Source organism: Rhizobium halophilum, assembly GCF_021648825.1.
GTDB lineage: Bacteria > Pseudomonadota > Alphaproteobacteria > Rhizobiales > Rhizobiaceae > Neorhizobium > Neorhizobium halophilum.
The window spans coordinates 1-55,723 of sequence record NZ_JAKJHS010000003.1; the positions used below are offsets into that span (position 1 = coordinate 1).

At 60.6% G+C, this 55,723-nt stretch carries 54 protein-coding genes and 1 tRNA gene (1 of these 55 cut by a window edge); 25 read left to right on the plus strand and 30 right to left on the minus strand.

The annotated features are described in order from the left end of the window. The first annotated feature begins 546 nt into the window (after nt 1–546). A complete protein-coding gene (locus LXM96_RS07665) occupies nt 547–2,481 on the plus strand; it encodes a M23 family metallopeptidase (protein WP_239997817.1) in 1,935 nt (644 codons plus the stop codon). Nucleotides 2,482–2,527: 46 nt separating this feature from the next. Here LXM96_RS07665 and clpB read toward each other — a convergent pair whose 3' ends face one another. From clpB to LXM96_RS07705, 8 genes are all read right to left on the minus strand, one after another. Further along, nucleotides 2,528–5,128 (minus strand): ATP-dependent chaperone ClpB, encoded by a 2,601-nt coding sequence (clpB, locus tag LXM96_RS07670; protein WP_239997818.1) that lies wholly within the window; start codon nt 5,126–5,128, stop codon nt 2,528–2,530. Between the two features lie 231 nt (nt 5,129–5,359). Next, on the minus strand, nt 5,360–6,571 hold the full coding sequence (locus LXM96_RS07675; RefSeq protein ID WP_239997819.1) for a metallochaperone AztD: 1,212 nt from the start codon (nt 6,569–6,571) through the stop codon (nt 5,360–5,362). A gap of 195 nt (nt 6,572–6,766) precedes the next feature. Continuing rightward, on the minus strand, nt 6,767–7,477 hold the full coding sequence (locus LXM96_RS07680; RefSeq protein ID WP_239997820.1) for a DUF4167 domain-containing protein: 711 nt from the start codon (nt 7,475–7,477) through the stop codon (nt 6,767–6,769). Nucleotides 7,478–7,782: 305 nt separating this feature from the next. Further along, nucleotides 7,783–8,616, minus strand: coding sequence for a peptide chain release factor N(5)-glutamine methyltransferase (gene prmC / locus LXM96_RS07685; protein ID WP_239998204.1), 834 nt, complete (start codon nt 8,614–8,616; stop codon nt 7,783–7,785). Between the two features lie 32 nt (nt 8,617–8,648). After that, entirely contained in the window at nt 8,649–9,731 is a 1,083-nt protein-coding gene (prfA, locus tag LXM96_RS07690) for a peptide chain release factor 1 (RefSeq protein ID WP_239997821.1), read from the minus strand. Nucleotides 9,732–9,760: 29 nt separating this feature from the next. Continuing rightward, complete coding sequence (gene ptsP / locus LXM96_RS07695) at nt 9,761–12,028, minus strand: phosphoenolpyruvate--protein phosphotransferase (RefSeq protein WP_239998205.1); 2,268 nt, start codon at nt 12,026–12,028, stop codon at nt 9,761–9,763. A gap of 83 nt (nt 12,029–12,111) precedes the next feature. Continuing rightward, on the minus strand, nt 12,112–13,386 hold the full coding sequence (locus tag LXM96_RS07700; RefSeq protein ID WP_239997822.1) for an aspartate kinase: 1,275 nt from the start codon (nt 13,384–13,386) through the stop codon (nt 12,112–12,114). A 186-nt stretch (nt 13,387–13,572) separates the two neighbouring features. Then, a complete protein-coding gene (locus tag LXM96_RS07705; RefSeq protein ID WP_239998206.1) occupies nt 13,573–14,220 on the minus strand; it encodes an SH3 domain-containing protein in 648 nt (215 codons plus the stop codon). A 519-nt stretch (nt 14,221–14,739) separates the two neighbouring features. Between LXM96_RS07705 and ubiG the strand changes: the two genes are divergently transcribed. Next, complete coding sequence (gene ubiG / locus LXM96_RS07710) at nt 14,740–15,486, plus strand: bifunctional 2-polyprenyl-6-hydroxyphenol methylase/3-demethylubiquinol 3-O-methyltransferase UbiG (protein WP_239997823.1); 747 nt, start codon at nt 14,740–14,742, stop codon at nt 15,484–15,486. A 3-nt stretch (nt 15,487–15,489) separates the two neighbouring features. Here ubiG and LXM96_RS07715 read toward each other — a convergent pair whose 3' ends face one another. From LXM96_RS07715 to LXM96_RS07730, 4 genes are read right to left on the minus strand one after another with little or no spacing between them, the layout of a single operon-like run. Further along, nucleotides 15,490–15,918, minus strand: coding sequence for a DUF1178 family protein (locus tag LXM96_RS07715; RefSeq protein ID WP_239997824.1), 429 nt, complete (start codon nt 15,916–15,918; stop codon nt 15,490–15,492). Then, nucleotides 15,915–16,769, minus strand: a complete 855-nt coding sequence (locus LXM96_RS07720) for a carbon-nitrogen hydrolase family protein (protein WP_239997825.1) — start codon at nt 16,767–16,769, stop codon at nt 15,915–15,917. The genes LXM96_RS07715 and LXM96_RS07720 overlap by 4 nt, the downstream gene beginning before the upstream one ends. Nucleotides 16,770–16,780: 11 nt before the next feature. Continuing rightward, nucleotides 16,781–17,038, minus strand: coding sequence for a glutaredoxin 3 (grxC, locus tag LXM96_RS07725; RefSeq protein ID WP_239997826.1), 258 nt, complete (start codon nt 17,036–17,038; stop codon nt 16,781–16,783). 60 nt (nt 17,039–17,098) lie between these two features. Further along, nucleotides 17,099–17,872 (minus strand): ComF family protein, encoded by a 774-nt coding sequence (locus tag LXM96_RS07730; RefSeq protein ID WP_239997827.1) that lies wholly within the window; start codon nt 17,870–17,872, stop codon nt 17,099–17,101. A 61-nt stretch (nt 17,873–17,933) separates the two neighbouring features. On the opposite strand from LXM96_RS07730, the gene LXM96_RS07735 reads away from it, so the two are divergent. Continuing rightward, nucleotides 17,934–18,824 (plus strand): class I SAM-dependent methyltransferase, encoded by an 891-nt coding sequence (locus LXM96_RS07735; protein ID WP_239997828.1) that lies wholly within the window; start codon nt 17,934–17,936, stop codon nt 18,822–18,824. Here the strand turns inward: LXM96_RS07735 and LXM96_RS07740 are convergent. The 6 genes from LXM96_RS07740 to LXM96_RS07765 all read right to left on the minus strand — a co-directional run bounded on the left by LXM96_RS07740 (nt 18,821) and on the right by LXM96_RS07765 (nt 22,836). Continuing rightward, the gene (locus tag LXM96_RS07740; protein WP_239997829.1) at nt 18,821–18,994 is read right to left on the minus strand and encodes a Flp family type IVb pilin; all 174 of its coding nucleotides are present in this window, start codon (nt 18,992–18,994) and stop codon (nt 18,821–18,823) included. The two genes, LXM96_RS07735 and LXM96_RS07740, sit on opposite strands and share 4 nt — an antisense overlap. 36 nt (nt 18,995–19,030) lie before the next feature. Beyond that, complete coding sequence (locus tag LXM96_RS07745; RefSeq protein WP_239997830.1) at nt 19,031–19,351, minus strand: hypothetical protein; 321 nt, start codon at nt 19,349–19,351, stop codon at nt 19,031–19,033. Nucleotides 19,352–19,458: 107 nt separating this feature from the next. Then, a complete protein-coding gene (gene mutT / locus LXM96_RS07750; protein ID WP_239997831.1) occupies nt 19,459–19,869 on the minus strand; it encodes an 8-oxo-dGTP diphosphatase MutT in 411 nt (136 codons plus the stop codon). After that, nucleotides 19,866–20,642, minus strand: coding sequence for a GNAT family N-acetyltransferase (locus LXM96_RS07755; protein WP_239997832.1), 777 nt, complete (start codon nt 20,640–20,642; stop codon nt 19,866–19,868). Before LXM96_RS07755 ends, mutT begins: the two co-directional genes overlap by 4 nt. 6 nt (nt 20,643–20,648) lie before the next feature. After that, on the minus strand, nt 20,649–21,890 hold the full coding sequence (argJ, locus tag LXM96_RS07760) for a bifunctional glutamate N-acetyltransferase/amino-acid acetyltransferase ArgJ (RefSeq protein ID WP_239997833.1): 1,242 nt from the start codon (nt 21,888–21,890) through the stop codon (nt 20,649–20,651). A gap of 58 nt (nt 21,891–21,948) precedes the next feature. Beyond that, on the minus strand, nt 21,949–22,836 hold the full coding sequence (locus tag LXM96_RS07765) for a peptidylprolyl isomerase (protein WP_239997834.1): 888 nt from the start codon (nt 22,834–22,836) through the stop codon (nt 21,949–21,951). 250 nt (nt 22,837–23,086) lie between these two features. Here LXM96_RS07765 and secA point away from each other — a divergent pair, with 250 nt between their 5' ends. The 3 genes from secA to LXM96_RS07780 all read left to right on the plus strand — a co-directional run bounded on the left by secA (nt 23,087) and on the right by LXM96_RS07780 (nt 28,651). Next, nucleotides 23,087–25,804, plus strand: a complete 2,718-nt coding sequence (gene secA, locus LXM96_RS07770) for a preprotein translocase subunit SecA (protein ID WP_239997835.1) — start codon at nt 23,087–23,089, stop codon at nt 25,802–25,804. A 148-nt stretch (nt 25,805–25,952) separates the two neighbouring features. Then, nucleotides 25,953–27,365, plus strand: a complete 1,413-nt coding sequence (locus tag LXM96_RS07775) for a lipopolysaccharide biosynthesis protein (RefSeq protein WP_239998207.1) — start codon at nt 25,953–25,955, stop codon at nt 27,363–27,365. 2 nt (nt 27,366–27,367) lie between these two features. Next, nucleotides 27,368–28,651 (plus strand): GNAT family N-acetyltransferase, encoded by a 1,284-nt coding sequence (locus tag LXM96_RS07780; RefSeq protein ID WP_239997836.1) that lies wholly within the window; start codon nt 27,368–27,370, stop codon nt 28,649–28,651. 18 nt (nt 28,652–28,669) lie between these two features. Here LXM96_RS07780 and LXM96_RS07785 read toward each other — a convergent pair whose 3' ends face one another. Then, complete coding sequence (locus LXM96_RS07785) at nt 28,670–30,304, minus strand: AMP-binding protein (RefSeq protein WP_239998209.1); 1,635 nt, start codon at nt 30,302–30,304, stop codon at nt 28,670–28,672. A 242-nt stretch (nt 30,305–30,546) separates the two neighbouring features. Between LXM96_RS07785 and LXM96_RS07790 the strand changes: the two genes are divergently transcribed. Further along, nucleotides 30,547–30,631, plus strand: a tRNA-Leu gene (locus LXM96_RS07790). 175 nt (nt 30,632–30,806) lie between these two features. Beyond that, the gene (locus LXM96_RS07795) at nt 30,807–31,325 is read left to right on the plus strand and encodes a disulfide bond formation protein B (RefSeq protein WP_239997837.1); all 519 of its coding nucleotides are present in this window, start codon (nt 30,807–30,809) and stop codon (nt 31,323–31,325) included. On the opposite strand, the gene LXM96_RS07800 is transcribed toward LXM96_RS07795, so the two are convergent. Beyond that, nucleotides 31,322–31,879 carry an HNH endonuclease gene (locus LXM96_RS07800; RefSeq protein ID WP_239997838.1) on the minus strand — a complete coding sequence of 186 codons (558 nt, stop codon included), beginning with the start codon at nt 31,877–31,879 and terminating at the stop codon, nt 31,322–31,324. The two genes, LXM96_RS07795 and LXM96_RS07800, sit on opposite strands and share 4 nt — an antisense overlap. A 92-nt stretch (nt 31,880–31,971) precedes the next feature. Then, nucleotides 31,972–32,616 (minus strand): DNA-3-methyladenine glycosylase family protein, encoded by a 645-nt coding sequence (locus LXM96_RS07805; protein WP_239997839.1) that lies wholly within the window; start codon nt 32,614–32,616, stop codon nt 31,972–31,974. A 31-nt stretch (nt 32,617–32,647) separates the two neighbouring features. Here LXM96_RS07805 and gluQRS point away from each other — a divergent pair, with 31 nt between their 5' ends. After that, nucleotides 32,648–33,544, plus strand: coding sequence for a tRNA glutamyl-Q(34) synthetase GluQRS (gene gluQRS / locus LXM96_RS07810; RefSeq protein WP_239997840.1), 897 nt, complete (start codon nt 32,648–32,650; stop codon nt 33,542–33,544). On the opposite strand, the gene LXM96_RS07815 is transcribed toward gluQRS, so the two are convergent. Beyond that, the gene (locus tag LXM96_RS07815) at nt 33,509–34,459 is read right to left on the minus strand and encodes a YihY/virulence factor BrkB family protein (protein ID WP_239997841.1); all 951 of its coding nucleotides are present in this window, start codon (nt 34,457–34,459) and stop codon (nt 33,509–33,511) included. The genes gluQRS and LXM96_RS07815 overlap by 36 nt on opposite strands. 65 nt (nt 34,460–34,524) lie before the next feature. On the opposite strand from LXM96_RS07815, the gene LXM96_RS07820 reads away from it, so the two are divergent. From LXM96_RS07820 to LXM96_RS07850, 7 genes are all read left to right on the plus strand, one after another. Beyond that, entirely contained in the window at nt 34,525–35,181 is a 657-nt protein-coding gene (locus tag LXM96_RS07820; RefSeq protein ID WP_239997842.1) for an SDR family NAD(P)-dependent oxidoreductase, read from the plus strand. A gap of 20 nt (nt 35,182–35,201) precedes the next feature. Next, complete coding sequence (locus LXM96_RS07825) at nt 35,202–35,399, plus strand: twin transmembrane helix small protein (protein ID WP_239997843.1); 198 nt, start codon at nt 35,202–35,204, stop codon at nt 35,397–35,399. A gap of 2 nt (nt 35,400–35,401) precedes the next feature. After that, entirely contained in the window at nt 35,402–35,974 is a 573-nt protein-coding gene (locus LXM96_RS07830; RefSeq protein ID WP_239997844.1) for a cob(I)yrinic acid a,c-diamide adenosyltransferase, read from the plus strand. Between the two features lie 19 nt (nt 35,975–35,993). Next, nucleotides 35,994–36,740: a rhomboid family intramembrane serine protease gene (locus LXM96_RS07835; protein WP_239997845.1), complete on the plus strand. Its 747-nt coding sequence runs from the start codon at nt 35,994–35,996 to the stop codon at nt 36,738–36,740. Nucleotides 36,741–36,881: 141 nt separating this feature from the next. Further along, nucleotides 36,882–37,631, plus strand: coding sequence for an electron transfer flavoprotein subunit beta/FixA family protein (locus LXM96_RS07840; RefSeq protein ID WP_239997846.1), 750 nt, complete (start codon nt 36,882–36,884; stop codon nt 37,629–37,631). A 26-nt stretch (nt 37,632–37,657) separates the two neighbouring features. Continuing rightward, a complete protein-coding gene (locus LXM96_RS07845; RefSeq protein ID WP_239997847.1) occupies nt 37,658–38,587 on the plus strand; it encodes an electron transfer flavoprotein subunit alpha/FixB family protein in 930 nt (309 codons plus the stop codon). A gap of 119 nt (nt 38,588–38,706) precedes the next feature. Further along, a complete protein-coding gene (locus LXM96_RS07850) occupies nt 38,707–39,585 on the plus strand; it encodes a 3-hydroxybutyryl-CoA dehydrogenase (protein ID WP_239997848.1) in 879 nt (292 codons plus the stop codon). Here LXM96_RS07850 and tlpA read toward each other — a convergent pair. Continuing rightward, nucleotides 39,582–40,244, minus strand: coding sequence for a thiol:disulfide interchange protein TlpA (gene tlpA, locus LXM96_RS07855; RefSeq protein ID WP_239997849.1), 663 nt, complete (start codon nt 40,242–40,244; stop codon nt 39,582–39,584). The two genes, LXM96_RS07850 and tlpA, sit on opposite strands and share 4 nt — an antisense overlap. A gap of 23 nt (nt 40,245–40,267) precedes the next feature. Here tlpA and argH point away from each other — a divergent pair, with 23 nt between their 5' ends. The 4 genes from argH to LXM96_RS07875 all read left to right on the plus strand — a co-directional run bounded on the left by argH (nt 40,268) and on the right by LXM96_RS07875 (nt 46,046). Then, on the plus strand, nt 40,268–41,671 hold the full coding sequence (gene argH, locus LXM96_RS07860) for an argininosuccinate lyase (protein ID WP_239997850.1): 1,404 nt from the start codon (nt 40,268–40,270) through the stop codon (nt 41,669–41,671). Between the two features lie 81 nt (nt 41,672–41,752). Then, nucleotides 41,753–41,953, plus strand: a complete 201-nt coding sequence (lptM, locus tag LXM96_RS07865; protein ID WP_239997851.1) for an LPS translocon maturation chaperone LptM — start codon at nt 41,753–41,755, stop codon at nt 41,951–41,953. A gap of 13 nt (nt 41,954–41,966) precedes the next feature. Further along, nucleotides 41,967–43,235: a diaminopimelate decarboxylase gene (gene lysA / locus LXM96_RS07870; RefSeq protein WP_239997852.1), complete on the plus strand. Its 1,269-nt coding sequence runs from the start codon at nt 41,967–41,969 to the stop codon at nt 43,233–43,235. 159 nt (nt 43,236–43,394) lie between these two features. Beyond that, nucleotides 43,395–46,046, plus strand: coding sequence for a TIGR02302 family protein (locus tag LXM96_RS07875; protein WP_239997853.1), 2,652 nt, complete (start codon nt 43,395–43,397; stop codon nt 46,044–46,046). 4 nt (nt 46,047–46,050) lie between these two features. On the opposite strand, the gene LXM96_RS07880 is transcribed toward LXM96_RS07875, so the two are convergent. The 3 genes from LXM96_RS07880 to LXM96_RS07890 all read right to left on the minus strand — a co-directional run bounded on the left by LXM96_RS07880 (nt 46,051) and on the right by LXM96_RS07890 (nt 47,539). Beyond that, nucleotides 46,051–46,428: a response regulator gene (locus LXM96_RS07880; protein ID WP_239997854.1), complete on the minus strand. Its 378-nt coding sequence runs from the start codon at nt 46,426–46,428 to the stop codon at nt 46,051–46,053. A gap of 123 nt (nt 46,429–46,551) precedes the next feature. Next, nucleotides 46,552–47,106 carry a hypoxanthine phosphoribosyltransferase gene (gene hpt / locus LXM96_RS07885; RefSeq protein ID WP_239997855.1) on the minus strand — a complete coding sequence of 185 codons (555 nt, stop codon included), beginning with the start codon at nt 47,104–47,106 and terminating at the stop codon, nt 46,552–46,554. Between the two features lie 40 nt (nt 47,107–47,146). Continuing rightward, nucleotides 47,147–47,539, minus strand: coding sequence for a hypothetical protein (locus LXM96_RS07890; RefSeq protein ID WP_239997856.1), 393 nt, complete (start codon nt 47,537–47,539; stop codon nt 47,147–47,149). 470 nt (nt 47,540–48,009) lie between these two features. Here LXM96_RS07890 and ftsE point away from each other — a divergent pair, with 470 nt between their 5' ends. The 4 genes from ftsE (at nt 48,010) to LXM96_RS07910 (ending at nt 51,348) form a co-directional block, all read left to right on the plus strand. Then, a complete protein-coding gene (ftsE, locus tag LXM96_RS07895) occupies nt 48,010–48,669 on the plus strand; it encodes a cell division ATP-binding protein FtsE (RefSeq protein ID WP_239997857.1) in 660 nt (219 codons plus the stop codon). Next, the gene (locus LXM96_RS07900; protein WP_394801914.1) at nt 48,662–49,669 is read left to right on the plus strand and encodes a cell division protein FtsX; all 1,008 of its coding nucleotides are present in this window, start codon (nt 48,662–48,664) and stop codon (nt 49,667–49,669) included. Before ftsE ends, LXM96_RS07900 begins: the two co-directional genes overlap by 8 nt. Before the next feature lie 66 nt (nt 49,670–49,735). Continuing rightward, a complete protein-coding gene (locus LXM96_RS07905) occupies nt 49,736–50,470 on the plus strand; it encodes a YdcF family protein (protein WP_239997859.1) in 735 nt (244 codons plus the stop codon). 89 nt (nt 50,471–50,559) lie between these two features. Beyond that, nucleotides 50,560–51,348: a lysophospholipid acyltransferase family protein gene (locus LXM96_RS07910; RefSeq protein WP_239997860.1), complete on the plus strand. Its 789-nt coding sequence runs from the start codon at nt 50,560–50,562 to the stop codon at nt 51,346–51,348. Here LXM96_RS07910 and LXM96_RS07915 read toward each other — a convergent pair. Beyond that, on the minus strand, nt 51,345–51,866 hold the full coding sequence (locus LXM96_RS07915) for a gamma-glutamylcyclotransferase (RefSeq protein WP_394801915.1): 522 nt from the start codon (nt 51,864–51,866) through the stop codon (nt 51,345–51,347). The genes LXM96_RS07910 and LXM96_RS07915 overlap by 4 nt on opposite strands. Before the next feature lie 65 nt (nt 51,867–51,931). On the opposite strand from LXM96_RS07915, the gene LXM96_RS07920 reads away from it, so the two are divergent. After that, nucleotides 51,932–52,939, plus strand: a complete 1,008-nt coding sequence (locus LXM96_RS07920) for a DUF2125 domain-containing protein (RefSeq protein ID WP_239997862.1) — start codon at nt 51,932–51,934, stop codon at nt 52,937–52,939. Nucleotide 52,940: 1 nt separating this feature from the next. Here the strand turns inward: LXM96_RS07920 and LXM96_RS07925 are convergent, their stop codons facing one another. The 3 genes from LXM96_RS07925 to LXM96_RS07935 form a co-directional block, all read right to left on the minus strand. Next, entirely contained in the window at nt 52,941–53,867 is a 927-nt protein-coding gene (locus LXM96_RS07925) for a prephenate/arogenate dehydrogenase family protein (protein WP_239997863.1), read from the minus strand. Next, nucleotides 53,864–54,973, minus strand: a complete 1,110-nt coding sequence (gene hisC, locus LXM96_RS07930) for a histidinol-phosphate transaminase (RefSeq protein ID WP_239997864.1) — start codon at nt 54,971–54,973, stop codon at nt 53,864–53,866. Before hisC ends, LXM96_RS07925 begins: the two co-directional genes overlap by 4 nt. A 78-nt stretch (nt 54,974–55,051) precedes the next feature. After that, nucleotides 55,052–55,723: the 3' portion of a class I SAM-dependent methyltransferase gene (locus tag LXM96_RS07935; RefSeq protein ID WP_239997865.1), read on the minus strand. The gene runs 93 nt beyond the window's last position; the window shows 672 of its 765 coding nt (coding positions 94–765); its start codon lies off the right edge, out of view; it ends in the stop codon at nt 55,052–55,054.

Sequence of the window (55,723 nt, forward strand, 5' to 3'; positions counted from 1 at the left end):
CGTCGCCAGCAGCGCCGCCGCCCTCGTTGGTGAGCGGTTTATAAGCCCACACACCAAAACAAGTCAACGGGGTTTTTGCCTGGCACCGCACATTTTCCGCTAATTCATTGATGAAAAAGATCAATTCTCAAAGCCGCCCTGCCGAACCAGCTAAAACCAACCCACTCGCGCTACGACGCACCTCAGTGCGTCCTCCGACGGTGACCGGCAGCCCCTCCGATAGGAACGGGCGGCATACGAAATGATATAGCGCCAATTAGTCATTGCTGACCCTGTTGTCGGCTCTGTCCGCGCCCGTCCCAACCCGAGACGCCGGCAGCTTGTGCGGGCCGACGCTGCAAATACTGCGCAACAGCGCATATGCGCCGCGGTGTTTTCACAATTCTCCTGTCTAAGCCTCAGCGGATGATGCCGCCGTTAGACGGCCGGCATCAGCCGCTGCACCGATTTGACACTCCGTGGCAAAAAGGGCACATGTTTCAGCGAAGCTCCCACAGCAATACTACCGGTTGACGAAGAGGGGCATCAGGGAACCGTCAGGACGGCATGATCAACGCCCGCAGCATGATCCAATCGCTCGGCAACGAGCCCCCCCTGCTCGCCGATGGCCGTCGGGCACCCGATCGCCGCGAGATTTCCCTGCGCTGGCTGTCCGGCACTTTCCTGACCGGCATTACCTCCTCCGTGCTGATGGGCGTTGCCTTGTTCGCAGCGCTCGATGGGCGCCAGCAACTGGCGATCCCGGCGGAAGCATCCGCCTCGCTGCCTCTCGAAGAGGAGACGACGACAGTCACCCGCGGCAGCCGACTTCTTGGCGGCAACATTGTTGCCATGCCGACCGACCGCAAGGTGATGGAGGTCTCTACGGTCATCCATGAAGGTCAGCGAGAGGTGGTCCGCCGCCAACCTTTCGCGCATGTAAAAATGAACCTCGCCGCCAATCACGTGGCACAGGAGGATTATCCGGCCTTTGATCCGCTCACCATTTTCGCCGCCAGCGATCCATCCTCGCCCGCGCCTGCCAGCACCGGTGTGATCTACGGCTCCGAAGTGGAATCTGAAGTGACACTTCGGGCCCTCCCCTTCCCCACGAAGGCAGCTGCCTATCCTTATGCGCCGTCGATGACCCTTGAAGAGGTGGAAGAGAATGTCCGCAGCAATGGGTCGGTTCTGACCGACGGCGACACGCAACTCTCGGCTCTCTATTATGTCGATCCGCAGCGGTTCTCCTCGGATGCCGACGGTCTTGACATCACTGCGGGCCTTACCGCTCGAATTGTGGAGCAGAACATGACGGTGACCTCGGCTGAGCCGGTGACACCGCAAACACGCGACTACGCCGACGACGTTATTCCGATCCGCACCGAGAAAGACGTCGCCACGGCGTTGAAGGACGTCGGATATCCTGAAGGCAAGGCCGACGAGATTGCGGGGCATCTCGGCAATCGGATGAAGGAGCCGAAGCTTCTTCCGGGTGACGTATTGCGGATCGGCGTGCTGCAGCAGGGCGACATGGTGCTTGTCGTGAGGGCCTCCGTCTATCGCCGCGGAACACACCAGTTAACGATCGCACTCAATGACCACGGTCGCATCGTGGATGCGGAGGAGCCGCCGATGTTGGACGCGGTGGCCGGCGCCTTTGAAGAGCAGCCGGTGCAGGTCGTTTCGGGCAGGGAACTGCCGCGCGCGTATGACGGCATCTATCGTGCCGCCCTCTCCTATGGGATGACGGCCGATATGACGGGGCTCCTCGTCAAGCTTCTGGCGAGCAGCGTCGATCTTCAGGCGCAACTGAAGCCGACAGATAAGATCGAGGCCTTCTTCACCGTCAAGGACGAGAGCGGCCAGGCGACGGAGCAATCAGAGTTGCTTTACGTCAGCGCCCATTTTGGAGACACCACGACGCGTTTCTACCGCTTCCAGAATCCTGAGGATGGGACGGTGGACTACTTCGATGCGGACGGCAAGTCGATCCGGCAATTCCTTCTGCGCAACCCCGTGCCGAACGGCCGCATGACCTCCGGTTTCGGGATGCGTCGTCATCCGATCCTTGGCTTTTCGCGGATGCATACTGGTACAGATTGGGCGGCACCTCGCGGAACGCCAATTATTGCGGCCGGCAACGGCGTCGTTGAATCGGCGGGTTGGGCCTCCGGCTACGGAAACCAAACGATTGTCCGCCACGCAAACGGTTACGTCTCCTCCTATAACCACCAGAGCGCTATCGCCAAGGGTGTGAAGAAAGGCGCCAAGGTCACCCAGGGTCAGGTTATCGGTTATGTCGGCTCCACCGGCCAGTCGACCGGCGCTCACCTTCATTACGAGCTGATCGTCAACGGGACCAAGGTGGATCCAATGAAGATCCGCCTACCGGGCGGCAAATCGTTGGAAGGAACCCATCTCGCCCGCTTCAAAGAGGAGCGCAGCCGAATCGACGCGTTACTGGGCGGTGGACACCCGGCTGAAGTAGCAAGTCGATGAAAATGGCGGCTGCAGCCGCCATTTTCTTCTCTGCCGTCAAGCCCGATCACGCCGCTTCGGCCACCGCCGACTTGACGCGGAAGAGCAGCCGGTCGGAGCCCGCATCAACGACAACCGTCGCTTCATCCGGGATCTGCGCTCCGAGGATCTGCTCGGCCATCGGATCCTGCACGAACTTCTGGATCACCCGCTTCAGCGGCCGCGCGCCATAGATCGGATCGTAACCCTTGTCCGCCAGCCATTGGCGCGCGTCAGGGGTAAGCTCGATCGCGATCTTGCGCTCGGCGAGCAGCGAGATCAGCCGCTTCATCTGGATATCGACGATCGCGCCCATTTCCGTCCGCTGCAAGCGGTGGAAGAGGATGATCTCGTCGACGCGGTTGAGGAATTCCGGCCGGAACGAGGCCTTGACCACGTCCATCACCTGATCGCGCACCTGGTCGGTATCGGCACCTTCGGGCAGATTGCTGAGATATTCCGCGCCGAGGTTCGACGTCATGATGATCATCGTGTTCTTGAAGTCGACCGTGCGGCCCTGCCCGTCCGTCAGGCGGCCGTCATCGAGCACCTGCAGGAGAACGTTGAACACGTCCGGATGCGCCTTCTCGATCTCGTCGAACAGCACGACCTGGTAGGGCTTGCGACGAACAGCTTCCGTCAGCGCACCACCTTCCTCGTAGCCGACATAGCCGGGAGGTGCGCCGATCAGCCGAGCGACCGAATGCTTCTCCATATATTCCGACATGTCCAGACGCACCATCGCGGTCTCGTCGTCGAACAGGAAGCGGGCAAGCGACTTCGTCAGTTCCGTTTTGCCGACACCCGTCGGACCGAGGAAGATGAACGAGCCAATCGGCCTGTTCGGGTCCTGCAGCCCGGCGCGCGACCGGCGTACCGCGCGGGAAACCGCCTGCACGGCGTCGCCCTGGCCGACGACCGACTTTGCCAGTTCGTCTTCCATGCGCAGCAGCTTTTCGCGCTCGCCTTCTAACATCTTGTCGACTGGAATACCGGTCCAGCGGGACACGACATGGGCGATGCCGTCTGGGGTGACAACCTCCTGGACCATCGCATTTGCCGTCGTATCCTGTGCCTCGGCCTCTGCCAGTTCCTTCTCGAGCTTCGGGATCACGCCATAGGCCAGTTCGCCGGCGCGCTGGAACTCACCATTGCGTTGAGCGATCGCGAGCTCGTTGCGTGCCTCGTCGAGCTGCTTCTTGAGATCCGCAGCAAGACCGAGCTTCTGCTTTTCCGCCTGCCAGCGTGCCGTCAACGCATCCGCATCCTCTTGGAGGGAGGCAAGTTCACCTTCAAGACGCACCAGCCGGTCGGCGGAAGCGGTGTCGGTCTCCTTCTTCAAGGCCTCACGTTCGATCTTCAGCTGAATGATGCGGCGGTCCAGCTCGTCCAGTTCCTCGGGCTTGGAATCCACCTGCATCCTGAGCCGCGACGCGGCCTCGTCCATCAGGTCGATCGCCTTGTCGGGCAGGAACCGGTCGGTAATGTAGCGGTTGGAGAGTGTCGAGGCCGCGACGAGAGCGGAGTCGGAGATGCGCACCTTGTGGTGCTGCTCGTACTTCTCCTTGAGCCCGCGCAGGATCGAAATCGTGTCCTCCACCGTCGGCTCATCCACCATGACCGGCTGGAACCGGCGGGCAAGGGCCGCGTCCTTCTCCACATGCTTGCGGTACTCGTCGAGCGTCGTAGCGCCGACACAGTGCAGTTCGCCACGTGCAAGCGCCGGCTTCAGGAGGTTGGATGCATCCATGGCGCCGTCGGCCTTGCCGGCACCGACCAGCGTGTGCATCTCGTCGATGAACAGGATGATCTCGCCGCTCTCCGCCTGCACCTCGTTCAGGACCGCCTTCAGGCGTTCCTCAAACTCGCCACGATATTTCGCGCCTGCAATCAGCGAGCCCATGTCGAGCGCCATGAGCCGCTTGTCCTTCAGGCTCTCCGGCACATCACCGTTGACGATTCTGAGCGCCAGGCCTTCGGCGATCGCGGTCTTGCCTACGCCCGGTTCCCCGATCAGAACCGGGTTGTTCTTGGTACGGCGCGACAGGACCTGGATCGTGCGGCGAATTTCGTCGTCGCGACCGATGACCGGATCGAGCTTGCCCTCCCGGGCTTCCGCCGTCAGGTCGCGGGCATATTTCTTCAGCGCATCGAAGCCCTGTTCCGCATTGGCGCTGTCTGCGGTACGGCCTTTGCGAACCTCGTTGATGACCTGGTTCAGCGCCTGAGCGGTGACGCCGGCCTTCTTCAGTGTCGCAGAGGTGGATGCCGTGCTTTCAATGGCAAGTGCCAGAAGCAAGCGCTCGACGGTGACGAAGCTGTCGCCGGCCTTCTTGGCCGCCTCTTCCGCGGTGGTGAAGACCTTGGCGAGCGGCTGCGACAGGTAGACTTGGCCGCCACCGCCTGAAACCTTCGGCAACTTGGCAAGTGCTACGTCATTGGCAAGACGGGCCTCCTTAGGATCGCCGCCGGCGCGGGCAATCAGGGATGATGCCATCCCCTGGTCGTCGTCCAGGAGAACCTCGAGCACGTGCTCGGGCGTGAACTGCTGGTGTCCTTCGGAAAGAGCATGCGTCTGCGCGGATTGTAGAAAGCCGCGAACGCGTTCGGAATATTTTTCGATGTTCATGTCTAACCTCCACGGATCATTCCGCCCATCGTAAGGCACGGAACGATGATTGAGATTGAGCTCCCTCAAAAGGCGAGCCGATCGCCGGTTGCACCGACGTTGAAGATGATATGGGAGGCAGATTGGGGGATTTAAAGGACCCGATCGCCCGCGGCAATGACTGCCGCGCGTGAGCAGGTCCATCTGCATCTGAGGCGGCTGGCGCCCGCGGGACATCCAGCCTCAACCTCCTCAATGGCGCACGCCTTCGCCCCCGATTGCGACAATGTTGAAGGGAAGCCCCTCGACCTCCATGCTCCGGACCTCCTTCAGAGAAGCCGCGTCGAGGATGAGGACGCGTTGCCGGCGCGGATCCGTCACAGCAATCTCATCGCCCATGACGGCGAGCCGCGGCCGCGGGTCACGCCAGTGACCGTCTTTGCTATAGGCTTCCGTCACCTGCACAGACCTGGTAAGTTCACCACTCAGAACGTCCAGCACATGCAGCTTGCCATCCTCGGTGAAGATATAGGCGGTCGATGCGCGTTCCGGATCGAGCGCAAAGTCCACCCGCCGAACCGGCAGCGACACCACCCGATAGGGTGAGTCTGCAGAAGGATCGATCACCACAACCTTGTCATCCCCGTAATTGCCGAGGAAGAACTGCATGGCCTTGCCGCCAAGCAGGGTGCCGACTTGACCTTGGGGCATGTCGTCCCGGTAGTGCAACATCTCGGGCTGTGGGCCGTCGCGGCTGTCGCGCACGATCAATACGCCTTCCTTGCATCCGAAGGCGACGATGCCGGCAGAGCTTGCTTCGCCATGGAGGCCAGTGCATGTCGAGGTTTCGCCCACTTGCCTGCCGTCCTTGTCCAGCACCTTCAGGCCCAGACGCGGCGGCAGTTCGCCCGCCTTCACCTCACCGGACAGATCGGGCTCGGATACGAGCATGTGGTTGCCCATGGGAACGGCGACACCATGGTGCGGAGCACTTGCCTTCACCACATCTTGCTCCGCCTTGCCCTCGAGAAGCATGGCTTCGTCGAAGATTCGCGCCTCCCCCTCGAGGTCGAAGAACTGCAGGATTCGGTCGCCGTGTGGAACAGCGTGAACAGGTCGTTTGCCTTCTATCCGGGTGATGGTGACTGGTTCCTCCAGTTCGAGGTCTCGGTGTTCGCCATGGTCAGAGAAGACCAAACCAGTCTTCACAACCTCAACCGCGTCATGATCCATTTGCACCGCAAATAGCGTCTGGCCGCTTTCGCTCAGGACCAAATGCGTCACGTGGCCCTTCAGCGGGAACTGGGCGAGTCGCTCGCCCTTTGTCGCATCCAGCACCGTCAGCTTGGCGGAGCTCTGGTCCCCAACAAAGAGCCGCCACGCCTTTACGTCATCGGCAAATGCCGGCATCCCGTTGAGAAGCAGGGATGTCGAAAGAGAAAAACCAGATAGGCAAGAACGCATTCTTATGTATCCGTGATGTAATAACATCACGGATAGATGCTGGAGATGCATTTGTCGATAGGGCTTTGCCAAAAAGAGATGTGAAACGACAACAGGGAACGGAATTGATGGTCCGCCTCCAGCGGCAGAGCGCCAAGAAAGAAAAAGCTCCAGCCTTTCGACCGGAGCTTTTTTTACCTGCGCATGGGGTGCAGCTTACTCGCCCGCGACTTCTGCCATTTCGGGCTGGCCCGAAGCCTCACCTTCTGCCGGGGCTTCTCCCTCGCCGCGGCGTGGACGACGGGGCCGGTTGCCGGCGTTACGTCGGCGGGGCTGACGCTCCTGTGCGGCGGCCGGAACTTGGGCCTCCTCCTCGACGGCGACCTCTGCGGGCGTCCCCTCGATTACTGGTTGCGGACCCGATCCGTCGAGCGCCGGAGCAGCTTCAGCTGCAACCGGTTGTTCGCGGCGATTCTGGCGCTGTTGATCGCGCTGCTGCTCGCGACGCTGCGGTTGTTGCGTCTCCCTTGCAGTTTGCTGGTGTTCGCCGGCATCATCATCGAGATCAGTCGCATCGCTTTCATCGACGTCCTGATTGTCCCGGTCCTCATTGCGCTCGTCCCGCTGGAAACGTTCCTGCATCTGCGCCTGGGCGGCAGCGATGATGCGATAATAGTGCTCCGCGTGCTGGAGGTAATTTTCGGCGATAACGCGATCTCCAGAACTCTGGGCGTCGCGGGCTAAAGTCGAGTACTTCTCGGCGATATGCTGCGCCGTGCCGCGTATCTTCACATCTGGGCCGGAACTGTCGTAGGTGCGGGTCAGTGGATTGCCGCCCTTGCGATTGAAGTTATTGCCGCCACCGCCATTATTGTTGTTGGAGCCGCCGCGCCCTCGACCGCGCTTGTTCTGCTGTCCTGGCCTCATAGATCGTTCACCTGAATTGTCTGTTTTCCGCTGATAAGGGCCCACGCGACCATGCTGGCTCATGCCAGTGCAGGACTTCGCGTGCCGCGAGCAGGGAAGGACCAAGCCGCCTGCCGCTTGTGAAAGTCAAATTAACTGATTCACGCACCGGGAAATGTTCAACCTTTGAAACTCTTCACAAGAGCCGGTTTCAGGGTTGACCTTGAACCCGAACGAATCTCCGTTCATTCCCAGCCGCCCAGTGCGTGACCGCAAACTATCGCGCTTCCTCAGTAAAACCAAGTCTTTTCTTTCGCTGCGCAAAATCATGCACCTGGCTTCCTGAGGGAGAACAGGAGAACGCGATCGTTGCCTCCGTAATCGCGTTCGGCAGCTTCAAGTTCATAGCCTGCGGCTTCAAAGATCTTAGTCACGCTGCCTTTTTGGTCGAAGCCAATCTCGACACCTATGATCCCGTCGCGTTCCAAAAATCCGGAGGCGCCGGCCGCTATGGCGTGATATGCGTCCAGACCATCTGGGCCACCGTCGAGAGCCCTTCGCGGATCGAAATCCTTGACCTCCGGCTCCAATTCGCTGACGACACATGTCGCAATATAGGGCGGATTTGACACGATTATGTCGAACCGCCCTTCGATTTTCTCGTACCAGCCGCTCTGCACGCTCGAAAAACGGTCCGCCAAGCCCAATCGCTGCGCGTTCTGGTAGGCCGTCTGCAGTGCATCTTGCGAGATATCTGCGGCGACACCCAAGGCCAGCGGGCATTCTTTCAGGAGCGCAAGAATGATGGCGCCCGTGCCGGTCCCCAGATCCAGCACCCGAACACTACCCTTTCCTGCTGAAAGCCGCAGCAGTCGGGGAAGAACGGCATCGACCAAGATTTCCGTGTCCGGGCGCGGCTCAAGTGTCTCATCCGACAGCTTCAGCTTCATGCCGTAGAACTCGCGCTCTCCCAATATGCGGTGAACTGGCTCGCGTTTCAACCGTCGCTCAACGGCAGAGGCAATTTTAAGCGCCTCGTCTTCCGCCAATACCCGGTCTGTTCCGATAAATATCTCTGTGCTGTTCAGGCCAAGAAGCCCAGCGATCAGTATTCGCGCTTCCATCGCAGCATCCGGCAAGCCAGCTGCCACTAAGCGCATCTGCGCATACGCAACGGCGCCGCCGAGCGTCCTCAACCCTGTCGCTCGCCCAGTTGTGCCAGTTGTCCGGCCTGATAGTCGGAGATGAGCGCATCAACCACCTCGTCGATTTCGCCCATCATCATCCGATCCAGCTTGTATAGCGTCAGATTAATGCGGTGATCCGTTACCCGCCCCTGCGGAAAATTGTAGGTGCGGATGCGTTCGGAGCGATCGCCCGAGCCGACTTGACTCTTGCGATCTGCAGACCGCTCACTTTCCGCCTTCTGCCGCTCCATATCATAGAGCCGTGATCGCAAAACCTGCATAGCCTTCGCCCGGTTCTGGTGCTGCGACTTTTCTGAGCTCGTTACGATGAGCCCCGTCGGAAGGTGGGTGATGCGTACCGCCGAATCGGTCGTGTTGACATGCTGTCCGCCGGCGCCGGAGGATCGCATGGTATCGATGCGGATGTCTTCGGGTCGGATCTCGATATCGATCTCCTCCGCCTCCGGTAGAACGGCTACGGTCGCTGCCGAAGTATGGATGCGGCCCTGAGTCTCCGTGTCCGGTACGCGCTGGACGCGGTGGACGCCCGATTCGAACTTCAGCTTGGAGAACACGCCCCGCCCGCTAACGGTCGCAATGATTTCACGAAACCCGCCCGCTTCGCCCTCACTGGCGGACAGCACCTCCACCTTCCAGCCTTTGCCGGCAGCATAGCGCTCGTACATGCGAAACAGATCGCCCGCGAACAAGGCCGCCTCATTGCCGCCTGTCCCCGCCCGGATTTCCAGGATGGCGCTTTTCTCGTCAGCGGCATCCTTTGGCAGAAGCAGGACCTGCATGTCCTTCTCCAGCGCCTCGACCCGCTCCTCCGCCTCCGGCAGCTCCATCTCGGCAAGCTCGCGCATCTCGCGATCGGTCGCCTTGTCAGCGAGCAAGGTCCTCAGGTCGATTACTTCCGCGGTCGCCTTCTCGTAGTCTCGGATCTTGCGAACGACCGGCTGCAGTTCCGAATACTCCGACGCGAGACGCACATAGACGTCCGCGGCCGGACCTTCCGACATGCGCGCTTCAATCTCGCCGAAACGGCGCTCCAGTTCACGCATCTTGTCTACAGGAAGCTTCGCCACCCTGTTCTTCTCCGTTTTCTTGTTCTTCTTTAGACGGGGACGCCGTTCTCGCTTGCAAAGCGGGTGAGCAGCGTACGGATCGACTCGTTAGAGCGAGTGTCATCTAACGCCGCGTGCAGCGCTCGTGCCAGATTGTTCGCATCAAGCGCCAGAAGCATCGCCTTCACCGGCCCAATGGCTGTGGCAGTCATCGAGACTGAGCGGAAACCCAGCCCGATAAGCGCCATGGCCGGAAGTGGCTTGCTCGCCATTTCTCCGCAAAGCGTCAGCGGCGTGTGATTACGCTCCGCCGCTCTGACGATATCGCGCAGCATTCTGAGGAACGGCCTGCCAAGCATATCGAAACGATCGCCCACCCGAGCATTGCCGCGGTCGGCGGCCATCGCAAACTGGAAGAGGTCGTTGGATCCGACGGACACGAAGTCCACCTCCGCCATCAGTTCGTCCAGTTGCCACATCAGAGCCGGCACCTCAAGCATTGCGCCGAATTGTAACTTGCGCGGCAGGCTATGGCCGAACTTGGAGAGATGCTGCACTTCCTTTTGTAGCAGGTCGCGAACCGCGTGTATCTCTGCCACCTCCGTCACCATTGGCAGCATCATCTTCAGCTCCGACTCTGCGGAAGCTCGCAACAGCGCCCTCAACTGCGTGCGCAGCAGGCCGGGCCGATCGAGAGACAGACGAATGGCGCGCCATCCAAGCGCAGGGTTCTCCTCTTCATGCGAACGGAAATAGGAAACGACCTTATCGCCACCAATGTCCAGCGCCCGGAACGTCACGGGACGCCCCTCGGCTTGCTTGATCACATTGCGATAGAAGGTCTCCTGCTCCTCAAGCTTTGGCATGGTGGAAGCGATCATGAACTGGAGCTCTGTGCGGAACAGGCCGATTCCGTCAGCACCTGATTCCACAAGCTGTGGCAGGTCGACCATCAGGCCCGCGTTCATCATCAGGCTGATGCGCTTTCCGTCCTTGGTAACGGGCTCCACGTCCCGCAGCGCGCGAAACTGCTCCTGCCGGCGAGCGCGCAGCTTCACCTTCTCCTCATAGGCATTCAGCACGTCCGGCATCGGCCTCAGGTGCACCTGCCCATCATCTCCGTCAATGATGATTGGATCCCCGTTCTCGGCGAGCGCCACTGCCCCCGTCGCCTGCCCCACCACTGGAATACCCATGGCCCGTGCAACAATAACCACGTGGCTGGTGATCGCTCCGTCTTCCAGCACCAGTCCGCGCAGCCTGTCGCGCGGGTAGTCGAGCAGCTCCGCAGCGCCCATGGCGCGGGCAAAAATGATCGCATCTGAAGGCAGCCCTTCGCCCATCGCCCGCCCGCTATAGCCTGTCAGTTGCCTCAGCAGCCGATTGGCCAGATCGTCGAAGTCGTGCATGCGCTCGCGCAAATACGGGTCCGTAAGACGCATCATCCGCGCCTTCGTGTCGCTCTGCACCTTTTCCACGGCCGCCTCCGCGGTCAGCCCGTTGTGGATCGCCTCCTCCATGCGGCGGACCCAGCCCTGGTCGTGGGCGAACATTCGATAGGTCTCAAGGACTTCCCGGTGCTCTCCCTCACTCGCTACATCGCGCCTGGAGAGCATGTCGTCGATGGAAACACGCAAGGAGCCGAGCGATTCGGCCAATCGCCGCACCTCGCTGTCCGCATCGTCGTTCAGGAGGTTCGTCACCACCACGCGCGGTTCGTGCAGCACAACGTGACCAAGGCCGATGCCTTCATTGTACCCGTCACCGGCAATGGTGATGGCGCGCGTTAGGTCGAGCTCCAGGCCCGGCTTGGTGATCTTCTTCAGTTCCCCAGTCGCAATCATCTCGGCGATCACCATGGCAGTGGTCTCTAGCGCCTCGACCTCGTCCTCCCGATAGGTCCGGCTCGTCTTGTTCTGGACAACGAGAACGCCCAAAGTGCGACCAGCCCGCAGGATCGGCACTCCAAGGAAGGAGTGATAAATTTCCTCTCCGGTTTCAGGAAGATAGCGGAACGCAGGATGCGCCTGTGCGTCCGAAAGATTGAGCGGCTGTGCCGATGCCGCGATGGTTCCGACAAGACCTTGCCCCATTTTCAGCTGCGAAAGGTGAACTGCTTCGGGGTTGAGGCCTTCTGTAGCGTAGAGCTCCAGCACCCCGTCGGAGCGCAGAACATACGCGGAGCAGACCTCTGCCACCATGTTGCTGGCGATCTGGCGCACGATCCGGTCCAGCCGCTCTTGCGGATCAAGCGGCTCCGCCATAAGTTCGCGCAGTCGCCGTAGCAGAACACGCGGACCAGCCGACAGGTCTCTCATCGGCATAGATGCTCCCGAAACGAGTCATTTCACCGGCAATTCCCGCGCGTCCACAACGGGAGGCGAGGGCAGCCGGCCCATGATCAACTCTTATCGAGACCGTAGGCAGAATGCAAAGTCCGAACTGCGAGTTCGGAATAGGCGCCGTCGATTAGGATCGAAATCTTGATTTCTGACGTCGTGATCGCCTTGATGTTGATGCTCTTTTCAGCAAGTGCCTTGAAAGCGAGCGCCGCAACGCCGGCATGGCTGCGCATCCCGATGCCGATCACTGAAACTTTCGCCAGGCCTGATTCGGTCTGCACCACGTCGAAACCAATCTTCTCGCGATTTTCGTCCAGAACCCTCATCGCCTTCTGCACGTCACCCGAAGGCACTGTGAAGGTCATGTCGGTGCGCGAGCCGTCTTCGGAAATGTTCTGGACGATCATGTCGACGTTTATGTGGGCTTCCGCTAGCGGCCCGAAGATCGCGGCAGAAACGCCTGGACGGTCGGCGAGCCGACGGAGCGAGATCTGCGCCTCATCCTTGGCGTAGGCTATACCGGTGACGACTTCCTGTTCCACGATTTCTTCCTCGTCGCAAATCAACGTACCGGGCGGGTTGATGAGGTCACCCATGCCCGGTGCATCGGGATCCTCGAAACTGGAGCGCACGAAGGTTCTGACCTTGTGCACCATGGCAAGCTCGACCGAACGCACCTGCAGAACCTTGGAACCGAGGGAGGCCATTTCCAGCATTTCCTCGAATGAAATGCGCTTCATGCGCCGCGCCTTAGGTACAACCCGCGGATCGGTCGTATAGACTCCGTCGACGTCAGTATAGATGTCGCAACGATCGGCTTTCACCGCGGCCGCAATGGCAACGGCCGAAGTGTCTGAGCCTCCCCGCCCCAGTGTCGCAATGCGGTTGTCAGGCCCAATGCCTTGGAACCCGGCAACCACCGCCACCTGACCTTCACCCATGCGGCGAACGATCTCAGTGCCGTCGATGTCGAGAATGCGTGCCGCCCCATGAGCATTGTCGGTCTTGATTGGAATTTGCCAACCCTGCCATGATCGAGCGTTAATGCCCATCGATTGGAGGGCGATCGCCAGAAGCCCAGACGTCACCTGCTCCCCGGAGGCAACAACGGCGTCATATTCGCGGGCGTCATAAAAGGGCGAATTGGCGCCTGCGACCTTAGGCGCTTCCTGCACCCAGCCGACGAGTTCGTTGGTCTTGCCGGACATGGCAGAAACAACAACTGCCACCTCATGACCAGCATCCACTTCACGTTTCACATGACGCGCTACGTTATGGATGCGCTCCAAATTCGCGACAGACGTGCCGCCGAACTTCATGACGATGCGTGCCATGCTGACCAATACCACCCGTTCGCCCTACGGGGCGTGTGCAAAGGATCCGCCTTGAGATAGCCGGATTTCGCGGGGTCTCTTAGCGAAAAGGTGGTAGGCGCGCAATGGCAGCGGATGCGACATCCGTCCTTGTTCTGAAATGAGCCTCGCCTGGAGGCTCACCTCGTCTTAGACCAGAACGTGTTTTTAGCGGCAGCGAGCGTCGCCGATGCATTCCTGCGCCGGCGAGTTGTCCCATCCGCGCCGCCTCAGCAACTCTTCCCTCGGAGCATCCTGATCACGAGATCTGGCAGAATCGTCTTGGTCCCGGCGGCGGCGATCACCATCCCCTTCTCGACGATCACGATCCCGCTCATCCCTGCTCCAACGGCGATCGTCTCTGTCACGATCACGATCCCAGCGGTCGCGATCCCAGTCACCACGGCGGCGGTCGCGGTCCCAGTCACCACGGTCGCGGTCGCGGCGATCCCAATCACGGCCGCGTCGGTCCCACCGATCGCGATCACGGTAGAAGTCACGGCCTCGGTAATGCCGATCCCAATAGTTGCCTATCTCGAAGGTGACGGTGGGGATGCCGAGCGGGCGATAGTACTGGGGACCAACATCAACACGTCGCTGCTGGTAGCGAGCCTGGACATAGTTGCCCGAGACCCATCCTCTACCGCCGCTGAAGGCCACGTCGCACCAGTTCACGCTGCTCATGCACCCATAGATGGTGACCGGAGCGCCGTTCGGTATAACGGTGACCGCCGGGTAGGACGTACTGGGGCCCGAGCGCATATTGACATTCGCCGTGGCAAACCCGCGCACTGCCGCATCTGCAAGCGAGGGCATGGCGACTAGCGCTCCTAATGCCACGGCGGCACTTAAAAGATACTTCCTCACGTGTTCCTCCTGGGAATCCTCTGCAGCGCAATCATGCCGGCTGCTTCTGCAAAATGTTGATACGGGGAACATTGTTCCCAATGCGCCTGAACCCGTCATGAACGGCCCCTTCATCTTTGTCAGGAGAGCCTACCTTTCAAGATTGCGAACTCGCGGCATCATTGCTCCCCGATGGGCAGGGCGTCAGTGATCCTGTCCCACCCGTACTTAGCCGAGCGGGCGGGTCAGTTCGAAGCACAACGGATGCGGAGACCGACTTTCACGGCCTTTGGGAAGACCAAGCATTCATGCAGCCAATTTCGCGCCGAGTTCTACGTACCCTTTGGATATGCGAAGGAGGTCCTGCAACAGGACTCGCTGCCTGTCGGTGGAGTAGCAAACTTGTGCCGGCTCAAAGCAGCGGAAACGACCCTTGACATCTGAGCCCGATCATCCGACCTCAGGCTCAAACGCCGGAGGTGAAGACCCATGACCGATGCCGCAAAAACCACCATCGACCAAAGTGAAGTCGATCGCTTCTCCGCGATGGCTGCGGAATGGTGGGACCCTACGGGAAAGTTCAAGCCGCTACATAAGTTCAATCCTGTGCGCCTCGGCTATATCCGCGACCGAGTCTCGGAGAATTTCGGCCGCGATCCGAAAGGGCATCTACCGCTGTCCGGCCTGCGGGTCCTCGATATCGGTTGCGGCGGCGGTCTGCTTTCGGAGCCCGTTGCCCGCATGGGCGCGAGCGTCGTCGGCGCCGACCCTTCGGAGAAGAACATTAGGATTGCGCAGACCCATGCCGCCGAAACCAGCGTCAATGTGGACTATCGTGCCGTGACTGCCGAACAGCTCGCAGAGGCTGGCGAGACCTTCGACGTCGTCCTCAACATGGAGGTCGTCGAACATGTGGCCGATGTCGACTTCTTCATGCGCACCTGCGGCGCTATGGTCAAACCCGGCGGACTGATGTTCGTCGCCACCATCAACCGTACCTTCAAGGCGCGAGCACTCGCCATCTTCGCAGCGGAACACGTGCTGCGCTGGCTACCGATAGGAACCCATCAATACGAGAAACTGGTACGTCCGGACGAGATCGAGACGCCACTTTCCGCTGGCGGCCTGGACATCATCCACCGCACCGGCGTCTTCTTCAATCCGCTGCAGGACCGCTGGAACCTGTCGCCGGACATGGACGTCAACTACATGCTGCTGGGGAAGAAGCGGAGCTGACGCTCAATTGGCGTCTTCAGGGAGCACCGGTAGCGGCGCAATCTCGATGCCTTCGTCCAGGAGTTCCCGCACCTCCGCGAAACTAGCCTGCCCTATGATTCCTCGAGCATCCGTCTCGCCGTAGTGGATTTTGCGCGCCTCCTCGGGGAATTTCGCCCCGACATCCTCGGCGTTGGCCTTGATGGCGGCAACCGCTTCTTTCAGCTTCGCCATCATCTGCTTCTGCGCCATGTCCATCGCCACCGCCTGTTTCTCCTCGCGCTTTCGCGCTGTGGCAACGGACGGTGTCATCAGCGACTTAGAGACTGCGGCCGAATTGCAGACGGGGCAGGTCAGCAAGCCAGCCTCGACCTGATGGTCGAAGTCGGCACTCCCGGAAAACCAGCCTTCAAAGCTATGGGCGTTGCCGCAGACGAGGGAATAGCGGATCAAGCGGCGACCCCTTTCGCCTCCGCCGTCACGGTCTCGAGCGTGAAGTCGCGGGCGTTCGTGAGGTTAGGGATCTTGCTACGGGCAGCCTTGACCTGATCTAGGCCGATGTCAGCCAAAACGACTGCCTCGCCACTGCCGCCGGCAGATGCTAGCACCTTGCCCCAAGGGTCAATGATCATCGAATGGCCAAACGTCTCGCGGCCATCTTCATGCACGCCTGCCTGGGCGGCCGCGATGAGGAAGGCGCCGTTCTCGATCGCTCGGGCACGCAACAGCACTTCCCAGTGCGCTTCGCCCGTCTGGCGGGTGAAGGCGGCCGGTACGGTCAACACTTCGGCGCCGGCCACTGCTTCGGTGCGGAATAGCGCCGGAAAGCGCACGTCGTAGCAAATTGCGAAGCCGAGCTTGGCGAAAGGAAGATCGGCAACGCGTGCCTCGCCCCCAGGGCGATAGACGGCGCTCTCGCGCCAGCTTTCGCCGTTGTCGAGGTCGACATCGAACATGTGAATCTTGTCATAGGTGCAGATCCGGCTGCCGCCCGGCGCAAACAGGAAACCCCGATTGGCGATCTTGCCGTCGTCCAGGGCAATGGCGGTCGAGCCAACATGGACGTGGATGCCGAGGTCGCGGGCGAGTGCTTGCGCCGTTGATACAATGAGGTCGCCAGCCTCGTCCTTCAGCACCGCCTTCAGACCCTGACGGTCCTTCTGCACGGCGCCAGTCATCTCCGGGGTCTGGACGTACACCGCACCCTGACTTGCCGCCTCACGCACCAGCCGCGCCATGTCAGCCGCATTTCTCTCCGGATCCACGCCGGAGCACATCTGAATCGCAGCCGCCTTGAACGTCATCGTGCCTCTCCTCAGTTGGCGAGCATTGGATCGAGCTTTCCAGCCCGTTCCAGCGCGTGGAGATCGTCGCAACCGCCGACATGCTCCCCGTTGATGAAGATCTGCGGGAATGTCGACCGGCCGTTCGCCTTACCGATCATTTCCTGCCGCAGATCCGGCGCGTAGGTCGCGTCGTGTTCGGTGAAATTGACGCCTTTGGTCGTGAGCAGCGACTTTGCGCGAACGCAGTAGCCGCAGCCTTGGCGGGTGTAGATCGTGACGTCTGCCATCAGGTTCTCCAAGCGCGGACGGGGCGGGAGCGGGCCGCGCATTTGCACTGTCATCGGGTGTCATATAGGCCCGGCGATGGCCATTGCAAAGGTCAAAACCGTGACCTCAGCAGCCCCTGCCTTCTTCAAGGCGCGTGTTGCAGAGGAGACGGTTGCACCCGTCGTGAACACGTCGTCAACCAGCAGGATGTGCTTACCGGCAACATCGGTTTCCCGACCCGGCACTACCTTGAAGGCTGCCCGGACGTTCGCCTCACGGCGCCTCGCCGTCAGGCCCACCTGGCGGGAGGTATTTTTGACCCTGATAAGCGTACTTGACAGAAACGGTCGACCCGACTGCCCTGCCAAGTGACGTGCGAGTTCGGCGGACTGGTTGAACTTTCGGCTGACAAATCGCCAGCGATGCAACGGCACGGGGACGATGGCGTCGCTCCGACCGACGAATTCCTCGGAGGCGCGCAGCATCCAGGCTGCCATCATCGGCGCCAGATCGGTCCGGTCGCGATATTTCAAGGCATGCACCAGATGCCGCACCGGCCCCTCATGGATCGCAGCGCTGCGCAGTCGGTCGAAGACCGGCGGATCGGCGATCGCCTCCGCCGACACCATGCCCTCGCCCGGATCATAGCTGAACGGAACCCCGAGAATCTCGCAATAAGGCCGCTCGATAAAGTGGATCTGGCCCCAGCAAGTGGGGCAGAAACTTGCGTGTCGCCCTGTGCGCACACCACATGCGGGGCAGACGGACGGATAGACGAGTTCGCCGACCCACCGCAGGAGCGCGGAGGATCGCCTGAGGATACTGAGCTTCTGCTCCGGGTGATCAGCCACCATGGATTGACATTAGCGGGCGCGACGCGCCATTGCGCAAGCAGTTTTAAGATTGGACGACGCGATGGAAGTGATTTTCGATCAGGCGCTGGCAGCAAAGCGGCGAGAGAGGGCGTTTCGCCGAGGCGATCCTGGCGCAGCGTTCCTGCTCGACATCGCGGCACGCGAACTGGCCGAACGCCTTTCAGTGGTCGAGCGGCATTTTGATGCCGCTGCCGAGTTGCATGGCGGAACGGGTATCGCTGCCCAGCTGGCGCTGGAAACGGGCAAGGTCGGCACAATAAGCAGGATCGAGACGAGCGCCGCCTTTGCCGCAGCCGGAGAAATAACTATTGCCCCGCTGGACGACGTGCCGCTCGCACCCGCATCCGTCAACCTCGTCCTGTCTCCGCTATCGCTGCACCTTGTCAATGACACGCCAGGAGCCTTGGTCCGCATTCGCCGGGCCTTAACACCTGATGGTCTCTTTCTTGCGGCAATCCCTGGGGCTGGCACGCTGTCTGAACTCCGTGAGATCCTTCTGACGGCGGAAGCCGAGATCAGCGGTGGCGCCAGCCCGAGGGTCATCCCCTTCGCCGATGTTCGCGATGTCGGCGCCCTACTGCAACGAGCGGGTTTTGCGTTGCCGGTGGTCGATGTTGAGAGCTATATCGTACGTTATGAGTCGCTGTTTCCTCTGATGCGCGATCTGCGCGCCATGGGCATGGCAAATCCGCTGGTCGGACGAAGCAGAATACCGGTTAACCGAGCCTTTTTCTTCCGTGCCGCGGAACTCTACGCAGAGCGCTACTCTGACTCGGACGGGCGCATCAGAGCGACGTTCTCCATCATCTATGCGTCCGGCTGGGCTCCCCACGAGAGCCAGCAGCAACCGCTCAAGCCCGGCTCTGCCAAGATGCGGCTCGCCGATGCACTGAAAATGCCGCCTGATCACCGCGGCAGCGACGGCCGTTAGCTGACTGCGCTCTCCAGATAGCCTTCAATCGTGTTGAAGACATTCAGCAGCGCATCTGAAAACCCGCCAAGTCCAACGATCAGGGCGACCGCTATCAATGCTGCGATGAGCCCGTATTCAATTGCCGTGGCACCTTCCTTCGACCGCGACAGGGATCGGAGCAGATGCATAGAATTTCCTTCGCAGTTGATTCACCAGTTACCAGATCAGCAGCGGTTGTCGACGTCGTAGGGCTGGATGATGCAGATGGATCCCGGCGTCTTCTGAAGCACGCTGCGACGGATTGTGTAATGTCTCGACCCTTGTTTGGTGCCACCAATCGAACCAGTCGTCATCCAATCGACTTCTTCCTGGACGTGCGCCAGGTGGCGCATGTCGTGCTGTTCGGCGAGCATCGGAGTAACGATCAGGGACAGTGCGATTGCGGCAGTGCCGAACAACAGCGCTATGTTTAAGGCGCCGGTCCTGCCGGATCCGTGGGATGATCGCTTGCGAGCCCGCACAGTCTTCCAGACGTCCTTGTCCATGGTCTCAAGCCTCGTCAACGCATACACTGCCTTGGTGAAAGGAGAGCCTAGAACATTCGGATAAACGATCTGTTAACGTCGTTGCTATTCCGGCAATGACTGTGACTTTAAAGCAGGTCCTGGAGGATAGGGATCAGTGGTTCGTCGGCCGGCGGCATAGGATAGGAACGAAGATCACGTGGCCGCACCCACTTGATCGCCTGCCCTTCACGACCCATCGGGATGCCCTCGTAGCGGCGGCAGATGAAAAGCGGCATAAGCAGGTGAAATGCCTCGTAGGTGTGACTGGCGAAGGTGACCGGCGCGAGACATGGGACCTTCGTGAAAATTCCGAGCTCCTCTTCCAGTTCCCGAATCAGCGTCTCCTCAGGTGTCTCTCCCTGCTCGACTTTACCGCCGGGAAATTCCCAAAGCCCAGCAAGCGACTTTCCCTCCGGACGCTGTGCAAGAAGGATACGCCCGTCTGGATCGATAAGCGCGCAGGCAGCAACGAGCAGGAGCGGACGTATGTTCGTCATCGATCCGCCTCCCGCCAATAGTGATACTCATAAACCGCTTCAAACCCGAACTTCCGATACAGCTCAAGTGCGGGCGTGTTCGTGTCAAGAACCTGTAACCATGCACTGCGGGCGCCACTGATGCGGGCCCAGCGTAGTGCGGAGGCAAGCATTTCAGCTCCGAAGCCCTGACGCCGGAAAGCCTCTGCCACGGCAAACTCCATGACTCCGGCAAGATCATTGTCCTGCACGCAAAGCGCCACAGCCATTGGGCCATGTCGCGGCTTCTCAATGACAAACAGTCCTGTCGCCGGCTTGATGGCACTCAGTACCTCTGCCAAGGCAGGCTTCAGTCCCGGATCTTCGCCGCGCACTTGCAGGTTGGCGTCGACGAATCGGCCGATGTCATGCGTCGGCAAATGATCGATGGTGTCCGGAAGTGCGGGACGTCCCAAATCCGCTGTCATGACTTGGACAGTCTCAAACCGTTGCCAGCCTTGCTCAATCAACGTCTCGATCAAACGCGGCGGCGCAAGCGGCGTCTGCCGCACGATAAGCGGGCGACCGTAGGCTTGGAAACGCTTGCGTGCCTTCTCTAGCCGCAAGTCCATGTCACGTACGTCCGAAGGATCCAGAGGCACGATGCAGTTCAGCCGCTTCGAAGGATGTCCACCGGAGAGACGAACCTGCCAGCTGCCGTCATAGATGACGGTCGCGGCCGGCCATGCGCGAAAGCCAACGGCCTCAAGGCGGCGAACAAGCGGCAGGTTGCTTGAAGAAGAGGTTGCTTGCATGCGACCTCAGCTCCGATAGTCGCCGTTGATGGCGACATATTCCTTGGTTAGATCGCAGGTCCAGACCGTGGCTTGGCCTTCGCCGATACCCAGGTCGACACGCACCGGAATGTCTTCTTGCTGCATGATCGCCGTCGCCGCAGCCTCCGAGTAAGCGGGATCCCGTTCCCCGTCGACCGCCACGCGCACATCGCCAAACCAGATGGCCAGTTTGTCACGATCGGCCATCTCACCCGATTTCCCGACTGCCATGACGATGCGCCCCCAATTGGCGTCCTCGCCGGCGACAGCGGTTTTGACGAGCGGCGAATTGGCGATCGAGAGCGCTATCTTCTTGGCAGCGAGGTCGTTCTCGGCACCAGTGACTGTGATCTCCACCATCTTACGGGCGCCCTCGCCATCGCGGACGACCTGCAAGGCAAGATCCCTGAGGAGATCGTTCAGCGCGGCGCGAAACTCTTCCAAAGCCGGATCATCGGCCGACGTCACCTTGACTTGGCCGCAGGCCGCTGCAACGCCCGTGGCAAACAGCATCAGCGTATCCGAGGTGGATGTGTCGCTATCAACCGTGACGGAGTTGAAGCTCGGCTCGACACCGGCGGAGAGCAGTTGCTGCAAAACCGTCGCCTCGATATCCGCGTCCGTCACCACGAAGGAGAGCATCGTTGCCATGTCCGGCGCGATCATGCCGGCACCCTTGGCAATGCCGTTAATCGTCACCTGCGTGCCGCCGATTTTAGCCCTCCGGGTCGCAACTTTGGGATAGGTGTCGGTGGTCATAATCGCCTTGGCTGCTTCCAGCCAGAAGTCCGGCACGGCGCTGTCGTTCATGGCGCCGAGGACGCCGACAAACTTCGTTGCATCGAGCGGCTCGCCGATCACGCCGGTCGAAGCGAGATAGACCTCGTTCTCGTCGCAGCCGACCGCGGCCGCCGCCGACTTCGCCGTGAGTTCCGTGGCGGCCTTGCCCTTGACACCGGTAAAGGCGTTGGCATTGCCCGAATTCACCACGACGGCGCGTGCCTTTCCGTGCGACAGATTGGCGCGGCAGAAGTCGACCGGCGCTGATGGACACTTGGACCGCGTAAAGACGCCGGCCACAGCCGCAGGCTGGTCGAACACCATCAACAGCACGTCCGTGCGGTTCTTGTACTTGATGCCGCCGGCCGCAGTCGCCATGCGCACGCCAGGGATTTCCGGCATGTCAGGAAAGGACTTCGGAGCGAGCGGAGATATGGAAGCTGACATCAGTGGCGATCCGGGCTGAACATGGAAGGGCCCGGAAAACCGGGCCCTTGGGAAAGTCTTATTGCTGGTCCGCAGGCGCCTCGCCCGCTGCGGGGTCGGCATCGGGAGCCTTGTTGACCTCTTCATAACCCGCGCGCAGAGCTTCGTCCATGATCTCGACCTCCCGCTCGGCCTTTGCCTTTTCGATGATCGAAAGATACTTTTCACGCATCACCAGCTGACGCACCTGCGGCTCGACCTGCTCTAGCGCCGGAGGCTGTACGTCGCGACGATCTTCAAGCGTGATGACGTGGTAGCCAAACTGCGACTTCACCGGCGTCTTCGTATACTCGCCCTTCTCTAGCGCGAAGGCTGCTTCCTCAAATTCAGGTACCATGCGACCCTTGGTGAACCAGCCGAGATCGCCGCCGTCGGACTTGTTCGAGTCCTCAGACTTCTCCTTGGCGAGTTCGGCAAAATCCTCGCCGGCGTCGAGCTGCTTGATAACGTCGTTTGCCTCTTCCTCGGTCTTCACGAGGATGTGGCGGGCACTGACCTCTTCCTGCTTCGGAAGGGCTGCAATTTCCTTCTCGTAGCGAGCTTTGACCTCGTCCTCGGTCACGGCGTCGACCACATGCTTGCGGAAGTAGGCGTTATGCAACTCACGGTCCTTGATGTAGTCCAGTCGCTTCTGGAAGTCCTCCGTCTCGTCGATGCCCTCGTCGACCGCGCCCTGCGCAAGAAGCTTGACATCGATTGCGCCGGAAAGCGCGGCAACCCGCTTCTGCTCATCGGGAAGCTGCTGCAGCTGGGGGTCAAGGTTCTGGATCGCGAGGTCAAGCTCCGACTGGTGGATCTCCATGTCGCCGACCTTGGCAACAACTGCATCTTCCTGCGCGAAGGCTGGAGCGGCGAAGGAAACCGCGACAGCAAGAGCAGCCGTGGCGAGGAATTTGTGGCGCAACATCAAGTCACCTTTCGAGATATGGATGCCGGTCTCAGAAGCGCCTGATCCCGGTCGGAAAGCCTTCACAAACATCGGAATGTGGCCTTTGTGTATCGGCCGCTACCGTTGACATCAATCGACCCCCCTCTTATCTGTCACGCAACTTTGCGTCCAGAAGAGTTTCCGGGCGCAGCGGGCAATTTGCCGGGCGAAAACTCGGCCTAAGGCTTCGCTTTCTTTTATGTAAAGATGACTGGAAAGGACCATTCTGATGGTCAGCTTTGGCGGATTGGCCCGCAAACTGTTCGGCTCTGCAAACGAACGTCGCATTCGCTCCTACAGATCATCGGTTGAGGCCGTCAACGCCCTCGAAGACCAGATCAAGTCTCTGTCCGACGCAGAGCTTGCGGCGAAGACCGCCGAGTTCCGCCAACAGCTAGAGGACGGCAAGAACCTTGACGACCTTCTCGTGCCGGCCTTTGCCGTGGTGCGCGAGGCGTCCCGCCGCGTACTCGGCATGCGCCCTTTCGATGTTCAGCTGACCGGCGCGATGATCCTTCACGATGGCGCCATTGCAGAAATGAAAACGGGCGAGGGCAAGACGCTAGTGGCAACGCTCGCAGTCTATCTCAACGCTCTGGCCGGCAAAGGCGTGCATGTCGTGACCGTGAACGACTACCTCGCCAGCCGCGACGCCGGGACTATGGGGCGCCTCTACGGCTTCCTTGGCTTGACGACAGGCGTGATCGTTCACGGCCTGAATGACGACCAGCGCCGCGCTGCCTACGCCTGCGACATTACCTATGCGACCAACAACGAACTCGGCTTCGATTATCTTCGCGACAACATGAAGTACGAGCGCAACCAGATGGTTCAGCGCGGCCACAACTATGCCATCGTCGACGAAGTCGATTCGATCCTTGTCGATGAAGCACGCACGCCGCTGATTATTTCCGGGCCGCTGGACGACCGTTCCGACCTCTACACCACCATCGACGCCTTCATCCCGATGCTGTCGGAGGAAGATTACGAAATCGACGAAAAGCAGCGCTCGGCGAACTTCTCGGAAGTTGGCACGGAAAAGCTGGAGAACCTGCTTCGCCAGGCCGGGCTTCTCAAGGGCGAGAGCCTCTACGACGTGGAGAACGTCGCCATCGTCCACCATATCAACAACGCGCTGAAGGCCCACAAGCTCTTCACCCGCGACAAGGACTACATCGTCCGCAACGGCGAGATCGTCATCATCGACGAGTTCACCGGCCGCATGATGCCCGGCCGCCGCTATTCCGAGGGCCAGCACCAGGCGCTGGAGGCCAAGGAAAAGGTGCAGATCCAGCCAGAAAACCAGACACTTTCCTCAATCACCTTCCAGAACTACTTCCGCATGTACGACAAGCTGGCTGGCATGACCGGTACGGCTGCGACGGAGGCCGAGGAGTTCGGCAACATTTATCGTCTCGAGGTTATCGAGGTGCCGACCAACCTGCCGATCCAGCGTATCGACGAAGACGACGAGGTCTACCGAACCTTCGAAGAGAAATTCAAGGCGATCATCGAGGAGATCAAGGCTGCCCACGAGCGGAACCAGCCGGTTCTCGTCGGAACGACCTCGATCGAAAAGTCCGAGCTGCTCGCAACCATGTTGAAGCAGTCGGGCTTCGACAAGTTCCATGTGCTCAACGCACGCTATCACGAGCAAGAGGCTTACATCGTCAGCCAGGCGGGCGTGCCGGGCGCCGTCACGATCGCGACCAACATGGCCGGTCGAGGCACCGACATTCAGCTTGGCGGCAATATCGACATGCGTCTGGAACGCGACCTTGAGGGGCTGGAGCCGGGGCCTGAACGCGACGCCAAGGAAGCCGCGATTCGTGCCGAGGTGAAGGCCCTGAAGGAAAAGGCGCTTGCTGCCGGCGGTCTCTATGTCATCGCCACCGAGCGGCACGAAAGCCGACGCATCGACAACCAGCTGCGTGGCCGTTCCGGGCGTCAGGGCGATCCGGGTCGGTCGAAGTTCTACCTGTCGCTGCAGGATGACCTGATGCGCATCTTCGGCACCAACCGGATGGACGGGATGTTGCAGAAGCTTGGGCTGAAAGAGGGTGAGGCGATCGTCCATCCTTGGATCAACAAGGCTTTGGAACGTGCTCAAAAGAAGGTCGAGGCGCGCAACTTCGACATTCGCAAAAACCTCCTGAAGTACGACGACGTCACCAACGACCAGCGCAAGGTGATCTTTGAACAGCGCATCGAACTGATGGATGCCGACCCGGAAGCACTGGGTGAAATCGTCGCGGATATGCGCAACGAGGTCATCGAGATTTTGGTGGCAAAACATATTCCCGAACGCGCCTATGCGGAGCAATGGGACGCTGCCGGCCTCAAGACGGAGATCCAGCGGCTCCTCAATCTCGACCTACCGATCGAGGATTGGGTAACGGAAGAAGGCATCGGCGAAGACGATATCCGCGAGCGCATCACCAAGGCTGCCGACCTGGCAGCCGCTGACCGCGCCGAACGCTTCGGACCCGAGGTCATGAACTATGTCCAGAGGTCGATCGTCCTGCAGACCGTTGACCACCTGTGGCGCGAGCACATCGTAAACCTTGATCACCTGCGTTCCGTCGTCGGTTTCCGCGGTTATGCGCAGCGGGATCCGCTGCAGGAATATAAGGCTGAGGCTTTCGAGCTCTTCCAGGCGCTGCTCGCTAACCTGCGCGAGGCTGTGACTGCGCAGATGATGCGCGTCGAGCTGGTGCGTGATCAACCCGCACCCGAACCGCCGCCGGTGATGGAAGCTCACCATCTTGATCCCCTCACGGGTGATGACGATTACGCCGGTGGGAACGATTCCGGCATGCAAGTGGCGCCCGATGATCGGGATCCGACAGACCCGGAGACTTGGGGCAAGGTCGGCCGTAACGAGGCATGCCCTTGCGGGTCAGGCAAAAAATACAAGCATTGCCACGGCGCTTTCGAGCAGGCTTAGGGCATAGCAGCAAGATCGGCGATGTCGCTTCCGCGCGGCATAGCTCGTTTGGTGTGCGGGAAATGGCAACCACCGCAAGGATTGTTAACCCTGCCGTGGCAAGACTGGCATCGCGTGTTGCGTTTGATGCGAGTATTGCGTGCCGATCATTGCGGTCATCGAAACGGCGGAGAAGTTCCTCCCGAACAGCCTGCGCAGGCGGCTTGCGCCTTGGCTTGTCCGCTTCAATGAGAAGCGGAACGCCGAGGGGGACACGGCCCATGCGCAAGCTCAGGCTCTGGTCGCCTTCTCCATCCGGGTTGTCAGTGCTGCAATTGCGCTCGTTTCCCAGATCATTCTGGCCCGTGTCATGGGCGAATTCGAATATGGCATCTTCGCGTTCGTCTGGGTTCTTGTGATCCTGGGCGGCAGCCTTTCATGCCTGGGTTTCCACACGTCGATCATCCGCTTTCTTCCGTATCACCACACGGCAGGCGACATTGCCGCCGCGCGCGGCCTGCTGCTCGCCGCACGTGTTTTCACTCTTGTTTGCGCAAGCGTCGTAACGGGAGCCGGCCTCCTGTTCCTGCATTTCTACGGCAACCTGTTCGAGACTTACTGGCTCGTGCCCCTGTTTCTTGCGCTGGTGACCCTGCCGATGATCGCTCTGGGTGACGTGCTGGACGGGACGGCTCGCGCAAACAGCTGGACCGTAACGGCGCTGAGTCCAACCTTCCTCATCCGCCCGACACTGATCCTCGCATTCATGATTTCCGCCGTCTCGCTCGGTGCGCCAGAAACCGCCGTGACCGCCATGCAAGCGGCGCTCGCGGCGACCTACGTCACCACACTTCTGCAGTACGCCCGGCTACGTGTCAGGTTACAGCGGACCTATGGCCGTGGAACAATGCGGATTCACTCCCGCGCGTGGCTGGCATACTCGCTGCCGATCTTTCTCATCGATGGTATCGGCTTTCTGCTGACAAACGCTGACGTCGTGGTTGTGGGTCTCTACTTGCCGCCGGATCAGGTCGGTATCTATTTCGCGGTCACCAAGATCATCGTCATAGTCCAGTTCGTGGCGTTCGCGGTCAAAGCAGCCGCCAGTCCCCGTTTTTCCGTTTTGCTTGCGATCAAAGACAAGGAGGAACTCGCCCGCTTTGCCGGCCAAGTTACCCGTTGGAGTTTCTGGCCGTCGCTCGTCATCGGGCTCGCACTAATTCTCATCGGAGAGCAGCTTCTGAGCCTCTTCGGCCCCGCCTTCACCGAAGGACACTGGTTACTGCCGATCCTGTTTGCGGGTATCCTCGCGAAGGCTCTGATCGGACCGGGCGAGACACTGCTGAGCATGGGCGGGCATGAAAAACTCTGTGTTCTGATCTATGGGGTGGTTCTCGCCGCCGCGGTTGTCGCGAACATGATCCTTATACCGCAACTAGGCCTTGCGGGTGCCGCGGTCGCGACATCGTTGGCGATGGCTCTGGAGGCACTGCTCCTCCATGTCGCCATACGCCGCACGCTGGGTATCACGTTGTTCGCGCTGGCCCGACCTCACATTGCTCCGAGTATCAAGGCTGTATGACCATGTCACAACCTCCCAATAGCTCTGATCTCGCGCGCGCTTTGGATGCAGGCTGGCCTCAGCCACTGGCGCCGACATGGCGGCAGGACCGGCCGCAGGCGGATGCGCAGGTTGCCGTCGGCAGAGTGGGGCGCGAACTCTGCCTTTATCCGGCGTCCTTTGGTTACGAAATCCAGCAGGAGCTGGAGTTCCTCACCAATCGCGCGATGGAAGCCAACATCTTTTTCAGCGCCCGCCTTTTGGCACCGGCCATGCCGCGCATCGACGACAAGCCGGTCCGGTTCGCGCTGATCCGTGATGAGGAAGGCGAGCGCAGCCGGATGCGTCTGCTCATGCCGTTCACGGTGGAGAAGCCTGGCTTCTCTGTCGGTCCCGCTATCGTTCGCGCCTGGGCCAATCCCTTCGGGCCGCTCGGTACTCCTTTGGTAGATGCTGAAGGTGCAGCCGAAACCCTGGACAATTTGCTTGAGGCTCTGGCAAGGCCGGAAGCACATCTTCCCTCTGTTCTCGTTCTGCCACAGGTCAGATTGAACGGACGGTTCGCACAGTTGATGAGGGCTGTCGCGGTATCGCGCGATCTACCCGTCACGCTCACTGAGCGTCTACAGCGACCTATGCTGGAGAGTGCTGAGCCTGCGGAGACCTACCTGAAGGAAGCGATCTCTCCGCACCACTATCGAGAAATGCGCCGTCAGTGGCGAAGGCTCGCGGCGCAAGGCAGGCTGGAATATGCCGTAGCGCGGCAGCCTGAGGACGTGCGTCTGAAGATGGAGGAATTCCTGGCGCTGGAGGGAATGGGCTGGAAGGGACGCAAGCGCACGGCCTTGATCAACGATCGCTACCGCGCCGCTTTCGCTCGTGAGGCCATCACCAATCTGGCAGAAATCGACGCCGTGCGGATCCACACCGTTGAATACCAGGGCAAAGCGATCGCCTCGCTCGTTGTCTTCCTCATGGCGGGAGAGGCCTTCACCTGGAAAACTGCCTATGACGAAACGTTCCGCCGTCACTCGCCGGGCAAGCTCTTGATGATGAAACTCACCGAGTGGCATCTCAACGACGCTAACATCCTTCGCACCGATTCCTGCGCCATTCCAAACCATCCGATCATGAGCCGGTTCTGGAGGGAGCGCGAGGAGATGGGCACGCTGGTCATCGGATTGAGCCGAAACAGCGACCGGGATGTGCGTCAAGTATCAGCGCAGCTTCACATGTATAACAGCACCCGCAACATGGCCCGGCTCCTACGCCAGAAAATCATGTCTATCGCCCGCAAACCCGAATGAACGCTGCAGTGAGACGCTCTACCGTGCAACGGCGGGCTGCCGCAGCAGCCGCCGGATGACCTTTCCGCTGGTGGTCAACGGCAGTTCGCCAACGAACGCGAACTCGCGGGGGTACTCATGCATGGACAGCCTGTCCTTCACCCAATCACGAAGTTCATCGGCAAGCGTCTTGGAGGGATCGGTTCCCTCCGCCAAGACCACATACGCTTTGACGATCTCTGTCCGCACCGGATCAGGCTTCCCGATCACTGCGGCGAGACGCACTGCCGGATGCGCCACGAGACAGTCCTCAACCTCGCTCGGCCCGATGCGGTAGCCCGACGAGGTTATGATGTCGTCGTCGCGGCCAACAAAGGTGACATAACCGTCAGGATCCTGGCGCCCCAGGTCGCCAGTCAGCAGCCACCCGCCCGCAAACCTTGCCGCGGTCGCTTCAGGGTCGTTCCAGTACCCAAGGAACATCCCTGGATCTGGTGCTTTCACCGCTATCTGCCCTAGGGATCCTGCATCAAGTGGATGTCCCTTATCGTCTACGATCGCGATCTGATGCCCCGGAATAGCTCGTCCGATGGCGCCGGCGCGAGAGATACCGAGTCTTGCCGAAGAGCCAAGGACGAAGTTGCATTCGGTCTGGCCAAAAAGTTCGTTGACGGTCACCCCGAGAGTCTGACGCGCCCATTCATAAGTCTCACGGCCCAACGCTTCCCCTGCGGACGTGATGCTGCGCAAGTTGAGCCGGTAGATCTCTTGTGGATTCTCCACCTGCTTGAGCAGGCGCAATGCCGTCGGCGGGATGAAGGCGTTGCGCACTTGCATCTCCGAAAGAATGCGAAAGGCCATGTGAGGGTCGAACTTCTGCGCCGGAGACGAAACAACCGGAATTCCCAGCATCAGCGATGGCATCAGCACATTGAGCAAGCCACCGGCCCAGGCCCAGTCTGCGGGCGTCCAGATCCGGTCCCCTACCTGAGGAGCGAGGTCATGGCCCATCTGAAAGCCGGGGATATGTGCACCGAGCACGCGATGACCGTGCACGGCAGCTTTGGGCAACCCGGTCGTCCCTGACGTGAAGATCATCAGAGCAGGATCATCAGGTGTCGTGTCGGCGGGCTCGTGCACCGGCGCATGTTGCGCGACAAGCTCGTCTAGCCGAATGAGGTTCGGCCCTGCAGGCACCTCCTCGGTCACAATGACATTCCGCAGGTCCGGCAGACGCGACAGCGCTCCCTGCAGGCGCGAGAGGCCAAAAGCGTTGGTGATGAGCACTGCAGCGCCTGCGGCTTTCAGACGGTAGACGAGCGCCTCCTCGCCGAACAGCAGAGCCAGGGGGAGCGCGATGGCGCCCAGCTTGTAGATCGCGACGTGCGACACAACAGTATCGTGGCCTTGCGGCAGAAGAAGCGCAACCCGTTCTCCCTGTAAGACCCCTAGACCCGAAAGACCATTCGCCAGGGAGTTGGAGCGTGCCGACAATTCGCCGTAGCTCATAGAGAGATGACGGCCAGCGGGATCGAAGTGCTGTAGACAGATCCGATCTGGCTCCTTGGCCGCCCATGCATCGCTGACCGCCACGCCCATGTTGAGGTTAGGGGGAATTCGCCACTCGAAGTCGCGAATGATATCGTCATAGGATGATCGGGAGGGTAGCAGCATGGCCTTCATTGCTGACAGCATTACCCATCCGCTAGCATCAGTGCGCTCCGCCTACAAGCGGGCCCGACGCATGTGCTTCTCGAGTTGCGGAGCAGTCCTGGTGATGGTTTTGTAGGCTCACGCACCGGACCAATCTGATAGCCGGCCTCGAATCCCGCCGGAACGAAGGCCCAACAGGCGACGGAGTTCTACCTTGCGCTCCTGCCGGGTGGCGTGATACAGGCCTGTCCCGTACCTTCCGTGCCCCGTTGGCGGAATTGGTAGACGCGCCTGACTCAAAATCAGGTTCCGAAAGGAGTGCTGGTTCGATTCCGGCACGGGGCACCACAATTGCCGAGCCATTTTTAGCACTCCTTGAAGTGCCCTCGAAGTCACGGCGACCGGTCCCCAAAAAACAGATGCTCTGGAAGGCAGAGCTGCCTTCGACGGTCTTCTCCAGTCGACTCGTTTACAGTTGGCCTCCATCTGATAAGGGAAGACGAACTGTCAACAGGAGATCAAGATGGCATCCGCTCTATCGACCGCAGCCTCTCGGACGTTGGCCGGATATGCCGCAGCCGTAACTCTTGGCATGACCGCCACGGTAGGCGGCGCGCTCGCGTTTCAGCATATCGGCGGCTATATTCCCTGCGCCCTCTGCCTGTTGCAGCGCGATCCCTACTATTATGGAATTCCCATTGGCGTCGCCGCCATTCTCGCCGCGGTTTTCCAACTTCCTGCCTGGACCGTGCGCGGCCTTCTGGCGGTCGTTGGGATCCTGATGCTCGTTAGCGCCGGCATGGGCGTCTACCATTCCGGCGTCGAATGGGGTTTTTGGGAAGGTCCCGCGACCTGCGCCACCAGCGCGACAGGCGTTGCGACCAATGCCGGCAGTCTTTTGGATGACTTGAACGCTTACCGCGGGCCGTCGTGCACAAAAGCCTCGCTGCGTGTCTTGGGTCTTTCTTTTGCGGGGTGGAATGTGATCGCAAGCTTAGCACTTGCGGCGGTCGCCTTCATCGGTGCGACACGGAAAGCCTAAGGCTGCAGCTCGGTATCCCAGTAAAGATAGTCCATCCAGCTTTCGTGCAGGTAGTTCGGCGGGAAAAGCCGCCCATTGTTGTGCAAGTCCTGAACGGTTGGCTGGAACGGCTTTTGGTGGGGGAACATCGCCGCTTGCTTCGGCAGCTTGCTCCCCTTACGCAAATTGCAGGGCGAACAGGCGGCTACGACATTCTCCCACGTGGTCTGCCCGCCATGAGCGCGCGGGATCACATGGTCGAAAGTGAGTTCCTCGTGCGCTCCGCAATACTGGCACTCAAAGCGATCGCGTAGGAAGACATTGAAGCGCGTGAAGGCTGGATGCCGTGTCGGCTGAACGTAGGTCTTCAGGCTGACCACGCTCGGCAGGCGCATGGAGAAGCTCGGAGAGGAGACCGAGTGTTCGTATTCCGCGATGATGTTAACACGGTCAAGGAAAACCGCCTTGATCGCGTCCTGCCAGGACCAAAGCGACAAGGGGTAGTAACTCAACGGCCGGTAGTCGGCGTTCAGGACGAGCGCCGGCAAGGCCTGGGGAGAGACTGCAATCGTCAAGGGGTACTCCTTACCGATTCGGCATCTGCAGCTTTATATTAGGTCCGATGCCACAGAATTGTGAAGCCACATTAACAACTAGAACCGAAATGCTAAGGGGCAAGCGGAACGGCATCCTTGCCGGCATCCGTAGAATAGTAGGACCAGAAGAGGCGGGCAGCAACGGAGCGCCACGGCGCCCACGTCGAAGCTATGTTTGCTGCGACGCGCGCGCCTGGCCTTTCAGGCAACCGGAAAGCACGCGCAAGCGAAGCCTGCAGCGCGACGTCACCAGCAGGAAAAACATCAGGGTGTCCGCCGCAAAGCATCAGGTAAACTTCTGCCGTCCACGGTCCGATGCCCGGCAGCGCCGTCAGTTGTGCTATGGCAGTCTCTGGTTCGGCACGGCAGATCTCCTCCAGGTCAAGATCCGATCGCAACACTGCGACGGCAAGATTGGCGAGAGTAGCCTTCTTGGCGGCGGAAAGCCCGAAGCTTGATATTGTCTCCGGGCGGTGAGAAAGCCACCCTTTTGGGGTCACTGCGCCGGCCGCGGACATCCGGTTCCAGATCGCAGTAGCACTTGCCTTAGACACCATCTGGGAGACGATGATAAAGGACAATCCCGCAAACCCCGGTCGCGACAACCGGAGCGGCAGCGGCCCTGCAGCCGCCGCGATCGGGATCAGGCGTGGGTCGATCGCCACAAGGTACCGCAAGCCTTGCTGAATATCCTCTTCCGTGCGGATCAGCCGCATCGTCTGTCCCTGTGGCCGTTGCTCAAAATCCATGCAAGAAGAAAGCATGCGCGCACAATCCGGTCAAAGGCCCGTTTTTCGTTTTGCCCCGAGCCCCAACGGCAGGATGCATCTGGGCCATGCGTTGTCGGCGATTCTCAATTACGACATGGCGGCTGAGGCCGGAGGATCGTTCCTGCTGAGAATAGAGAACATCGATCTCAGCCGCTGCACGCCGGAATATGAGGCGGCCGTTTACGATGACTTGGCATGGCTGGGCCTGCGTTGGGATGATCCGGTGCGTCGTCAGTCGGAGCACCTCGACACCTATGCCGCAGTCCTTGAAGAGCTTGTAGACAGGGACCTCGTCTATCCCTCCTTCATGACGCGGGGCGAGGTGAAGGCTGTCGTGGGCGACTACGAGGCGGCAGGGGGAATATGGCCGCGCGACCCCGAGGGGTCTCCGCACTATCCGGACCAAGACCGCCGGCGGAGCCCAGCAGAACGCAAGGAACTGCTTGCCCGCGGAGTGCGCCATGCTTGGCGTCTCGACATGGAGAAAGCCGTCGCTTTCGTCGGACGGCCATTGGCCTGGCGGGAAACCGGCAAAGGCACAGAACACGGCGTGGAAGCTGACCCTTCGGCCTGGGGCGATGTTGTCCTGTCGCGTTCCGATGCGCCCTCAAGCTATCACCTGTCAGTGGTGGTCGATGATGCATCGCAAGGCATCACCCACGTCGTGCGGGGAATGGACCTTTTTCACGCGACTTCGCTACATCGATTGCTGCAGGAACTGCTCGGTCTGCATGAACCGGTCTACCACCATCATCGGCTGATCAAGGGGGAGGACGGCCGAAAACTTTCAAAGAGCAACGGATCGACGGCGCTTTCTGATCTGCGCCAGGCCGGGGTCTCACCGGCGCAGATCCGCCGCTGCATCGGGCTCTGAGGCATCCTTGATGGAGCTGCCGTCGCGGTTGTGGCGTTTACGCCGTGCATGCACCACGACGGAATACACCCTGTACTTCATCAGAGCCGCATTGATCTCCGCACCCAGCATGAAGATGACGCCAACCATGTAAAGGAAGACCAGCACGATCATGACCGACGCCAGGCCGGCATAGGTGGCAGCATAGTTGGCGAAGGTCGCCAGGTAGGACGCAAAGATCAATGCTCCGAAGGTCCAAAACACAAGCGTGACCACGACGCCGGGCAGGACGTCGACGATTCGGCGCTGACCGTCCGGCAACCATTTGTGCGACAGTATAAGGCCCGCCATCAGTACCAATACCGTGCCATAGATGCCCCAATCGGATGCCGCTCTCAGAAGCCCCTCAAGCCAGGGAAAAAAGCGTTCGGCATAGCGCAGTGCGACTGGAACGGCGACAAGCAGCGTACTGATGATGGCAAAGATGACGACGGCGGCGATCACAAATGCCAAGCTGGACAGACGCGTATAGTACCATGCACGGGTTTCGCTGACACGGTAGGCACGATTCAGGGAAATGCGCAGGGCCTCCACGCCATTGGACGCGAAATAGGCGGCTGCAAGGACCGAAAGCGTCAGGAGCCCCCCTCTCGGGATGGTCAGCACCTGTTCAACTTCTCGCGAGAGGGGGGCGGCGATGTCCTCCGGCCAGGTGTCGAAGAGGAGATGGACAGCAGTATCTGAAAAGCTGTCGGCACCGAGAAAGCCCGCCAGAGCAGTTCCGAAGATCAAGAAAGGGAACAGCGCGAGAAGTCCGGACAGCGCCACGTGGCTTGCCAGTGCCCAGCCATCGTCTTCGTTGAAATGGCAAAAGGCATCCCACGCGACCTTATAAGCTAGGCCGAGCCCGCGTATCCTGGTGTTCTTCTCAGCCAAGGTCGGCTCCGTTGTCACTGCCAGCGAAATATGGGATGCACGGTCAGCTTGTACAGGGAGCAAATATGCCGCATCGCAAGTCCATCATCGTCACCGGCTGCTCCTCCGGCATCGGCGCCCATTGCGCACGGAGGCTGAAGGCAGAGGATTGGCGGGTGTTTGCAACGGTCCGCAAGCCGGAGGATCTTGCGCCTTTAGAGGCCGACGGGATCGAGGCGCTGCTGATGGACTACACCCGCGCGGAGACGGTGGCCGCCCTCGTCGACACTGTGCGCGGGCGAACAGGTGGCCGGATCGACGCGCTGTTCAACAACGGCGCCTACGGCCAGCCGGGCGCGGTGGAGGACCTCACGACGGACGTGTTGCGCGAGCAGTTTGAGACGAACCTCTTCGGCTGGCACGAACTCACGCGACAGGTCATTCCCTTGATGCGCGTCCACGGCTCGGGCCGGATCGTCAACTGCTCGTCAATCCTTGGCATCTTGCCCTATCGCTTTCGTGGTGCTTATACAGCTTCCAAATACGCTCTGGAGGGACTGACGCTCACGCTGCGCATGGAACTCGAAGGCAGCGGCATCCAGGTAAGCCTGCTGACGCACGCCTTGACCGCCGCGCGACCCAAACCACATTATCATGTCACCACACCGGCCAAGCAGGGAGCGTTGCTGAAACGGCTGCTTCCAGCAGATGTCTTTTATCGAATAATGCGTCGGCTCGACTGACGAGATAGGCAAGCTACCAGATGTCCAGCTTCACGACCGTCCTAGCGCTGATTGTCATGGGCCTCGTCGCCCTCGTTTTGGTGCGCGGCCTCTTTAACATGATGAAGGGTACAGACGCCAACAAGTCCAACAAGCTGATGCAGCTTCGTCTGATGCTTCAGGCCGTAGCGATCGTGCTCATCATGCTAACGCTGTGGATCACGGGCGGCGGGCGCTGACCATGGTCAAGCTGAACAAGATCTATACCCGCACCGGCGACGCCGGAACCACCGCCTTGGTCAGCGGCCCGCGCCGCGACAAGCATGACCTGCGGGTGGATGCTTATGGAACGGTCGACGAAACGAACTCTACGGTGGGGCTCGCGCGGCTTCACACAAGCAGCATACCGAAACTTGATAACATGCTGGCGCGTATCCAGAACGACCTGTTCGACCTGGGAGCGGATCTTGCCAATCCTCAGGTCGAGGAGAATCCCGAGCTTCCTCCGCTGCGCATCGTCGACGCGCAGGTGGAGCGGCTGGAAACCGAGATCGACCAATTGAATGCGGAGCTTGAGCCGCTCCGCTCGTTCGTGCTGCCTGGCGGCACGCCAGCGGCGGCGGCTCTGCATCTTGCCCGCACGGTCTCGCGGCGGGCGGAACGCTTGATGGTGGAGCTTTCCCGGCGAGAATCCCTAGGCGCGCCGGCTCTCAAATACATCAACCGGCTGTCCGACTTCTTCTTCGTCGCCGCACGTCACGCAAATGACGGCGGCCGTGCCGACGTACTCTGGGTGCCTGGGAAGAACCGCTAGCCGGAAGGCAGGAAACGAGATGTTCGTCCCGATCCACGACGTGAACGCACTGAAGTACATTCGCGTACAGTATGTAACCTTTGGGTTGATCGCGATGAACTTCGCGGTATGGGCGCTGACGGCTCTGACGCCCGCCGCTGTCGGGGAACTCGCAGCGCTGGGGCTCGGCTTCATTCCGGCCGTAGCGTCGAAAGCCGCTGTTCTGGATCCTTCTCTCGTGATTGTCCCCAGTGACCTCACGTACATCACCTATGCCTTCATCCATCTGGATTTCTGGCACCTCGCCTCCAACATGCTGTTCCTGTGGGTCTTTGGAGACAATGTCGAAGACGCCTTGGGTCATCTTCGCTTCCTGATCTTCTATCTCCTGTGTGCAGTTGCTGGGGCGATCTTCCATTCCTTTGTCACACCGGGATCCGAAGGCCCGTTGATTGGTGCTTCCGGCGCGATTTCGGGCATTGTAGCAGCGTATTTCATCCTCCACCCGCGGGTTCGGCTCTGGATCCTGGTCTTCTTTCGCATTCCGCTTCCACTCCCTGCCTTCATCCCGCTCACCTTGTGGCTTGCACAGCAGTTCATCATGCTGACACTGGATCTGGATGGCATGGTGTCCTGGGGCGCTCACGTGGGTGGCATCATTGCAGGTGCTTTGCTCGTTCTCGTGATGCGGCGCAAAGGTGTCCCGCTCTTCGACCGACGCGTGGTCTTGCCCAAGGCGGTCGAGGTGCGCGCGAGCGTTCCCTCATTTCCGCGCTCACAGTCATAGCCGGATGAGCAAACCGCAGGCACTGAGGCCCAAAACCGCGTTGTAATCGTCACAAAAATGGGTATCCATGTCGCCCACTGACGAAAGAACAAACGGGAGAGGCTGCATTCTTTGCGGCTCGAAACGTGAAGGAAGGACCCCATGAAGATCCTGGTGCCTGTCAAGCGAGTGGTCGACTACAACGTCAAGATCCGCGTCAAGCCGGACGGAACGGGCGTAGAGCTCGCCAACGTCAAGATGTCGATGAACCCGTTCGACGAGATTGCAGTCGAGGAAGCTCTTCGCCTCAAGGAGGCTGGTAAGGCCGAAGAGGTCGTCGTCGTTTCCATCGGCCCGGCAAAGGCCGAAGAAACCCTCCGCACTGGTCTTGCCATGGGCGCCGATCGGGCGATCCTGGTGGAGACAGACGAGGCAGTCGAGCCGCTCGCGGTTGCCAAGATCTTGAAAGGTGTCGCCGAGGCGGAAGCGCCTGGCCTCGTGATCATGGGCAAGCAGGCGATCGATGACGACAGCAACCAGACCGGCCAGATGCTGGCCGCGCTCTTGAACTGGGGGCAGGCCACCTTCGCCTCAAAGGTCGAGCTCGGCGATGGTTCTGCAAAGGTGACCCGCGAAGTCGACGGCGGTCTGCAGACGGTGGAGGTGAAGATCCCCGCCATCGTGACGACCGATCTTCGCCTCAACGAGCCGCGTTATGCATCGCTGCCCAACATCATGAAGGCAAAGAAGAAGCCACTCGACAAGAAGACCGCTTCCGATTTCGGAGTCGAGACCGCCCAGCGCCTCAAGGTGCTGAAGACGGAAGAGCCGGGAGGACGAAAGGCCGGCATCAAGGTCGGCAACGTTGCTGAACTCGTCGAGAAGCTCAAGACTGAAGCTGGCGTGCTTTAAGTCGGAAGAACAGGGAGACAAAGAACATGGCCATTCTTCTTCTGGCAGAACACGACAATACGTCCGTTTCCGACCAGACTGCCAAAGCGTTGACGGCAGCCAAGGCGATCGGTGGGGACATCCACGTGCTGGTTGCCGGCTCTGGCGGCCAGGCTGCGGCCGACGCGGCCGCCAAGCTGGACGGCGTGGGCAAAGTGCTGCTCGCCGACAGCGCGGATCTGGCAAACAGCCTCGCAGAGCCCCTGGCGGATCTGATCGTCTCGCTCGCCGGCAGCTATGACACGATCATTGCACCAGCGACAGCGTCTGCAAAGAACGTGATGCCGCGCGTGGCGGCACTCCTTGACGTGATGCAGGTGTCGGAGATCATCGAAGTGATCTCGCCCGACACCTTCAAGCGGCCGATCTATGCAGGCAACGCCATCCAGACCGTGCAGTCGACGGATGCAAAGAAGGTGATCACCGTGCGCACCGCAGCGTTTCAAGCCACCGGCGAAGGTGGTTCTGCCTCGGTCGAACAGGCGTCGGCACCGACCAATCCCGGTTTGTCGAGCTTCGTCTCGGATGCAATCGCCTCATCAGAGCGTCCAGAACTCACCTCGGCCAAGATCATTGTCTCGGGTGGTCGCGCACTGGGATCGGCCGAGAAATTCCAGGAGGTCATCCTGCCGCTTGCCGACAAGCTGGGCGCTGCCGTGGGCGCATCACGGGCCGCGGTCGATGCGGGCTACGCCCCTAACGATTGGCAGGTGGGCCAAACCGGCAAGGTCGTCGCACCTGACCTCTACATTGCCGCAGGCATTTCCGGCGCTATTCAGCATCTTGCCGGCATGAAGGATTCCAAAGTGATCGTCGCGATTAACAAGGACGAGGAGGCGCCGATCTTCCAGGTCGCCGATTACGGTCTCGTCGGTGATCTGTTCGACATACTGCCGGAACTGGAAAAGGCTCTGTGAGACAGTTGCTTCGCAAGTGCGAACAGCGATAGAAGAGCTTTGAGGCAAGACAAACGGTTGCCGGTCCGGCAGAGGGCCGGCATCAACATGAGCGCCTTGAGCGCTTGCGGGAGCGTGTCATGGCGGCAATTCAGAAGATCGGGGTAATTGGTGCAGGCCAGATGGGATGCGGCATCGCCCATGTCTGCGCCCAGGCAGGGTATAACGTGCAGGTCTTCGACCTCTCCCAGGATCGGATCGAAGCTGGCCTTGCGACCATCAACGGCAATCTTGCGCGTCAGGTAAGTAACGGCAAACTCTCCGAAGACGAGCGAAAGGCAACGCTGTCGCGGATTACCGGTTCAGCCGATATGAGCGACCTGGCGCCCATGGACCTTGTCATCGAGGCGGCGACGGAGGAAGAGGCGACCAAACGCAAAATCTACGCGCAGCTCTGCCCAATCCTGAAGCCAGAAGCGCTGTTGGCGACCAACACCTCATCGCTTTCGATCACCCGCCTAGCTTCGGCGACCGACCGGCCTGAACGCTTCATGGGCATCCACTTCATGAACCCGGTCCCGGTAATGAAGCTGGTCGAGCTCGTGCGCGGCATTGCCACGGACGAAACGACGTTCACCACCGCCCGGGAGTTTGTCGCGACGCTCGAAAAAACGGTGACGGTCGCCGAAGACTTCCCGGCCTTCATCGTCAATCGCATCCTGCTGCCGATGATCAACGAGGCAATCTATACGCTCTACGAGGGCGTTGGCTCGGTGGAAGCAATCGACACCGCCATGAAGCTTGGTGCCAACCATCCGATGGGGCCGCTTCAGCTTGCCGACTTCATCGGCCTCGACACCTGCCTGTCGATCATGCAGGTGCTGCATGATGGGTTGGCGGACACTAAGTACCGCCCCTGCCCTTTGCTGGTGAAATATGTTGAGGCCGGCTGGCTCGGTCGCAAGTCCGGCCGCGGGTTCTACGACTACCGCGGCGAGACACCCGTTCCCACGCGCTAAGGCGCCTTGGCGGCCGCAATCATCGCCTTGGCATCCGCGCTGTCCCAGACGGCCGGGCCGTTCATGGCGGAGACGAGGCATCCTTCTTTGTCCAGGATCAGGGTAACGGGCAACCCGAATGCCAGCCCCTCTTTCTTCATCACGTTGAAGACATCCATGGAGCTGTCGCGGTAATAGGCAAGCGCATCGACGCCGGTCTCTTGCAGGAATGCCTTCGGCTTTTCATCCGATCCGGTATCAATGTTGACGGCCACGACCTCGAAATCGGCGCCACCCATCTCCTTCTGAAGGTTGTTCAGCGCCGGCATTTCTTCGCGGCAGGGACCACACCACGTTGCCCAGAGGTTTAGCAGAACCGTCTTGCCCCTGAAATCCGCGGTCTGCAGATCCTGCCCGTCGGGGCCCTTGAAGCTGAGCGAGAGGGAGCGCGGAGGCTGAGCAGGAGCCATTGCCGCGACCTCTCCCCGTGCGAGTTCGTCGACCTTCTGCGCCAGTTCCACCGTTCCTTCACAAGCTCCTGCCTGCGAGGCCGCCAGCTCGGCATTGCCAGACGCGGCAATCCTCACGTATACGGCAACAGCCCCGGCGAGAAGGCCGGCTATCGCAGCGATCATTACCAACTTGGCGGAGGGAAGACCCAGCGGTCTTTTGTTCGTCATCGAGAACTCCAGGACTTTGCATCATGGCTGACGGCACGAAGGACGCGGTATCCTCCAACCAGATGTGGGGCGGTCGCTTCGCCTCCGGCCCGGATGCGATCATGGAGGAGATAAATGCCTCGATCGGCTTCGACAAGAAGCTATTCGCCCAGGACATCCGCGGCTCAGTGGCGCATGCGACCATGCTGGCGGACAAAGGCATCATTTCGACGGAAGATAAAGACAAGATCGTCGAGGGGCTGAACACGATCCTGTCAGAGATCGAACGCGGAAATTTTGAGTTCTCTCGCAAGCTGGAAGACATCCACATGAATGTGGAAGCCCGTCTTGCGACGCTGATCGGCCCGGCCGCGGGGCGGCTGCATACGGCACGCTCCCGCAACGACCAGGTGGCGCTGGACTTCCGCCTCTGGGTCAAGGAAGAACTGATCAAGACGGAACGGATGCTGACCGATCTTATCGGCGCCTTCCTTGATCGTGCAGAAGAACATGCCGAGACCGTCATGCCGGGCTTTACCCATCTGCAGACTGCGCAGCCGGTAACCTTCGGCCATCACTGCATGGCCTATGTCGAAATGTTCGGCCGCGACCGACAGCGGGTGCGCCACGCGATCGAACACCTGGACGAGAGCCCGATCGGGGCGGCAGCGCTGGCCGGCACCAGCTTCCCGATCGACCGTCACATGACGGCAAAGGCACTGGGTTTTCGTGAACCGACCCGCAATTCAATCGATACCGTGTCCGACCGCGATTTCGCTCTGGAGTTTCTCTCCGTCGCCGCGATCTGCTCCATGCACCTGTCGCGGCTTGCGGAAGAGATCGTGATATGGTCGACGCCGCAGTTCGGTTTCATCCGCCTGTCGGACGCCTTTTCGACCGGCTCATCCATCATGCCGCAGAAGAAGAACCCGGATGCCGCCGAACTGGTGCGCGCCAAGACCGGCCGTATCAACGGTTCGCTGGTTGCGCTCCTGACGGTCATGAAGGGGCTTCCCCTCGCCTATTCCAAGGATATGCAGGAAGACAAGGAACAGGTCTTCGACGCCGCGGAGAACCTTGAACTCGCGATTGCCGCGATGACCGGCATGGTGCGCGACCTGGCCGTCCGCACCGACCGCATGAGCGCCGCCGCCGGCTCCGGCTATTCCACCGCGACCGACCTTGCCGACTGGCTGGTACGCGAGGCGGGGCTGCCGTTCCGCGATGCTCATCATGTGACGGGCCGGGCGGTGGGGCTTGCTGAACAGAAGGGTTGCGAACTCGCCGAACTGCCGCTTGAAGAGCTGCAAGGTCTTCACTCGTCGATCACCGAAAAAGTGTTCGACGTTCTTTCCGTTGATGCGTCGGTTGCCAGCCGCACGAGCTTCGGCGGCACGGCACCCTCGGAAGTACGCAAGCAAATTGCCTGGTGGCGGAACCGCAACTGAGGCCGCAAGCGATCAAGCACACTGCACAAGCGGCTGAAACTTAGCTATGAACGGTCGCACATAGTCAATGAAGGACATGAGATGTCGATCGGCTTGCAGAAATTCGGCGCAACTTTCCTGATGCTTGCTGTCGCAGGGCTCGTCCTTGCCGGATGCGGCAGAAAGGGCGATCTCGACCGTCCAAGCACGCCGGTCGAGCAGCAGAATATCCGAAAGAGTGGTGACGCCCGCCAGCCGGATCCGGTCAGCGACCGCCCCTTCCTTCTCGACCCCTTGCTCTGACGGAACTCCTCAGGTGAACCACTTCCAGTATATCGACGGCGTGCTGCACGCCGAGAACGTGCCTGTTCCCGAAATTGCCAAGGCGGTCGGGACACCCTTCTACTGCTATTCGACCGCAACGCTGGAGCGTCACTATACGGTCTTTGCCAAGGCTTTTGCCGACGTGGACGCGATGGTCTGCTATGCAATGAAGGCCAATTCCAACCAGGCGGTTCTGAAGACGCTCGGGCGGCTCGGCGCGGGTGTCGACGTCGTTTCCGGCGGTGAACTTCGGCGAGCACTGGCGGCCGGCATTCCGGCAAGCCGCATCATGTTCTCCGGCGTCGGCAAGACGGCCGCTGAGATGGACCTTGCCCTCGAAGTCGGAATCTACTGCTTCAACGTGGAATCTGAACCGGAGCTGGAGGTTCTCAACCAGCGCGCCCAGCGTAGGGGCAAACGTGCCCATGTCTCTTTCCGCATCAATCCGGATGTTGATGCCCGCACCCACGCCAAGATCTCGACCGGCAAGAAGGAAAACAAGTTCGGCATTTCCTACGAGCGCGCCCGCGCCGTCTACGATCATGCGGCAAAGCTGCCGGGCATCGAGGTGACCGGCATCGATATGCATATCGGTAGCCAGATCACCGAGCTGCAGCCCTTCGAGGATGCGTTTCGCCTGCTGCGGGAACTGGTCGACACACTTCGTGCCGACGGCCATCGGATCGACCACGTCGATATCGGCGGCGGTCTTGGCATTCCCTACAAGGACGACAACAACCCGCCACCGCTACCGGATGCCTATGCAGAGACCGTCAAGCGTCAGCTGCGCTCGCTTGACTGCAAGATCGTCACCGAACCCGGCCGCCTCATTGTTGGCAACGCCGGGATCCTTGTCACCGAAGTGATCTACGTGAAGGACGGCGGCGAGAAGACATTCGTGATCGTCGACGGCGCGATGAACGACCTCATACGTCCCACGCTCTACGATGCCTACCACGAGATCCGTCCGGTTGTCGCGGCAGCGCCGGAGACGCAGCGCATCCGCGGCGACATCGTGGGGCCTGTCTGCGAGACGGGCGACTATCTGGCGCTCGACCGGGAGATGGCGGCGCCGAAGCCAGGCGATTTGATTGCGGTCGGTTCAGCGGGCGCCTACGGAGCCGTGCAGGCGGGAACCTACAATTCACGGCTTCTGGTGCCCGAGGTGCTGGTCAAGGGTGACCGGTTCCACGTAATCCGCCCCCGGAGTACCTACGAGGACTTGATCGGGCTCGATTCGGTTCCGGACTGGCTTTCCTGACGCCTGATCTTCACGTTCACTTTTCCTCGACCCACCGCGGAAAACCGCGGTGGCGACGGCCTGTGCCCTCGCCTTCGCCATAAAGACTGTTATCTTGCATCTACGGCCTGCCGGATGCGGTGCGGTCCGTATCTGCCCCGCCAACAGGAGACGGTCGGCATGAGCAATATCCGCAAAGGCGCCTTCGATGCCCTTCCCTCACTGGCACGACAGGTCGCCTGGAAGCGGTCGCTGGCCCGGCTGGTCTTGTTTCTGGAGCGCCTGGCGCCGCGCCTTCTGCCTTCCTTGACGGTCGTAGCGCTGTTTCTGTCGGCAGCCTGGCTTGGGTTCTTCCGGACGGACCTTGATCTTCTGCGCTGGGCACTGACAGCTGCCTTTGTTCTTACCTTCCTTGCGTCGCTGCTGCCGCTCGCGCGCACGCGCTGGCCAAGTGCCGGCGAGGCAGACCGGTTGCTCGAGGAACGGAACCAGCTCCAACACCAGCCGGTCGCGGTCCAGGAGGACGAGCCTGCATTCGATACGCCATTCGGACGCGCTCTCTGGAAGGAGCATCAGGCGCGGATGGCGGAGAGGATCGCGGCGCTGGACGCTGGCCTACCGCGTCCCGATATCGCCAGGCACGACCGGCTTGCGCTGCGTGCAATTCCTGCTCTGCTGGTGGTGGCGGCCTTCGGCTTTTCCTTCTCCAACGGCGCCGGCCGGATTTCCGACGTGCTCCGCAGCGCGGCCACGGCCTCAAGCACAAATCCCGACCTGCGGATCGATGCCTGGCTGACGCCACCATCCTATACGGGCCGTGCCCCGGTATTCCTGACCGGGGGCGAGGCTGAGACCGCCTCGGAGGTGCGCGTCCCGCAGAATTCCGAGCTTACGGTACGTGTGACAGGTGGCGAAGGTGAAGAGGCCGTTATCTTCTCCGCCACTGAGGATGACAGCTCGCAGCCTCTCATCAGCGAAGAAGCGCTTGCGGCAAGTGCCTCTACAGAGGCTTCACAACCGGCACCGACGCAGAATGCTCCCAATCCCGGACAACCGGCACCGCCACGCACCTACCTGTTGAAGGTCGCCGAAAGCGGCGAACTGACGGTGAACGGCAGGAGCTGGACCTTCGACGTCATTCCCGACACAGCACCGGAAATGGCCTTCAAGGGCCAGCCAAAGCGTGCGGTCAACGGCGCACTGGAGATCGGCTTTGCCGGCAAGGACGACTATGGCCTTCAGGAGGCACACGCCCTTATTGAGCCCGTCGAGACACCCGCTCCCGGGGCCACACCTCTCTACCCGCCGCCGGAATTCCGGCTGGACCTGCCGCGGCGCAACCCGCGCAACCCTGAGGGGGTCACGAGCCGCAACCTGACCGAACACCCACTGGCCGGCAAACGGGTACGCATTACGCTTGTGGCAACCGACGGCGCAGGCCAGACAGGCAAAAGCCCCGCCCACGAGATGGTGTTGCCGGGCCGGCCATTCAGTGAACCGCTTGCGGCGGCCGTGGCTGAGCAACGACAGGTCTTCTCTCTCGATACGCGGCAGATGCCCCGGGCCATCGAACTCAACGAAGTGCTGGCGCTGCGGCCGGACGAGACGATCCCGAACCTGTCTCACTTCCTGCTTATCCGTTCAGCGCTGGGCCGGATGGAGCTTGCGCGAGGTGAGGAGCAACTGAAGCAAACGGCGGATTATCTCTGGGAGATCGCACTGGGCATCGAGGACGGCGATCTTTCTGCGGCCGAAAAGCGACTGCGTGACGCACAAAATGCCCTGAACGAGGCGCTGGAAAATGGTGCAAGCGACGAGGAAATTGCCGAACTGATGAAGGAACTGCGCGAGGCGATGCAGGAGTTCATGTCGGAGCTTGCCCAGCGGCTGCAGAACAGCCCGCGCATGCAGCAGAACATGCAGGCAGAAAACGTGATCCGTCAGCGCGACCTGCAGAACATGATGGACCAGATCGAAAACCTGGCGCGGTCCGGCAACCGCGACGCCGCGCAGCAGATGCTGTCGGAACTGCAGCGGATGATGAACAATCTGCAGGCCGGCCGGATGCCGCAGGGGCAGCAGGGCCAGCAGCAGAACAGCCAGATGCGCGAGCAGATCGATAAGCTTGGCGAGATCATGCAGGAACAGCAGCGGCTGATGGACGAGACGTTCCAGCTGGACCAGGCCCTGCGCGATCGCATGCAGCGCGGCGATCCAGGCCAGCAGGGCGAGCAGCCTTACGAGCAGGGACAACAAGGTCAACAGGGCCAACCGCAACAGGGGCAGCAAGGGCAGCAAGGCTCGCCGACGGACCAGATGACGGCGGAGCAGCTTCGCGAGGCGCTGAAAAACCTGCGCGCGCAACAGGAAGGCCTGGGGAAGCAGTTGCAGGAACTTCAGCAAGGCCTGAAGGATCTCGGCATGCAGCCAGGCGAAGGCTTTGGCGAAGCCGAGCGTGAGATGGGCAACGCGGGCGAGGCCCTAGGTGAAGGCCAGGGCGAGCAGGCTGTCGAAGGCCAGGGAAATGCCCTGAATGCTCTCCGCCAGGGCGCCCAGAACATGATGCAGCAGATGATGCAGGCTATGCAGCAGGGCCAAGGACAGGGCGAAGGCCAAGGCGAAGTCTCGCAAGGCAACCAGAACGGTCGTGACCCGCTCGGCCGCCCGCGCGCGACCGCCGGCCCCGATTTCGGCGATCAGGTAAAGGTGCCGGACGAGATTGACGTGCAACGGGCCCGCGAGATCCTGGAAGCAATCCGTGAGCGTCTCGGCAATGCCCTATCGGGGGAAGCTGAGCGCCGCTACCTGGAGCGGCTGCTCGAGATCCGTTAGCGACTTAAGCCGCACAGCAGGTTTCGCCGGCAAGCGCTCTCGCCACCGCCTTGCGGATCTCCGGCAAGGCAAACGGTTTCTGCACGACATCGACGATCTTTGTGGCAAGGTCGTCCGCCCGCTCACGCTGCTCGGCATAGCCGGTCATCAGGAGGATCTTCATCTCTGGATGCCGCGCGGCAGCCTGATGGGCCAGCTCGATGCCGTCCATGACCGGCATGCGGATGTCGGACAGGAGGAGATCGAAGCTCTCTTCGGCGAGCCTTTCAAGACCTTCGGCGCCGTCGCCCGCTTCACAGGTCTCGTGGCCGTCGAGACGAAGGGCGCGGGCAACAAAGGTGCGCAGGGCGCTTTCGTCTTCGGTTATCAGGATCTTTGCCATGACGATCGCTTTCTTCCCTTTGTGTTTAACATTGGGAGCAAATCATCAGACTTTGCTTGCCGAGGAGTAAACGAGGGACCGGAAGCGGCGCAACGTGGTTAAGAAACTACCGCCGGCCGAGCCTCAGCTCTCGCCCAAGGCATCCCCGGTGACGACACCGACGAAGGGAAGTTCACGAAAGGCATAGGCAACGTCCATACCGTAGCCGACGACGAAATAGTCGGGGCACTCGAAGCCGACGTAATCCGCCTCCAGCTTCTCCTGCCGCTTGACGCTCTTGTCGAGCAGCACGGCGATGGTGACGTTGCGGGCGCCGCGCTCGTAAAGCAGTTCCTTGGCAAACTTCAGCGTGCGGCCGGACTCCAGGATGTCGTCGATCAGTAGAACGTCGCGATCCTTCACGTCGCTGTCGATATCTTTCACGATCCGCACGCCCTGCGATACAGTGCCGGCCCCGTAGCTGGACAGCGTGATGAATTCCACCTCGGGTGCCAGTCCGACATCGTGAAGAGCGCGCAGGAGATCGGCGGCGAAAATGAAGGAGCCCTTGAGGATGGCGATCACCAGAAGGTCCTTCGTCGGCCCGCTGGCGATGTCGGCGGCGATGGCGCGATTGCGCTCCGCGATGACCTCGGCGGTGTAGAGGGGCTCGATGATCTTGCCGCGAACGACGGGCATGGGGCTCTCCTGGCAGTTCCGGAGGCCGCCGATAGCACAATCAGGAGCGGGAAGCATCCTCGACAGCGAAGGAAAGCTTCAATTCAGGCATATTTCCCCCAGGATGCGGAACCCTCGCAGAAAAGCCATGGCTTTGATTACCTCGGATGTGCACCACCGGTGGCTCGATCATCGCACTCGACAGCAGCATTCCTTCGCGAACAAGTTCCGCTCTGATGGAAGGAAGCGGCACCCCTCCTTGGCCGCGGTTCTCCACGATCCCGTTGATCAGGAGCACCTGCATCCCGTTCGCATCCTGCGGCGTCACCGTGACATGAGTGATATCAAGCGGTGAGGCGCTCTGGACGGGGCCATCTTGACCGAGGAACATCGAAAAGCCCCCAGCCAAACCGAACACAAGCAGGAACAGCAATGCGACAACGGCCGAAAACATGTCTGCCGATAACCCCGAAAGGGCGCGCTCTGTCCGCTGCAGAAGAAGCGCCACAGAGGATGGCCTCGACTTCGCCGCAGTCCCCGACCAACTGCCGCCCCGTCCGGCGCGAGCGCCGAAAGACTGAACAGGCGATCCTCCCCGAGGTATGGTCACGAACTCTGCGTCGGTCACGCACCCGCTGGCTTGGCGGACACGCCGCACATGCTTGGCGGCAGGTTCGGGTGGCATGATGTCGACGGCGGCCTTCGGTCTCCCCTTTTGTCGGCAGGAGCTGCGCTTTACGCCGAATGATTGCCCCTTCAGTGCTTCAAAGGAATCTCGGCATTGAATCGAATCCTACCCAGTCGTAAATTCCAATGGTTAATGCTTCGAGAACGTGCCTCGAAAACGACCTATTCCAGTGGCGATTGAACTAAGCCGTTCGGCCGGGAATGCCGATGGCATGAACATCAGGACTCGGATTTCCATTGATTCACTTCGAGAATGTTGGCCTCCGCTACGGGATGGGTCCGGAGATCCTCCGGGACATGACCTTCGATATCCCGAAGCGGTCTTTCCAGTTCCTGACGGGACCTTCTGGAGCGGGCAAGACGACGCTACTGCGGCTATTGTTCATGTCGCTCAAGCCGACGCGCGGCCTGATACGCATGTTCGGTCGCGATCTTTCGCAGATCCCGCGCGGGGAATTGCCCATGCTTCGCCGCCGCGTTGGCATCGTCTTCCAGGATTTCCGGCTGCTCGACCACCTCACGACCTACGAGAACGTTGCGCTGCCGCTGAGGGTGCGCGGGAAGGACGAGGGCAGCTATCGAAACGATGTCATCGAGTTGCTGAAATGGGTAGGACTTGGAGAGCGCATCAACGTCCTGCCGGCCGTGCTGTCGGGTGGTGAGAAGCAGCGCGCGGCGATTGCCCGCGCCTTGATGGATAGGCCAGAGATCCTGCTCGCAGACGAACCTACAGGCAATGTGGACCCGCCGATGGCGCAGCGGCTTCTCAACCTGTTTCTGGAATTGAACCGGCTGGGTACTGCGGTGGTGATCGCCACCCATGACCTTGGGCTGATGGATCAGGTCAACGCGCGGCGAATGATTCTCACCGATGGGCGGCTTGATATCTATGAATGAGATAACCCGCCTTAAGAAATCCGATGCAACGCCCCCCAGGCGCACCCCCATGCACGTGCGCCCGACCGGTCCGATCCTGCCGCCATCAAACATCCAAGGCAATGCACTGATGGTGGTGATCGCCATCATGGCCTTTCTCGCCTGCCTCACCCTTGGCGCCGTAAGCATGGTCCGGGCAACGGCGACTGGCTGGCAGAGCCAGATTTCCCGCGAGATCACAATTCAGATCAAGCCATCTGACGATCTGGACATGGAGGAAAGTCTGCTCAGAGCGAAGAACCTCGCCCTAAGCTTCGTCGGGACGAAGGAGGGCATGATCCTCGACGACAGCGCCACGGCACGTCTGCTTGAGCCATGGCTGGGCCGCGGGCTTGATCTGGACGAATTGCCCGTGCCTCGCCTCGTCGTTGTCACAATCGATGAACAAAACCCGCCTGACTTCGAAGCGATGCGTGACCTGCTGTCCAAGGAGATCCCTCAGGCCCTCCTCGACGATCACCGCACGTGGGTGGACCGGCTGGTATCTATGGCAAGCACGACGGTCTGGATCGGCGGAGGCGTTCTTGTGCTTGTCTTTACCGCTATGGTGCTGACAGTGATCTTTGCGACGCGGGGCGTGATCTCAGGCAACCGTCACATCGTGGAGGTGCTACACTTCGTTGGCGCTGAAGGTGGCTTCGTCGCCAAAGAATTTCAGAAGCACTTTCTGAAGATAAGCCTGAAAGGGTCAGCGGCGGGCGGCACGATTGCCGCAGTCCTCTTTCTCATTCTGGGAGCCTGGCAGGCAAACGCCCGCGCGACGCCGGAAAGCGATCAGGCCACAGCACTTTTCGGCACCTTCTCTCTCGGCGTCGCCGGCTACCTTGGCATATTGGCCACGATGGTCGTCATCGCACTCCTGACGACATTGACGGCGCGCCTTACCGTGATGCGGACGATCGACGAGATCGACCTCATCCGTTCAGACCCAGGAAGATCCGATGGCCTTCCGGCATCTTGAACGCAAACAGCCTCCTACAAGACGAAGGTCTGTTATCTGCCATGAACTCCGTCTATGCACTGATTCATGAGCAGGATTCGTCCAGACGAGGATCTACATAACGTTAGCCCGCAGAAGGGGCTTGCGCGCCAGCTTCTGTCTCGCCGAAGCCGACTGCGTCGGACGGCGCGCAGGGTGTTGATGGCCGCGTTCTTGATGATCGCCGCAATCTTTGGCGGCTTTCTCTGGTTTGCCGATTCCGTTGCTTCGCTTCAGCCGCCCGAGAACGTCAAAGCAGACGCCATCGTGGTGCTGACGGGAGGATATCAGCGGATTGACCAGGCACTGGGACTCCTTCGGGATGGTGCAGGCAAGCGACTGCTGATCTCGGGAGCGCATCCCTCGACGAGCGCGACCCAGATCCGCAAGATGACACAGACGCCGTCGGAGCTTTTCTCCTGCTGTGTGGATGTCGGGTATGATGCACTCGATACTATCGGCAATGCGAACGAGATCTCGCGATGGATCCATGACAACGGCTTTCGGACCGTTCTCGTCGTGACGAACAACTACCATATGCCGCGCAGCCTTCATGAATTGCGGCAAGCAGATCCTTTCACGGACTACATACCCTATCCGGTGGTCAATTCGGACCTGACGCGAAGAGCGTGGTTCGTTGAGCCAGACGTCCTGCGAACCATGGTTTACGAGTATGTGAAGGTGGTAGCCGCCAACGCACGCGACTTCTTTGGGGTCGGGCGGGCCAGCGGCTTGCGGACCGGCGGAAACAACCAGGGGGACGGCGTGGAGACCAGACCCTAGCACCGGAACCGTTTCGACCGATGGCGAGCCCTTCTTTCGTCCTTGCCCGATCTCGTGTAGGCAGCCGTGGTTCACGAGGAAACTGCTTTATGCTGATGGTTCGCTCCGTCCTGTTCAACTTAGCCTTCTATGCAAACTTGATCATCCAGATGGTCGTCCTGACGCCGGTCTATTTTCTTCTGCCGCGCAAGAAGGCTTACCGTATCCCCAAGAACTGGGCGCGCTCCAATCATTGGCTGATGGAGAAGATCGTCGGCACGACGTTCGAGATCGAGGGATTGGAGAACATCCCAGACGGCGGCTGCATCTTTGCCCCAAAACACCAGTCATTCTGGGACACGTTCGCGCTGCTGCCCTGGCAGAAAGATCCGGTCTACATCCTCAAGCGCGAGCTCACCTGGATACCGCTGTTCGGCTGGTATGTGATGAAGCAGCGGATGATCCCGGTCAACCGTGGCGCGCGTGGCAAGGTGATGGTCGCTGTGATGGAGCGAACCAAGCAGGAGATGGACAACGGCCGCCAATTGATCATCTATCCGGAGGGTACCCGCCGCTCGCCGGGGGCAGAGCCAGCTTACCGCTACGGGATTGCTCGCATCTACCGAGATATCCAGGTTCCCGTGGTGCCGATTGCCATGCATCCGGGCCTCTTTTGGCCCCGCCGCCGCTCGGTCCGTTTCCCGGGCCACTTCAAGGTGCGCATCTTGCCGCCGATCATGCCGGGTCTTGATCCGGATACATTCTTCCAAGAGCTGACGGCAAGGCTGGAGAAGGCAAGTGACGATCTGCTGGTGGAGACGGTCGCGGCAAACCCGCATCTGCGCCTTCCGCCTACGGCCGTAAACAGGCTTGCCCAACTTAGAGCCGAGACTGCCTAACGCTCGGCAACCAGGCGCTCGACACTTTCCAACCAATGATCCCGGATGCCCATCTGACGCAGGTGGGCCACCGTGTTGATCACATAGGCAGGGTTGGGGCCAGATTTGCCTATCGCCTCCCGAACTATGGCCGCCGCCTCGGCGACATCCAGAGCCCCGGCATATTGCACATGAGCACGATCCACCACATAGCCCACTGCCGCTATCTGGCGCCGGTCTGACAGCGAGACCGGGAGAACCCTTTCCTTGTAGACATGCGTTACCAGTTCCCGGGCACGAAGGTACTCGAGCACACCTGCCCATCCCTCGCTGTCAACGCGGAAGGCGACTCCGCGGCAGGATCCGCCCCTGTCGAGCCCAAGCACCAGCCCCGGGCGTTGCGGCGTTCCGCGATGGACCTGAGACCGCACGCACAGAGACCGGCGGTAGCCAAACACATGGGCCTCGACCTTTTCCAGATAGGGGAAGCCGGGGTTCCACATTAGCGACCCGTAGCCAAACACCCAAAATTCGTCCATATCCCGCGCCATGCGTTCCCGTCGGCGTGCCTCGCGCTGCATCAAGGGACCTTTGGGAGATCATCATGGCAGCGTCAAGCCGAAGCAACGTCAGCCGCAAGATTTGGTTTGTCGCCGCAGCCATCGTCGTCGCGATTGCGGTCTACACAGGTGGCTGGTTCTACGCTGCGTCGCTCCTCAAGGAAAAGACTCTGGCGCTGCTCGGCAGCCAGGAAACAAATGGTATCTCAGTCCGATGCGCCGACGCGAACTATCGCGGCTACCCCTTCCGCATCGGCCTTTTCTGCTCCAGCCTGGCCCTTGATGACCGCAACAACGGAATCTCTGCCACAGCCGGCGCTTTGCGCTCTGCGGCACAGGTCTACGATCCGAGCCGGATTGTCTGGGAGGTGGATGGACCGGCGCAAGTACGCACCAGCCACGGTTTGACGGTTTCGAGCGACTGGGAGAGCCTTCAATCCAGCCTGCTTGCAAAGGGCCGGGGCGTGGAGCGTTCGTCCACTATCATCAACCAAGGATTGACCCGCATCGTCTCGACGTCAGCGAATCGGTCGCTGAATCTCGGGGCAGAGCGAAGCGAGATGCACCTGCGCCAAAATGGCGCTGATCTGGATGCCGCATTTCGGCTTGAGAATGCACGGATAACGGGCTCGGAAGCGCTGGAACTGCTGCCGGCAATGACAACGCTCGCCGACGTCACGCTGGTCGGTCGCAGTGGCCTCATCGACGGCACTGACCCGAGCGGCATTGCCCTTTACGGATCCGAAGGCGAGATTCGCGTACTGTCGGCTGACCTTGGGGAAGGCCGCACGATCCGGATCAGCGGGCCCTTCTCCATCGACGATGACGGATACCTGTCGGGCCGGCTGAAGCTCAAGGTCGACCAAATCGATGCCTGGCGAGAAAGCCTTGCTGAAGCCTTCCCGGAAATTGCTCCGGTGCTGCAAACGGTGGCAAGCATGCTCTCGGCCCTCAACGGTGGCGGCCAGAGCGCGTCCCTTGATCTCTCCGTCAATCGCGGAAAGGTCTTTGCAGGCGGCTTCATCCCGATTGGCGAAATCCCACCGATTTGAACTATCTCTTGTCCAGCGCGTGGCGCCCGAAATCAGGCACATCCACGTCCTGCCCAGCCTCGATGATCGAACGTCGGACGGCGCGGGTTCGGGTAAAAAGCTCGAACAGCTTTTCACCCTCGCCCCAGCGGATTGCCCGCTGGAGGTAGGCCAGATCCTCCGAAAAACGGGCCAGCATTTCGAGAATCGCGTCTTTGTTATGAAGGCAGACGTCCCGCCACATGGTGGGATCGGACGCCGCGAGACGTGTGAAATCGCGGAAGCCGGAAGCGGAATACTTGATCACTTCGGATTCCGTGACCGCCTCAAGGTCATCCGCGGTTCCCACGATGTTGTAGGCGATGATGTGCGGCAAGTGCGACACGATCGCGAGCACCTTGTCGTGATGCTGCGGGTCCATCTCATCGATGCGAGAGCCAAGCGCAGCCCAGAAGGACTTCAACGTGTCAAGCGCCCTTTCATCCGTACCAGGCAGCGGTGTGAAAATACACCAGCGCCCCTGGAAGAGTCCGATGAAGCCAGCGTCAGGCCCGGATTTTTCGGTGCCCGCAAGCGGGTGGCCGGGAATGAAGTGCACACTCTCCGGCATATGGGGAGCCATCTGCGCAATCACGGATGCCTTGGTCGAGCCGACATCGGTGACGATGGCACCAGGCTTTAGTGATGGCGCGATCTGCTTGGCGACCTCTTCCGAAGCGCCCACCGGAACAGACACCACGACGAGGTCTGCATCCCGGACTGCCTCTGCGGCAGAGGCGACGTACGACGTCCCAAGTTCAAGCTCTTGCGCCCGTCCAAGCGTCTCGGCGCTGCGACTGGAAACCACGATCTCCCGCGCAAGCCCCAGCGCCTTCACATCACGCGCGATGGACGAGCCGATGAGGCCGATGCCGATCAGCGCGATCCGGTCAAACATGACCCCCGTCATGCGGGCCGTCCCATGAACTCGCCAAGCGCTTCTATCACACCGCGATTTGCCTCTTCCGTACCAACGGTCATCCGCAGCGCATTGGGGAAGCCATAGCCTTTAACGGCGCGCAGGATGTAGCCGCGGCTGGTCAGGAAGGCATCCGCATCTTCGGCCCGCTTGCCGTCGACTTCGGGGAAGTGGATCAGCAGGAAGTTGGCAACGGATGGTGTTACCCGCAGGCCAAGCGTCTCAAGCGCATGGGTCAGCTTGTCGAGCCACAGGTTATTGTGCTCCACTGCCTTCTCAATGAAACCTTGGTCACGAACGGCGGCAGCGCCCGCCGCGATGGCCGGTGCATTCAGGTTGAACGGACCGCGCACACGGTTCAGGGCATCGACGACGGCTGCGGGTGCGTACATCCATCCGATGCGCAGAGCTGCAAGCCCGTAGGCCTTGGAGAACGTGCGCGTCATCACGACGTTGCGGTTCGCCGACACCAGTTCCAGCCCGGCTTCGTAGTCGTTGCGGCGCACGTATTCCGCATAGGCGGCATCCAGAACCAGCACGACATGTCTCGGCAGTGCGGCCTGCAGGCGGCGGATCTCGGAGACCGGAACATAGGTGCCGGTTGGGTTGGCCGGATTGGCGAGGAAGACGATCTTCGTCTTCTCCGTCACCGCGGCAAGGATGGCGTCGACGTCAACCGTCGCATCCTTCTCCTTCACGACCACCGGCGTCGCACCCGCGCCCATGATCTGGATCTTGTAGACGAGGAAGCCGTGCTCGGTGATGATCCCTTCGTCGCCAGGCCCCAGATAAACGTGGCAAAGGAGGCCCAGTAGTTCATCGGAGCCATTGCCGCAGAGGATGTTCGCAGGGTTCAGGCCATGGACTGCAGCGATGGCGTTGCGCAGTTCATTCGCTTGGCCGTCGGGATAAAGTTCGAGGTGCTCAGCCGCATGTTTGAACGCCTCGATCGCCTTCGGGCTCGGGCCGAGGGGCGTCTCGTTGGACGAAAGTTTGAAAACCCGCGCCACGCCCGGAGCATGTTCCTTGCCTGGCACATAGGCCGCGATGTCCAAGATACCTGGACGAGGAACAGGCTCGTTGACAACGAAACTCATGGATCGACCTTCTGGAAGGATATTGGAGACGGTGAATATTTTAGTGGCAATAAAGCCCATTCCCAGTTTTGTCGAGGGTCAGGCCTTGTGTGAAGGCAGCCGACTGGCAGTCCAGGTTGTCCGGACGCCCTGTGGGGCAAGCACCGGGACAAAGACCCGCCGCGAAGCGCGAGCAGCCACCGGCAGACCCTGATACAGACGCTTCTGCGCCTCCACGATGATGACGCCGGAGAAAACCGGCCAGAACCGACGCCCAATCCGCTCGAGGACGTTCCGGAACCTCAAGACGGTCCGGATTCGTGATGGAGGGAAGAAGAGGGCTTCGGCACTTGCGGCGGGCGTGAAATTCGTCTCTCGGAGCAGCGACGTAAGCTGCCCTCGTGAGTAGGGTCGCCCTGAGCCAAAAGGGGTGTGCTCCATCCGCGCCCAAACACCTCGACGGTTTGGCACGACGATGACCAGCCGCCCCCCTGGAGCGAGTACCCGCCAAAGTTCCTTTAGTGTCTCACGCGGATTTTCTGCAAACTCCAGAGAATGCACCATGAGCACCCGGTCCACGGATGAATCGGGAAGCGGAAGCTCCTCTTCGAAGACGAGAGCCGTGGTTGAGCGTTCTCCGACTGGCCAATTGACCGCACCCTGCCCCGCCGGCATGAAGGCAAACGTTCTTTCCGTCTCGGCGCGAAATCGGTCGAGATAAGGCACCGAGTATCCGAGCCCGACCAACCGCTCCTCCGGCAGATGCGCCCA

What these genes read in the sequence shown, in the direction of transcription:
- LXM96_RS07665 (WP_239997817.1), top strand. Translation starts at nt 547, where the DNA reads ATGATCAACGCCCGCAGCATGATCCAATCGCTCGGCAACGAGCCCCCC.
- clpB (WP_239997818.1), bottom strand. Translation starts at nt 5,128, where the DNA reads ATGAACATCGAAAAATATTCCGAACGCGTTCGCGGCTTTCTACAATCC.
- LXM96_RS07675 (WP_239997819.1), bottom strand. Translation starts at nt 6,571, where the DNA reads ATGCGTTCTTGCCTATCTGGTTTTTCTCTTTCGACATCCCTGCTTCTC.
- LXM96_RS07680 (WP_239997820.1), bottom strand. Translation starts at nt 7,477, where the DNA reads ATGAGGCCAGGACAGCAGAACAAGCGCGGTCGAGGGCGCGGCGGCTCC.
- prmC (WP_239998204.1), bottom strand. Translation starts at nt 8,616, where the DNA reads ATGCGCTTAGTGGCAGCTGGCTTGCCGGATGCTGCGATGGAAGCGCGA.
- ptsP (WP_239998205.1), bottom strand. Translation starts at nt 12,028, where the DNA reads ATGAGAGACCTGTCGGCTGGTCCGCGTGTTCTGCTACGGCGACTGCGC.
- LXM96_RS07700 (WP_239997822.1), bottom strand. Translation starts at nt 13,386, where the DNA reads ATGGCACGCATCGTCATGAAGTTCGGCGGCACGTCTGTCGCGAATTTG.
- LXM96_RS07705 (WP_239998206.1), bottom strand. Translation starts at nt 14,220, where the DNA reads ATGCCCTCGCTTGCAGATGCGGCAGTGCGCGGGTTTGCCACGGCGAAT.
- ubiG (WP_239997823.1), top strand. Translation starts at nt 14,740, where the DNA reads ATGACCGATGCCGCAAAAACCACCATCGACCAAAGTGAAGTCGATCGC.
- LXM96_RS07720 (WP_239997825.1), bottom strand. Translation starts at nt 16,769, where the DNA reads ATGACGTTCAAGGCGGCTGCGATTCAGATGTGCTCCGGCGTGGATCCG.
- grxC (WP_239997826.1), bottom strand. Translation starts at nt 17,038, where the DNA reads ATGGCAGACGTCACGATCTACACCCGCCAAGGCTGCGGCTACTGCGTT.
- LXM96_RS07730 (WP_239997827.1), bottom strand. Translation starts at nt 17,872, where the DNA reads ATGGTGGCTGATCACCCGGAGCAGAAGCTCAGTATCCTCAGGCGATCC.
- LXM96_RS07735 (WP_239997828.1), top strand. Translation starts at nt 17,934, where the DNA reads ATGGAAGTGATTTTCGATCAGGCGCTGGCAGCAAAGCGGCGAGAGAGG.
- LXM96_RS07740 (WP_239997829.1), bottom strand. Translation starts at nt 18,994, where the DNA reads ATGCATCTGCTCCGATCCCTGTCGCGGTCGAAGGAAGGTGCCACGGCA.
- LXM96_RS07745 (WP_239997830.1), bottom strand. Translation starts at nt 19,351, where the DNA reads ATGGACAAGGACGTCTGGAAGACTGTGCGGGCTCGCAAGCGATCATCC.
- mutT (WP_239997831.1), bottom strand. Translation starts at nt 19,869, where the DNA reads ATGACGAACATACGTCCGCTCCTGCTCGTTGCTGCCTGCGCGCTTATC.
- LXM96_RS07755 (WP_239997832.1), bottom strand. Translation starts at nt 20,642, where the DNA reads ATGCAAGCAACCTCTTCTTCAAGCAACCTGCCGCTTGTTCGCCGCCTT.
- argJ (WP_239997833.1), bottom strand. Translation starts at nt 21,890, where the DNA reads ATGTCAGCTTCCATATCTCCGCTCGCTCCGAAGTCCTTTCCTGACATG.
- LXM96_RS07765 (WP_239997834.1), bottom strand. Translation starts at nt 22,836, where the DNA reads ATGTTGCGCCACAAATTCCTCGCCACGGCTGCTCTTGCTGTCGCGGTT.
- secA (WP_239997835.1), top strand. Translation starts at nt 23,087, where the DNA reads ATGGTCAGCTTTGGCGGATTGGCCCGCAAACTGTTCGGCTCTGCAAAC.
- LXM96_RS07780 (WP_239997836.1), top strand. Translation starts at nt 27,368, where the DNA reads ATGTCACAACCTCCCAATAGCTCTGATCTCGCGCGCGCTTTGGATGCA.
- LXM96_RS07785 (WP_239998209.1), bottom strand. Translation starts at nt 30,304, where the DNA reads ATGCTGCTACCCTCCCGATCATCCTATGACGATATCATTCGCGACTTC.
- LXM96_RS07795 (WP_239997837.1), top strand. Translation starts at nt 30,807, where the DNA reads ATGGCATCCGCTCTATCGACCGCAGCCTCTCGGACGTTGGCCGGATAT.
- LXM96_RS07805 (WP_239997839.1), bottom strand. Translation starts at nt 32,616, where the DNA reads ATGCGGCTGATCCGCACGGAAGAGGATATTCAGCAAGGCTTGCGGTAC.
- gluQRS (WP_239997840.1), top strand. Translation starts at nt 32,648, where the DNA reads ATGCAAGAAGAAAGCATGCGCGCACAATCCGGTCAAAGGCCCGTTTTT.
- LXM96_RS07820 (WP_239997842.1), top strand. Translation starts at nt 34,525, where the DNA reads ATGCCGCATCGCAAGTCCATCATCGTCACCGGCTGCTCCTCCGGCATC.
- LXM96_RS07825 (WP_239997843.1), top strand. Translation starts at nt 35,202, where the DNA reads ATGTCCAGCTTCACGACCGTCCTAGCGCTGATTGTCATGGGCCTCGTC.
- LXM96_RS07830 (WP_239997844.1), top strand. Translation starts at nt 35,402, where the DNA reads ATGGTCAAGCTGAACAAGATCTATACCCGCACCGGCGACGCCGGAACC.
- LXM96_RS07835 (WP_239997845.1), top strand. Translation starts at nt 35,994, where the DNA reads ATGTTCGTCCCGATCCACGACGTGAACGCACTGAAGTACATTCGCGTA.
- LXM96_RS07840 (WP_239997846.1), top strand. Translation starts at nt 36,882, where the DNA reads ATGAAGATCCTGGTGCCTGTCAAGCGAGTGGTCGACTACAACGTCAAG.
- LXM96_RS07845 (WP_239997847.1), top strand. Translation starts at nt 37,658, where the DNA reads ATGGCCATTCTTCTTCTGGCAGAACACGACAATACGTCCGTTTCCGAC.
- LXM96_RS07850 (WP_239997848.1), top strand. Translation starts at nt 38,707, where the DNA reads ATGGCGGCAATTCAGAAGATCGGGGTAATTGGTGCAGGCCAGATGGGA.
- tlpA (WP_239997849.1), bottom strand. Translation starts at nt 40,244, where the DNA reads ATGACGAACAAAAGACCGCTGGGTCTTCCCTCCGCCAAGTTGGTAATG.
- argH (WP_239997850.1), top strand. Translation starts at nt 40,268, where the DNA reads ATGGCTGACGGCACGAAGGACGCGGTATCCTCCAACCAGATGTGGGGC.
- lptM (WP_239997851.1), top strand. Translation starts at nt 41,753, where the DNA reads ATGTCGATCGGCTTGCAGAAATTCGGCGCAACTTTCCTGATGCTTGCT.
- LXM96_RS07875 (WP_239997853.1), top strand. Translation starts at nt 43,395, where the DNA reads ATGAGCAATATCCGCAAAGGCGCCTTCGATGCCCTTCCCTCACTGGCA.
- LXM96_RS07880 (WP_239997854.1), bottom strand. Translation starts at nt 46,428, where the DNA reads ATGGCAAAGATCCTGATAACCGAAGACGAAAGCGCCCTGCGCACCTTT.
- hpt (WP_239997855.1), bottom strand. Translation starts at nt 47,106, where the DNA reads ATGCCCGTCGTTCGCGGCAAGATCATCGAGCCCCTCTACACCGCCGAG.
- LXM96_RS07890 (WP_239997856.1), bottom strand. Translation starts at nt 47,539, where the DNA reads ATGTTTTCGGCCGTTGTCGCATTGCTGTTCCTGCTTGTGTTCGGTTTG.
- LXM96_RS07900 (WP_394801914.1), top strand. Translation starts at nt 48,662, where the DNA reads ATGAATGAGATAACCCGCCTTAAGAAATCCGATGCAACGCCCCCCAGG.
- LXM96_RS07905 (WP_239997859.1), top strand. Translation starts at nt 49,736, where the DNA reads ATGAGCAGGATTCGTCCAGACGAGGATCTACATAACGTTAGCCCGCAG.
- LXM96_RS07910 (WP_239997860.1), top strand. Translation starts at nt 50,560, where the DNA reads ATGCTGATGGTTCGCTCCGTCCTGTTCAACTTAGCCTTCTATGCAAAC.
- LXM96_RS07915 (WP_394801915.1), bottom strand. Translation starts at nt 51,866, where the DNA reads ATGGACGAATTTTGGGTGTTTGGCTACGGGTCGCTAATGTGGAACCCC.
- LXM96_RS07920 (WP_239997862.1), top strand. Translation starts at nt 51,932, where the DNA reads ATGGCAGCGTCAAGCCGAAGCAACGTCAGCCGCAAGATTTGGTTTGTC.
- LXM96_RS07925 (WP_239997863.1), bottom strand. Translation starts at nt 53,867, where the DNA reads ATGACGGGGGTCATGTTTGACCGGATCGCGCTGATCGGCATCGGCCTC.
- hisC (WP_239997864.1), bottom strand. Translation starts at nt 54,973, where the DNA reads ATGAGTTTCGTTGTCAACGAGCCTGTTCCTCGTCCAGGTATCTTGGAC.